At 66.3% G+C, this 56,945-nt stretch carries 47 protein-coding genes and 1 pseudogene (1 of these 48 running past the window's edge); 26 read left to right on the plus strand and 22 right to left on the minus strand.

Features of this window, described 5'->3' with window-relative positions; all coding sequences use genetic code 11:
* Window positions 1–536: 536 nt before the first annotated feature.
* The 3 genes from EHV23_RS00005 (at window position 537) to EHV23_RS00015 (ending at window position 1,517) form a co-directional block, all read left to right on the plus strand.
* On the plus strand, window positions 537–830 hold the full coding sequence (locus EHV23_RS00005) for a type II toxin-antitoxin system RelE/ParE family toxin (RefSeq protein WP_238990207.1): 294 nt from the start codon (window positions 537–539) through the stop codon (window positions 828–830).
* A complete protein-coding gene (locus EHV23_RS00010) occupies window positions 815–1,207 on the plus strand; it encodes a helix-turn-helix domain-containing transcriptional regulator (RefSeq protein WP_238990208.1) in 393 nt (130 codons plus the stop codon). The genes EHV23_RS00005 and EHV23_RS00010 overlap by 16 nt, the downstream gene beginning before the upstream one ends.
* 97 nt (window positions 1,208–1,304) lie before the next feature.
* Complete coding sequence (locus tag EHV23_RS00015; RefSeq protein WP_125094134.1) at window positions 1,305–1,517, plus strand: hypothetical protein; 213 nt, start codon at window positions 1,305–1,307, stop codon at window positions 1,515–1,517.
* A gap of 374 nt (window positions 1,518–1,891) precedes the next feature.
* On the opposite strand, the gene EHV23_RS00020 is transcribed toward EHV23_RS00015, so the two are convergent.
* From EHV23_RS00020 to EHV23_RS00030, 3 genes are all read right to left on the minus strand, one after another.
* Entirely contained in the window at window positions 1,892–3,451 is a 1,560-nt protein-coding gene (locus tag EHV23_RS00020) for an MFS transporter (RefSeq protein ID WP_125094135.1), read from the minus strand.
* A gap of 298 nt (window positions 3,452–3,749) precedes the next feature.
* Entirely contained in the window at window positions 3,750–6,938 is a 3,189-nt protein-coding gene (locus tag EHV23_RS00025) for a M16 family metallopeptidase (protein ID WP_125094137.1), read from the minus strand.
* Between the two features lie 97 nt (window positions 6,939–7,035).
* A complete protein-coding gene (locus tag EHV23_RS00030) occupies window positions 7,036–7,611 on the minus strand; it encodes a pseudouridine synthase (RefSeq protein WP_125094138.1) in 576 nt (191 codons plus the stop codon).
* Between the two features lie 319 nt (window positions 7,612–7,930).
* Between EHV23_RS00030 and EHV23_RS00035 the strand changes: the two genes are divergently transcribed.
* Entirely contained in the window at window positions 7,931–10,192 is a 2,262-nt protein-coding gene (locus EHV23_RS00035; protein ID WP_125094140.1) for a nitric-oxide reductase large subunit, read from the plus strand.
* 276 nt (window positions 10,193–10,468) lie between these two features.
* Here the strand turns inward: EHV23_RS00035 and EHV23_RS00040 are convergent, their stop codons facing one another.
* Window positions 10,469–11,392, minus strand: coding sequence for a LysR substrate-binding domain-containing protein (locus EHV23_RS00040; RefSeq protein ID WP_125094141.1), 924 nt, complete (start codon window positions 11,390–11,392; stop codon window positions 10,469–10,471).
* 119 nt (window positions 11,393–11,511) lie between these two features.
* Between EHV23_RS00040 and EHV23_RS00045 the strand changes: the two genes are divergently transcribed.
* Window positions 11,512–12,072 carry a DMT family transporter gene (locus EHV23_RS00045; protein ID WP_125094143.1) on the plus strand — a complete coding sequence of 187 codons (561 nt, stop codon included), beginning with the start codon at window positions 11,512–11,514 and terminating at the stop codon, window positions 12,070–12,072.
* 145 nt (window positions 12,073–12,217) lie between these two features.
* Here the strand turns inward: EHV23_RS00045 and istB are convergent, their stop codons facing one another.
* Both istB and istA read right to left on the minus strand, forming a co-directional pair.
* Window positions 12,218–12,979 carry an IS21-like element helper ATPase IstB gene (gene istB, locus EHV23_RS00050; protein ID WP_125094144.1) on the minus strand — a complete coding sequence of 254 codons (762 nt, stop codon included), beginning with the start codon at window positions 12,977–12,979 and terminating at the stop codon, window positions 12,218–12,220.
* Between the two features lie 17 nt (window positions 12,980–12,996).
* The gene (istA, locus tag EHV23_RS00055) at window positions 12,997–14,526 is read right to left on the minus strand and encodes an IS21 family transposase (RefSeq protein ID WP_125094145.1); all 1,530 of its coding nucleotides are present in this window, start codon (window positions 14,524–14,526) and stop codon (window positions 12,997–12,999) included.
* 104 nt (window positions 14,527–14,630) lie between these two features.
* Between istA and EHV23_RS00060 the strand changes: the two genes are divergently transcribed.
* On the plus strand, window positions 14,631–15,071 hold the full coding sequence (locus EHV23_RS00060; RefSeq protein WP_125094146.1) for an EamA family transporter: 441 nt from the start codon (window positions 14,631–14,633) through the stop codon (window positions 15,069–15,071).
* A 265-nt stretch (window positions 15,072–15,336) separates the two neighbouring features.
* Complete coding sequence (locus EHV23_RS00065) at window positions 15,337–16,284, plus strand: MOSC domain-containing protein (protein ID WP_125094147.1); 948 nt, start codon at window positions 15,337–15,339, stop codon at window positions 16,282–16,284.
* 157 nt (window positions 16,285–16,441) lie between these two features.
* On the opposite strand, the gene EHV23_RS00070 is transcribed toward EHV23_RS00065, so the two are convergent.
* Window positions 16,442–17,482 (minus strand): hypothetical protein, encoded by a 1,041-nt coding sequence (locus EHV23_RS00070; protein ID WP_125094148.1) that lies wholly within the window; start codon window positions 17,480–17,482, stop codon window positions 16,442–16,444.
* Between the two features lie 38 nt (window positions 17,483–17,520).
* Window positions 17,521–18,819 (minus strand): OpgC family protein, encoded by a 1,299-nt coding sequence (locus EHV23_RS00075; RefSeq protein ID WP_125094149.1) that lies wholly within the window; start codon window positions 18,817–18,819, stop codon window positions 17,521–17,523.
* A 563-nt stretch (window positions 18,820–19,382) separates the two neighbouring features.
* On the opposite strand from EHV23_RS00075, the gene EHV23_RS00080 reads away from it, so the two are divergent.
* The 5 genes and pseudogenes from EHV23_RS00080 to EHV23_RS15700 all read left to right on the plus strand — a co-directional run bounded on the left by EHV23_RS00080 (window position 19,383) and on the right by EHV23_RS15700 (window position 23,628).
* Window positions 19,383–20,216 carry a Spy/CpxP family protein refolding chaperone gene (locus EHV23_RS00080; protein ID WP_125094151.1) on the plus strand — a complete coding sequence of 278 codons (834 nt, stop codon included), beginning with the start codon at window positions 19,383–19,385 and terminating at the stop codon, window positions 20,214–20,216.
* A 6-nt stretch (window positions 20,217–20,222) separates the two neighbouring features.
* Window positions 20,223–20,399 (plus strand): hypothetical protein, encoded by a 177-nt coding sequence (locus EHV23_RS15425; RefSeq protein WP_203228832.1) that lies wholly within the window; start codon window positions 20,223–20,225, stop codon window positions 20,397–20,399.
* A 211-nt stretch (window positions 20,400–20,610) separates the two neighbouring features.
* Window positions 20,611–20,982 (plus strand): annotated as a pseudogene (locus EHV23_RS00085) (response regulator transcription factor); the annotation flags it as partial.
* A 108-nt stretch (window positions 20,983–21,090) separates the two neighbouring features.
* Window positions 21,091–21,627, plus strand: coding sequence for a winged helix-turn-helix domain-containing protein (locus tag EHV23_RS16545; RefSeq protein ID WP_420813037.1), 537 nt, complete (start codon window positions 21,091–21,093; stop codon window positions 21,625–21,627).
* Between the two features lie 273 nt (window positions 21,628–21,900).
* Complete coding sequence (locus EHV23_RS15700; protein ID WP_125094152.1) at window positions 21,901–23,628, plus strand: sensor histidine kinase; 1,728 nt, start codon at window positions 21,901–21,903, stop codon at window positions 23,626–23,628.
* Between the two features lie 193 nt (window positions 23,629–23,821).
* Here EHV23_RS15700 and EHV23_RS00100 read toward each other — a convergent pair whose 3' ends face one another.
* Complete coding sequence (locus EHV23_RS00100) at window positions 23,822–24,331, minus strand: RNA pyrophosphohydrolase (RefSeq protein ID WP_125094154.1); 510 nt, start codon at window positions 24,329–24,331, stop codon at window positions 23,822–23,824.
* A gap of 74 nt (window positions 24,332–24,405) precedes the next feature.
* Here EHV23_RS00100 and EHV23_RS00105 point away from each other — a divergent pair, with 74 nt between their 5' ends.
* From EHV23_RS00105 to EHV23_RS00115, 3 genes are all read left to right on the plus strand, one after another.
* A complete protein-coding gene (locus tag EHV23_RS00105) occupies window positions 24,406–26,172 on the plus strand; it encodes a proline--tRNA ligase (RefSeq protein WP_125094156.1) in 1,767 nt (588 codons plus the stop codon).
* Between the two features lie 167 nt (window positions 26,173–26,339).
* The gene (locus tag EHV23_RS00110; RefSeq protein WP_420813019.1) at window positions 26,340–27,050 is read left to right on the plus strand and encodes a lytic transglycosylase domain-containing protein; all 711 of its coding nucleotides are present in this window, start codon (window positions 26,340–26,342) and stop codon (window positions 27,048–27,050) included.
* A gap of 342 nt (window positions 27,051–27,392) precedes the next feature.
* Window positions 27,393–30,590, plus strand: a complete 3,198-nt coding sequence (locus tag EHV23_RS00115) for an EAL domain-containing protein (RefSeq protein WP_158615754.1) — start codon at window positions 27,393–27,395, stop codon at window positions 30,588–30,590.
* 117 nt (window positions 30,591–30,707) lie between these two features.
* Here EHV23_RS00115 and EHV23_RS00120 read toward each other — a convergent pair whose 3' ends face one another.
* Entirely contained in the window at window positions 30,708–31,598 is an 891-nt protein-coding gene (locus EHV23_RS00120) for a pseudouridine synthase (protein WP_125094158.1), read from the minus strand.
* A gap of 62 nt (window positions 31,599–31,660) precedes the next feature.
* On the opposite strand from EHV23_RS00120, the gene EHV23_RS00125 reads away from it, so the two are divergent.
* Window positions 31,661–31,948, plus strand: coding sequence for a type II toxin-antitoxin system RelB/DinJ family antitoxin (locus EHV23_RS00125; RefSeq protein ID WP_125094160.1), 288 nt, complete (start codon window positions 31,661–31,663; stop codon window positions 31,946–31,948).
* Complete coding sequence (locus EHV23_RS00130) at window positions 31,935–32,216, plus strand: type II toxin-antitoxin system YafQ family toxin (RefSeq protein ID WP_125094161.1); 282 nt, start codon at window positions 31,935–31,937, stop codon at window positions 32,214–32,216. Before EHV23_RS00125 ends, EHV23_RS00130 begins: the two co-directional genes overlap by 14 nt.
* 125 nt (window positions 32,217–32,341) lie before the next feature.
* Here EHV23_RS00130 and EHV23_RS16305 read toward each other — a convergent pair whose 3' ends face one another.
* From EHV23_RS16305 to ffh, 4 genes are all read right to left on the minus strand, one after another.
* On the minus strand, window positions 32,342–32,755 hold the full coding sequence (locus EHV23_RS16305; RefSeq protein ID WP_148098586.1) for a ComEA family DNA-binding protein: 414 nt from the start codon (window positions 32,753–32,755) through the stop codon (window positions 32,342–32,344).
* Window positions 32,756–32,968: 213 nt separating this feature from the next.
* The gene (locus EHV23_RS00140; protein ID WP_125094163.1) at window positions 32,969–33,610 is read right to left on the minus strand and encodes an alpha-ketoglutarate-dependent dioxygenase AlkB family protein; all 642 of its coding nucleotides are present in this window, start codon (window positions 33,608–33,610) and stop codon (window positions 32,969–32,971) included.
* A gap of 723 nt (window positions 33,611–34,333) precedes the next feature.
* On the minus strand, window positions 34,334–35,179 hold the full coding sequence (locus tag EHV23_RS00145; RefSeq protein ID WP_125094164.1) for a beta-1,6-N-acetylglucosaminyltransferase: 846 nt from the start codon (window positions 35,177–35,179) through the stop codon (window positions 34,334–34,336).
* A gap of 371 nt (window positions 35,180–35,550) precedes the next feature.
* Window positions 35,551–36,933 (minus strand): signal recognition particle protein, encoded by a 1,383-nt coding sequence (gene ffh, locus EHV23_RS00150; protein WP_125094165.1) that lies wholly within the window; start codon window positions 36,931–36,933, stop codon window positions 35,551–35,553.
* A gap of 500 nt (window positions 36,934–37,433) precedes the next feature.
* On the opposite strand from ffh, the gene EHV23_RS00155 reads away from it, so the two are divergent.
* The 7 genes from EHV23_RS00155 to EHV23_RS00185 all read left to right on the plus strand — a co-directional run bounded on the left by EHV23_RS00155 (window position 37,434) and on the right by EHV23_RS00185 (window position 45,808).
* Window positions 37,434–38,252: a cytochrome C assembly family protein gene (locus tag EHV23_RS00155; protein ID WP_125094167.1), complete on the plus strand. Its 819-nt coding sequence runs from the start codon at window positions 37,434–37,436 to the stop codon at window positions 38,250–38,252.
* Between the two features lie 213 nt (window positions 38,253–38,465).
* Complete coding sequence (locus EHV23_RS00160; protein ID WP_125094169.1) at window positions 38,466–38,798, plus strand: PP0621 family protein; 333 nt, start codon at window positions 38,466–38,468, stop codon at window positions 38,796–38,798.
* A gap of 219 nt (window positions 38,799–39,017) precedes the next feature.
* The gene (locus tag EHV23_RS00165) at window positions 39,018–40,814 is read left to right on the plus strand and encodes a sensor histidine kinase (protein ID WP_125094171.1); all 1,797 of its coding nucleotides are present in this window, start codon (window positions 39,018–39,020) and stop codon (window positions 40,812–40,814) included.
* A gap of 41 nt (window positions 40,815–40,855) precedes the next feature.
* Window positions 40,856–42,373, plus strand: coding sequence for a sigma-54-dependent transcriptional regulator (locus tag EHV23_RS00170; protein WP_125094172.1), 1,518 nt, complete (start codon window positions 40,856–40,858; stop codon window positions 42,371–42,373).
* 28 nt (window positions 42,374–42,401) lie between these two features.
* On the plus strand, window positions 42,402–43,013 hold the full coding sequence (ampD, locus tag EHV23_RS00175; RefSeq protein ID WP_125094173.1) for a 1,6-anhydro-N-acetylmuramyl-L-alanine amidase AmpD: 612 nt from the start codon (window positions 42,402–42,404) through the stop codon (window positions 43,011–43,013).
* 507 nt (window positions 43,014–43,520) lie between these two features.
* Complete coding sequence (locus tag EHV23_RS00180; RefSeq protein WP_125094174.1) at window positions 43,521–45,017, plus strand: hypothetical protein; 1,497 nt, start codon at window positions 43,521–43,523, stop codon at window positions 45,015–45,017.
* Between the two features lie 215 nt (window positions 45,018–45,232).
* Entirely contained in the window at window positions 45,233–45,808 is a 576-nt protein-coding gene (locus tag EHV23_RS00185) for a YggT family protein (RefSeq protein WP_158615755.1), read from the plus strand.
* A 55-nt stretch (window positions 45,809–45,863) separates the two neighbouring features.
* On the opposite strand, the gene EHV23_RS00190 is transcribed toward EHV23_RS00185, so the two are convergent.
* From EHV23_RS00190 to EHV23_RS00225, 8 genes are all read right to left on the minus strand, one after another.
* Entirely contained in the window at window positions 45,864–46,811 is a 948-nt protein-coding gene (locus EHV23_RS00190; protein ID WP_125094177.1) for a carbohydrate kinase family protein, read from the minus strand.
* 211 nt (window positions 46,812–47,022) lie between these two features.
* Window positions 47,023–49,152: a zinc-ribbon and DUF3426 domain-containing protein gene (locus EHV23_RS00195; RefSeq protein WP_125094179.1), complete on the minus strand. Its 2,130-nt coding sequence runs from the start codon at window positions 49,150–49,152 to the stop codon at window positions 47,023–47,025.
* 108 nt (window positions 49,153–49,260) lie between these two features.
* Window positions 49,261–50,301: a 50S ribosomal protein L11 methyltransferase gene (gene prmA / locus EHV23_RS00200; protein ID WP_125094181.1), complete on the minus strand. Its 1,041-nt coding sequence runs from the start codon at window positions 50,299–50,301 to the stop codon at window positions 49,261–49,263.
* A 161-nt stretch (window positions 50,302–50,462) separates the two neighbouring features.
* Window positions 50,463–51,818, minus strand: a complete 1,356-nt coding sequence (gene accC / locus EHV23_RS00205) for an acetyl-CoA carboxylase biotin carboxylase subunit (RefSeq protein WP_125094182.1) — start codon at window positions 51,816–51,818, stop codon at window positions 50,463–50,465.
* A 19-nt stretch (window positions 51,819–51,837) separates the two neighbouring features.
* Window positions 51,838–52,317: an acetyl-CoA carboxylase biotin carboxyl carrier protein gene (gene accB / locus EHV23_RS00210; RefSeq protein WP_125094183.1), complete on the minus strand. Its 480-nt coding sequence runs from the start codon at window positions 52,315–52,317 to the stop codon at window positions 51,838–51,840.
* Between the two features lie 71 nt (window positions 52,318–52,388).
* Window positions 52,389–52,871: a type II 3-dehydroquinate dehydratase gene (gene aroQ / locus EHV23_RS00215; protein WP_125094184.1), complete on the minus strand. Its 483-nt coding sequence runs from the start codon at window positions 52,869–52,871 to the stop codon at window positions 52,389–52,391.
* Window positions 52,872–52,883: 12 nt separating this feature from the next.
* Window positions 52,884–53,621, minus strand: coding sequence for a TlpA family protein disulfide reductase (locus tag EHV23_RS00220; RefSeq protein WP_125094185.1), 738 nt, complete (start codon window positions 53,619–53,621; stop codon window positions 52,884–52,886).
* Between the two features lie 150 nt (window positions 53,622–53,771).
* Window positions 53,772–54,488, minus strand: coding sequence for a UDP-N-acetylmuramate--alanine ligase (locus tag EHV23_RS00225; RefSeq protein WP_125094186.1), 717 nt, complete (start codon window positions 54,486–54,488; stop codon window positions 53,772–53,774).
* A gap of 517 nt (window positions 54,489–55,005) precedes the next feature.
* Here EHV23_RS00225 and mpl point away from each other — a divergent pair.
* Together mpl and EHV23_RS00240 are read left to right on the plus strand one after the other, a co-directional pair.
* Window positions 55,006–56,523 (plus strand): UDP-N-acetylmuramate:L-alanyl-gamma-D-glutamyl-meso-diaminopimelate ligase, encoded by a 1,518-nt coding sequence (mpl, locus tag EHV23_RS00230; protein WP_238990209.1) that lies wholly within the window; start codon window positions 55,006–55,008, stop codon window positions 56,521–56,523.
* Window positions 56,524–56,931: 408 nt separating this feature from the next.
* Window positions 56,932–56,945, plus strand: the start of a protein-coding gene (locus EHV23_RS00240) for a ribonuclease catalytic domain-containing protein (RefSeq protein ID WP_125094188.1). It continues 1,972 nt past the right edge of the window; only the first 14 of its 1,986 coding nucleotides appear in the window; the start codon lies at window positions 56,932–56,934; its stop codon lies off the right edge, out of view.

Below are 56,945 nucleotides of genomic sequence, written 5' to 3' on the forward strand. Positions count from 1 at the left end.
ACGGTGGTAGTACAGCGATGCCACGGACAGCCCCTCCCGTGCGGCGTAGTCCTTGATGCTGATGCCCTCGGTCTCGATGGCCTGCAGGTGCGCAGCCCAGTCCACCTTGTTTGTCATGAATGCCTCCATCCTGATCGGGTTGCAAAGGAGGCAACTATGACTGAACGCAAGTCAGATGAACAGAATGTTCATAATGGACCACTTACGATAAATGGGGTAATGTGTTCGTTATTACCCTGTTTGGAAGAGTCATTACCCCGTTTCTGTTGCCGAGGGGAAATGTGGTCATATTGGGGAGGGCAGGGCGTCGGCAGGTTGAACATCTGGTTGAAAGGTCTGTGTCATGCGGCGTTGCCGGACGGTCTTTTGGCGGGGTGTAAATACAACTGACAAGAAAGACAGTATATTTGATGGGTGCCGCGCCTGGGCGGTGCATGCGTGAGGAGTGCTGCATCCATGAGCGAATGTTCCTGTGCTGCCGGAGGGCAGCCGTCGGCTCCTGTCTGCCGGTCGGTGTGCCGTGCGGGGAGGTTGACGTGAATTCGTTTTTAGCGTGGCTTGACACCCTCCGCGACTATCGGGCGCTGATGGCCATCGATGCACGTCTCGAACGACTTTCCCGGGGGAACTTTGGCCATTGCCGTTCATTGAGCCCAGGACTGTGGGAGATGAAGGTGGATGTGGGGCCGGGGTATAGGCTGTACTTTTCCCGTGTAGGTCGAAGGATCATTCTGCTGCTGTGCGGCGGTGACAAGGGTGCACAGCGTCAGGACATCGAGCTGGCGCGCATCTATCTGAACGATTGGAGGCAACGATGCAAACTCCAGTAAATCCGGGTCGTCCTCATGAAGAAGCCGTGGTCGAGCGCTTTCGCAAGCGGCCTGACTATGCGCTGCATCTGCTCAATCACTGTCTGGAGGAGGGGGATCAAGCCTTTTTTCTGAGTACATTACGGCGGGTTGCCAGGGCGTTTGGTGGCATTCAGCAGGTTGCGCAGCAGGCAAACATCAACGAAACGGCCATTTACCGGATTCTGTCGGCAGAGGGTAATCCACAGCTGGGTAATGTCATCGCTATTTTGGGTGCGTTGGGGCTCAGGCTGGCGGTGACGCCCGCTGCTGAAGGGGTATTTGGGGCGTCGCTTGCTGGGGATGGTGGTGCCGAAGAGAAGGAAGTGCCGGCGGAGGCAGAGGTTGCGTCTGTCTGACGCGGTCAGGCCGGCGCTGTCTGTGTGCGGACCTCGATGCTGGGCGTTTGCCTGATGGCAGTAAGATGCCGTTTTGTGGAAAACTTAGGAATTGCCCATGGCCAATCACAACGACAACTGCACGACCCTGCTTGCCTTCTCGCTGGGCAAGCTTGACTCTGGGCAGGTTTTCAAAAGATTGGGCATTGATTCTGATGAAGATCTCTTTCTGCTGATGGCTCATGCCCGGCTGCCCATGCCCCGCCTGCCCGAGGCAGAAACGGAACGCATGGTCGATCAGCTGATGCAGTTGGACATGGACCAGTCATGAGGTCAGGCCGGCGCTGTCTGCGTGCGGATCTCGATCCTGTCGTGGCTCATGATCAAGCTACAAAAAAAGAAACCCCCGCATTTGGGCATCACTCCGTGTTTCCACGAAGGCTAAGCCTCGGGGGTGTTATTGGGGGCATTATGCAGGAGCCCTCGCGCCTTTGCAAGCGGCGCCTGGGTCTACCCCATGAACGGTAGCGTTTCTCTGTCCAGAGGTGGACAGTCTTTCTTGCGATAAAAAAAAGACCCCCACATTTGGGCATCACTTCTTTCGAAGGCTAGGCCAAGGGGGTGCTATCGATGGCTGTTTTGCAGGAAGAACGGCTTTTTGTCAAGTATCGGGCCAGCACAGGAGCGAACGAGCCCTTGCCACGCTCAATCCCGCGAATCGATCGTCCCGTTGGTGAGGTACCGCCGCAGGGTGTGGCGCAGCTCGGTGAGGCGGTTCCTGTGAGGCTGCACGTCGGGGGCCTCCTCTGCGGTGGCAGCTTCTGCGGTTGCTGTTTCCGCTGCTTCGGCTGCTTCAGCTGCCTCAGCCGCCTCAGCCGCTTCCGCTGCCTCCGCCGCTTCGCTGGCCACTGTTTGCGCGGCAGCCACGGCTTCGGCGGCGGCGGTGGCGGCTTCTTCAGGGGAGAGCGCGTTGGGGTCGGGGGTGCCGTCGGCGGCCGGAGCGTCGGTCAGGGGGGCGTCGGCGCGGGGGTCCATTTCCACGCCCACCAGGGAGACCTGATCGGAGGCGACGTGGAAGGGCAGGCGCTCTTCCATGGGGACCGGGTCGTCGGTGGTGATGCGCCGCCAGACGAAGAGCAGCAGCAGGAAAGTAGCCGCGGCCACGCTGTACGGAAAGCCTTCGGGGCCGAGGTACTGCATGGCAAGGCTGCTGGCGATGGGGCCGATGGCGGCGCCGGCGCCGTGCAGCAGCAGCAGTCCGCGGGTGGCTTCGAGGGCTTCGTGGGCGGGGAAGCGGTCGTGGGTCTGGGCGACGGCCATGCCGTAGATGGAGAAGATGAAGATGCCCAGCAGGAAGGCGACGGCGATGTAGTCGTTGGGTTCGGGGGCCTTGATGAGGATGTTGTCGAGCAGGCTGAGGGCGATGGCGGAGAAGGCGCTGCCGGCAGCGACGGCCATGAGCATTTCACGCCGGTCGCGGCAGTGGTCGGAGAGCCAGCCGATGGGCCACTGGGTGGCTGCGCCGCCGAAGATGGCGGCGGCGGTGAAGTTGGCGATGTCGATGTCGGAGAGGTTGAGGGCCTTGCCGTAGATGGGGGTGAGGGCCCAGAAGGCCCCCAGCACGATGCCCGAGCAGACGGCGCCGGCGACGGCGGAGGGGCTGCGGCGGGCCAGTGTGATGAGCGAGAGGCTGGGGGTGGCGATGGGCAGGGGCTGCGGGACGGGGGTGAGGGCGATGGGCAGCAGCCCCATGCAGAAGAGGATGGCGGCGATGATGAAGGATTCGAGGGCGTTGGCGCCGTAGAAGCTGACGAAGTACTGGCCGGCGGCGACGGCGCCGAGGTTGACGACCATGTAGACGGCAAAGATGCTGGCCTGGCTGCCGGGGGTGGACTGGCTGCGTTCGTTGAGCCAGCTTTCGATGACCATGTAGATGCCCATGAGGCCGAATCCGTTGAGGATGCGCAGGGCGAGCCACACCCAGGGGTCGACGACCATGCCGAAGGAGAGGGTGAGGGCGGCGGAGAGGGCGGCGAAGCTGGCGAAGCAGCGGACATGGCCGACGCGGCGGATTAGGCGGGGGCAGACCCAGCCGCCGGCGATGTAGCCGGCGTAGTAACCGGACATGATCAGGCCGATCATGAGGTTGCTGAAGCCTTCGTACACGCCGCGCAGGCCGATGAGCATGCCGAGCAGGCCCGAGCCTATCAGCAGGACACCCATGCCGATGAGCAGGGAGGAGATGGACCAGATGGAGCGGAGCATGGCCGGGCCTTGGGAGAATGCGGTGGGGCCGAAAGGGGCAGAGCCTGCGTGGGGCGCGATGAACCACGAGGCCAGCGTGGGATGGCAAAACGCCGCGTACAGGACGCGGCGTTCATGGCCCGTTTGCCGGAAGCAGCTATGTTACGGGAGTGGCCCCCCGTTGTGCGGGGTTCGACGGTTCCGGAGGCTGCTGCCCGGCTGATGATGGGTATGACGGTTGTTTATATGGGCCGCTGCTCATGTGATCCGTGGGCCTGCATGGATCACGGGCATTTCTCCATCATCGGTGGCGGGTGGATCATTTGCTGCTGCGCTCTGCCGCCTTTTTCGTGGCGCCTGCCTTGTCCCTGAAGCTCCCGGCGCTGATGGTGAGGGCCTTGTTGGGGTCGATCCACTTCCGGTAGGCGGCGTTGACCTGTTCGAGGGTGAGGGCCTGGAGTTGCTGGTCGCGCCTGGTCCAGCGGGTCATGTCGGTGTGCCAGAAGAGGTTGCTGGCCAGGAGGCTGGCAACGAAGCCTTCGCCGGAGAGGATCTGGCGGCGCTGGTCCATGAGGGCGCTGCGGGAGGCGTCCAGTTCCGCCTGGTCGAAGCCCTCCCTGTAGGCGCGGTCGACTTCTTCCTGCAGGGCTTTCTGCAGGCGCTCGAGGTTGGCCGGGGCCAGGATGGCCTGGATGTCGAGGGAGGCGCTGTCGACATCCCGGGCGGCGGAGAGGCTGGCGTAGGCGCCGTAGCTGATGCTTTCCTGTTCACGCAGGCGATGGAAGAGCCGGGCATCGGGGGTTCCGCCGAGCAGGCGCACGGCCATGAAGAGGGCCGGGTAGTCGGGGTGGTCTTCGGAGACGGGGATGGCACGGACCTGGTTGAGCACGGCGTTGGCCTTGTCGGGTACGTCGATCTGTACCTTGTCGCTGGGCAGGCCGTGGTATTCGGTCCTGATGTGGGCGTAGGCCTGTGGGCTTTTCCAGTCGCCCAGGCGTTTTTCCAGTTCGGCTTTCAGGGCGTCGGGCTGTACGTTGCCGACGACGGTGAACTGGCCGTTGGAGGCGCCGGCAAAGTCCTGCCAGAATTTTTCGATTCGCGCCGGGGTCTGGGCCTTGAGGTCGGCAATGACCTGGCGGGGGTTGCGGTAGTGGCGGGGGTCGCTGGCGGGGTACTGGTGGCTGCGCTCGGCCAGGGCTTCGGCGGCCAGGGCTTCGGGCTGCTGGCGGCGGGCTTCGATGGCGGTGAGGGCGCGCTCGCGTTTTTCGTTGAAGATATCCTGCGGGAAGACGGGGTTGCGCAGGGCGTCGACGGTGAGGGCCAGGGCTTCGGAGAGGTTTTTGGCCGGGACGTTCAGCGTGACCTTGACGCCGGTGTTGCCGGCGCTGGTGCCGAGCTGGGCGTCGAGGCCGCGCAGTTTGTCCTGGAGCTGCTGGCGGGTGAGGGTTTTGGTGCCGGAGAGCAGCATGGCGTCGAGCAGGTCGGCGTCACGCCAGCGGTCGGCGAGGTTCTGCAGGTTGCCCCACTGCAGGTTGAGGTTGAGGTTGACGCGGTCGCCCTTGACGCGGCGCGGCAGGATGGCGTATTCGATGCCACCGGCCAGTTTGCCGGTCTGGGTGCGTTCGGCGATGCTGGCGGGGGTGAGGGCGACGTCGGCCTTGAAGGCTTCGGTGGTTTTCCAGGTGTGGTTCTGCAGGGCGCCGGCAATGTCGGGGTGGGCCGGGGCGGGGGCGCGGACGGGTTTTTCGGTGGGGAGGTACCAGGCAAGCGTCCGGTTGTCGCGCACGAGCCAGCGGCGGCCGGCGGCGCGGATGTCGTCGAGCGTCATGCTGTCGGCCCAGTCGGCCTGGGCGAAGGGCAGGCGCCAGTCACCCTGGGCGATGGCTTCGGTGAGTTCCATGGCCAGGGCTTCGGGGTCATCGGCCAGGCGGGCGATGCCGTTGCGGATGTCCTGTTTGGTGCGGTCGAGCGCTTCCTGGGTGAGGGGCTGCTCGCCTTCGACTACCTTGCGGACGGTGTCCCAGACCTTCTGCTGGCGCTGGGCCAGGGTGAGGCGGGCGGCGGGGGCTGCGCTGGTGGCATTGCCTGCGCCTGAAGGCTGTGCCGATGCACCGTTGCTGCTGGTGCCGTTTGTGGCTGCGGTGCTGGTGTCGTTTGCCGCTCCGGTGTTGCCGGCGGGCTGTTTGCCGTTTGCGGGCTGTTCTTCGTCACCGGCCAGGGTGGCGCTGAAGACCAGCATGCCGGGGTCGTAGACGTTGGTGGCGTAGGAGCCGATGCTGACGGCGTAGCCAGGTTTGACCAGCTGCTGGTAGAGGGGGCCGTCGGGCTCGCGGGTGAGCATTTCGGCCAGGATGGACAGGGCAACGGTGTCGCGGTCGGCGCTGGCCGGGGTGTGGTAGCCGGCCATCATGAGCGGTACGCCCCCGGTGCGACGGATGACGATTTCACGTTCGCCCTGCTGGGCGGGGTCGAGGGTCCAGGGCTGGGGGATGGGGGTGGCGGGGCGCGCGATGGGGCCGAAATCCTTCTGGATGGCGGCCAGGGTGCTGTTCACGTCGAACTGGCCGGTGATGATCAGGACGGCGTTGTCGGGCCGGTAGTAGCGCTGGTAGAAGGTCTGCAGGTTGTCGGGGTGGACGGCATCCACGTCGGACAGGGCGCCGATGACGGAGCGGGCGTAGGGGTGGAAGCCGTAGGCGGTGGCCATCAGCTGCTGGTAGAGGACGGAGGCGGGGCGGTTCTCGCCGGCTTCCATTTCGTTGATGACGACGGGGCGCTCGCTCTTGAGCTTGCCGGCGTCGATCTGGATGTTGTGCATGGTGTCGGCCAGCCAGCCGAGCATCCAGTCACGGGTTTTGTCGCTGGCGTTGAACTGGCCGAAGTAGTTGGTGCGGTCGTACCAGGTGGTGCCGTTCCATTCGATGCCGAGGCGGGTGAGTTCCTTTTTGGGGTTGGGAATGGCTTTGGTGCCCTTGAACAGCATGTGTTCGAGCAGGTGGGCCATGCCGGCCTCTCCGGGGCCTTCGTGGCGGGAACCCACCTTGTAGACCAGGTTGACGGTCATGGTGGGTTTGGATTCGTCCGGCCCCAGCAGGACGGTGAGGCCGTTGGCGAGCTGGTACTGGCTGATGCCGTTGATGGACTGGCCGACCTGGACGATGCCGGGGATGGCGGTGGGTTTGGTGGCTTCCCGGGTACCGGTGGCGGCGCTGGGGGCGGCTGTTTGGGACTGTGCGGCCGTGGCGCTGGTGTCAGCGGTCTGGGCGCTGTTCGTGGCCCTGATGCTTTGGGTGCTGTCTGCGGCTTTGGTGCTGTCTGCAGCGGGTGTGGCGCTGTCGGTTGCGGCGCCGTTGGTTGCGGCGTTTTCACGGGCGTCGGCCCAGGGTGTGGCAAGGATCACGCCGGCGCCCAGGGCCAGGGTGAAGAGTGCCAGACGTACGTCGCGCAGCAGGTGACGCTGCCGGGCGCAGGCTATACGGGCGGGGGACTGGGATGGGCGCAGGCGCATGCGGGAGGCTCCAGGTGATGAGGGGATGACAGTGTCAGGGGAGTTTACAGGGGTTGCCGTCGGGAAGCGGGCAGGGGTTGTCCCCGAGCCAACGCAATTACAGAAGGTTGGGCGGAATGAATCGCCACTGGCCGGGGGCGAGATCCAGCGTATGAAGGTCGAGGCGGCCGATGGCAGTGCGGATCAGACGCAGGCAGGGGTAGCCGGCTCTGGCGGTCATGCGGCGGACCTGGCGGTTTTTGCCTTCGTGGATGCGCAGTTCCAGCCAGAAGTCGGGGACGCTTTTGCGTACGCGGATGGGTGGGGTGCGGGGCCAGAGTGAGGCTGTTTCTTCCGGGGCCAGCAGCCGGACCTGTGCCGGCCGGGTGATGAAGTCGCCCAGGTCCATGGGCTGGCGCAGCAGGGCGAGCCTGTCGTCGCTGGGGCTGCCTTCGACCTGTGCCCAGTAGGTCTTCTGCTTGCCGTGACGGGGTTCGGCGATGCGTGCCTGCAGGCGGCCGTCGCTGGTGAGCAGCAGCAGGCCCTCGCTGTCGGTGTCGAGCCGGCCGGCGGGGTAGTAGCCGGGGGCGTCGATGTAGTCCTTCAGGCTGGTGTGGGTTTCGTGCGGGCTGAACTGGCTGATGACGCCGCAGGGCTTGTTGAAGGCGATGAGGGCAGTAGGGGTATCCGGCATGAAGGGGTGTGGTTTTTCTGCGTCGTTTGCTTGACGCGGACTGGGGGCTGCGTTGCTTCCGGAAGGGATGTCTGTCCTGCAGTATGGCGCAGGCGCTGGCCGAAAGGGTGAATTCCAGATAAATCCCTGCGAACCGTTTTTATTCAATGCGTGTTTGAACGGGTAAGTCTGCGGTGCCAATAAAAAGAATAATTCCCATATGCATCAATGACTTCTGTCACTTGCAAGCGCTTGATTTTGGTCAAGCCTGCTGTCTTGCCCCCCTGCAACAATTCGGACAGACAGCGCAGGGCTGCCTACCGTTAAGGACATTTTTTTTATGAAACAGTACAAACGACTCTGGGTGATCCTGGCGATCATCATGATCGGTTCGTTTACGCTGCTCGGGTATTTCGGGAAGGAGGTTTACAACGAACGTCCGCCCATCCCGACCGCGTTCGTGGACCAGCATGGCAAGGTCATCTATTCCGAGGCCGATATCTATGCCGGCCAGTCTGCCTGGCAGGGCATCGGCGGCATGTCGGTGGGTTCTGTCTGGGGCCACGGTGCGTATCAGGCGCCGGACTGGACGGCCGACTGGATCCACCGCGAGGTGCTGGGCTGGCTGGACCAGCAGGCACAGCGTCAGTTCGGCAAGCCCTATGCCGAGCTGGCCGAGCGTGACAAGGCTACGCTGAACTACGACTCGAAGGTCGCGTTCCGCACCAATACCTACAACCCGGAAAACGGCCAGGTCACGCTGTCGGACGACCGCATCCGTTCCATCCAGGCCGTGGCCGCGTACTACGACAAGCTGTTCGGCGACGATCCGTCGATGCACACGCTGCGCGAGAAGTACGCCATGAAGGAAAACACGCTGGCCGACCCGGAAGCGCGTCGCCAGATGAACGCCTTCTACTTCTGGTCCGCCTGGGCTGCCAGCACCAACCGTCCTGGCACGGATGTCACCTACACCAACAACTGGCCGCACGAGCCGCTGATCGGCAACGAACCGACGCCTGAAAACGTCATCTGGTCGATTGCCTCGGTGGTGATGCTGATCTTCGGCGTGGGCTTCATCATCTGGGTGTGGGCGTTCTTCACCCACCAGCAGCACATCGAGGTGGAGGCGCCTGCCGCCGACCCGCTGTCGCTGGTCAAGCTGACGCCGTCGCAGAAGTCGCTGGGCAAGTACCTGCTGGTGGTGGCTGCGCTCTTCCTGGTGCAGGCCCTGCTGGGCGGCGCCACGGCGCACTACACGGTGGAGGGCCAGGAGTTCTATGGCATTCCGCTGGCTGACTGGCTGCCGTACAGCCTCACCCGTACCTGGCACATCCAGGCTTCCATCTTCTGGATTGCCACGGGCTTCCTGGCTGCTGGCCTCTTCCTGGTACCGATCATCAACGGTGGGAAGGATCCGAAGTTCCAGAAGCTGGGCGTGGACGTGCTGTTCTGGGCACTGATTGCCGTGGTGGTCTGCTCGTTTGCCGGCCAGTTCATTGCGGTGAAGGGCTGGATGGCGCCGAGCCTGAACTGGTGGTTCGGTCACCAGGGCTACGAGTTCGTGGAAATCGGCCGTGTCTGGCAGATCGCGCTGTTCATCGGCCTGGTGCTGTGGCTCTACCTGATGCTGCGCGGCATCTGGGCTGCCCTGCGTGCCCCCGGTGACAAGAGCCTGCTGATCCTGTTCACGATGGGCGCGGCTGCCATCGGCATCTTCTATGCCCCGGCGCTGGTCTACGGTGAGCACACGCACATCTCCATCATGGAATACTGGCGCTGGTGGGTGGTGCACCTGTGGGTGGAAGGCTTCTTCGAAGTGTTTGCCACCTGCTCGGTCGGCTTCATCTTCTACAACCTGGGCGTGGTCAGCAAGCACACCGCCACGACGGCCTCGCTGCTCGCCGCCATGATGTTCATGATCGGCGGTATTCCGGGTACGTTCCACCACCTGTACTTCTCGGGTACCACCACCCCGATCACGGCCATCGGCGCGATGTTCTCCGCCCTGGAAGTGGTGCCGCTGGTGCTGCTGGGCTATGACGCCTTCGAGAACTGGACGGTGCAGCACAAGGCCATCTGGATGAAACCGATGCGCTGGCCGCTGATGTTCTTCATCGCCGTGTCGTTCTGGAACATGCTGGGTGCTGGTGTGTTCGGCTTCCTGATCAATCCGCCGATCTCGCTGTACTACCTGCAGGGCCTGAACACCACGCCGAACCATGGTCACGCTGCGCTGTTCGGTGTGTATGGCTTCCTGGCGCTGGGCTTCTCGCTGATGGTGCTGCGCTACATCCGTCCGACGCTGAAGCTGAACGAGCGTCTGATGGGCATCGCCTTCGTGTGCCTGAACTTGGGCCTGCTGCTGATGCTGACCACCAGCCTGCTGCCTGTCGGCATCATCCAGGCCAACGCCTCGATCGGTGTGGGTCTGTGGTGGGCACGCAGTGTGGAGTTCCTGGAGCAGACCCCGATCATCCACACGCTGCGCTGGGTGCGTACCATCGGTGACTTCATCTTCATCGGCGGTGCCGCGGCCTACCTGCTGCAGATGGCTGTCGGCCTGATGCACAAGGAGCCGAAGGCTGTGGAAAAAGCCTGATCATCCACGTGATCGACCTGGCCGGATGCTCTGATCCGGCCAGCCGGGCCGGGGCGCTGTTGCGGTGATCCCGGTTCTTCCCAAACGGGCCCTTCGGGGCCCGTTTGCATTGGTGGGTTGCCAGGAGATAGGGGCCTGCACCAATGACCGGTGGTGCGGGCGAGGGGCTGCTTTAGGGGATGGGTGATGCAGTCTGGGGGATGTAGCCGGCGTGATGCTCGGGACGCTGGTTTTCGGCCGGTATTGTGGCGGGGGCCGTGGCCGGGGAGATGAGCACTACTCAGCAGAGCGTTCTGCAGGGACCACAAGGTGAGCCAGGCACCAGTTCCAGACGGCCTGGGCTGCGGGGCTGGGGGTTGAACGGGGACGGACCAGGAAGTACCCGGCCGGCAGGCGGAGCGTGATGGTGGAGACCTGCACGAGGCGGCCGGCGGCCAGATCGTTCGCCACGAAGGCCCGGCAGGCGATGGCGACGCCCTGGGCGGCGAGTGCGGCGTCGAGGGCCAGGGAGGTCTGGTTGAAGGTGGGGCCGGGCAGGAGGGTACTGGCGGCGGGCGTGTCCTGGCAGGGGGTCAGTGCCTGCAGGAAGGCAGGCCAGTGGTTGTGTGCGTCGTGCAACAGGGGCAGGGTCTGAAGTTCGTCGGGGGGCAGGGGGCAGGTGAGGTGCCGGAGCAGGTGCGGGCTGGCCACGGCGATCAGTTCCTGCGGGAACAGAGGCGCTGTTTCGAGCTGGGGCGGGAACGGGGGCCGGGTGAGGCGGACGGCCATGTCGACCTGATCGTGTTCGAAATCCGACAGGGCCTCGGTGGCCAGGGTGCGCAGTTCCAGGCCGGGCAGTGCCGCCTGCAGATCGGCCAGGCGGTGCATCAGCAGGCGGGTGGCTACGGTGGGGGTGACGCTGATGGTGACGGTGTTCGGCCGGGCCTGCAGTTTTGCTGTTGCGCTGGCCAGTATGCCAAAGGCACGCGAGACATCGTTCAGGTAGGCGGCGCCGGCCGGGGTGAGGGCCAGTCCACGTGGCAGGCGCCGAAAGAGGGCAATGCCCAGCCGTTCCTCCAGCCCCCGTACCTGCTGGGCCACGGCGCCCTGGGTGATGTGCAGTTCGTCGGCGGCTGCGCGGAAGGGCCCTTTGCGGCCGGCCATTTCGAAGGCGCGCAGGGCGTTGAGGGGTGGCAGGCGGTGGAGCGGGGGGCGTGTCATGGACAGGGCTGTGAGGCAGTAGTTTTTCTGCAGTCTACACGCCGAAGATCTCGCGCGACGGCAGGGGCGCCTGCTGACACAATGAGCGCGTCTGTCATTGCCCGGTCCGGTTTCCTGTCATGCCTCTTCTGCCTGCCTATGCTGCCCTGCTTGCCCTGGGGGTGATCTGGGGTTCGAATTTCATTTTCATGAAGTGGGCCACGGCCCTGGTCTCTCCGGCGCAGACCGAGTTTCTGCGGGTGCTGTTCGGCTTTCTGCCGCTGGCCTTCATGGCCTGGCGGGCGGGGGTGATCCACCGTGCGCAGCTTCGTCATCTGCCGCATTTTGCGGTGATGTCGGTGCTGGCCACGTCGTTTTACTACTATGGGTTCGTGGCAGGGACGGCATTGCTGCCCACCAGTGTGGCGGGGTTGCTGAGCGGGTCCATTCCCATTTTCACGTTTCTGTGTGCCTTTCTGTTCCTGCGCGATGAACGCCCGACGGGGCGGATGGTGATGGGGGTGACGCTGGGGTTTGTGGGGATTGCGCTGAGTGCACGCCCGTGGGAGGGGGCGGGTCATGTGCCGCTGGCCGGTGTATTCTGGATGCTGGCGGGAACCTTCAGTCTGGGCAGTTCGTTTGTGTATGCGCGGCGTTTTCTGTCGCCGCTGGGATTGTCCCCGCTGTGCGTATTCCGATGATCGTGACCGACGATTCCGGCATCGTGACCGCGCAGTCCGGTCATCGTGACCGATGTCGAGTGGTCAGAGACATTGCCTGCCAGGCAAATTGTACGATTGCCTGATCCGGGGGGCCTTCCAGCCCCCCATTACCTCCGGGAGAGCGTCAGCTCTGGTTGGCGGATGAAGGCGTTTTCTTCGTTCGTGCAGCGCGCAGTGACTCCCCCTTGAGCACGATCCGCTGCGCCTGTGGCAGCAGACGATCCAGCATCGCGTCGGCCACCGCCGGCTCATCGATCCAGGCATGCCAGTGATCGACGGGCAACTGGCTGGTGATCAGCGTGGCCCTGTTGCCGGCCCGGTCATCGATGATCTCCATCAGCGCTTCCCGGCAGGGGGCGTCCAGCGCCACCAGTCCCCAATCGTCCAGTATCAGGACCTGCGTCTTTGCCAGCTTGCCAAGCCACCTGGTGTAGGTGCCTGTGGCCCGTACAAGGCCCAGCTCCTCGCCCAGCCTGGGCAGACGCAGATACCGCGTACTGTGTCCCTGGCGGCAGGCATACTGTCCGAGAGCGCAGGCAAGCCATGTTTTGCCGCACCCCGTGGCCCCGCTCAGGATGATGGTGGCGCCGGACGTTGCCCAGTCACTCAGGGCAAGTGCCATCCAGCGGGCACGTTCCAGCCCCCGGCTGGCTCGTGCGTCGAAGTCTTCGATGTGGGCCTGGGCATACTTCAGGCTGGCCTGCTTCAACAGGCGGGCGCTGCGCCGGTCGTGGCGGCTGTCGATCTCGTGCTGAACCAGCAGGGCCAGACGCTGCTCGAACCCCAACTCTGTGCTTGCGGGCTGTTCGAGCTGTCGCTGCAGCGCCTGTGCCATGCCCTGAAGTCGGAGTTCCTGCAGCTGGGCAATGGTTTGATTGTGGGTCATGATTCACCTCCCTGGCGTCAGTGATAGGCCCGTGCACCGCGCAGGTGCTCATGGTCCGGGCTTTGCCATGTCCTGCCCGGTTGGGCCGGCAATGCTTTTTCCTTGCCGTTGAGCAGGATGTCGCGTACCGCGCGATAGGTGTGGATCTGCAGCGACAGGGCGCGCTCGCAGGCCGCTTCCAGACGGGCATGGCCGTGGCGTCTGGCCAGCGACAGCAGACCCAGCGCACTGCGGTAGCCATGCTCGGGGTGCCTGTATCGGGCCAGCATGCGCTCGATCAGCAGCGCCGTGCTTTCGCCGACACCACGACCCCACGCGACCAGACGTTCCGGTGTCCATTGCCGATGTGCACGGTGGCTGGCCGGCATGTGCTCCTCGATGGTGCTAAAGCCGCCTGCCTGATGACTTCTCAGGTGTGCGGCCACCCGTTTGCCCTCGTGCAGCAGCTCGATGCCATGCTGGGTGATGCGGGCATCGAGCCGCTGTCCAACCAGCACATGGGGCACGCTGTAGCGGTGCCGGTCGATCTCGACGTGGTAGTCCACGTGTACCCGCACGGTCTTGTAGCGAGCGTATTCGTAGCGAACCGATGGCAAAGGGCGCAAGGCCGGTGCATCGAGGCTGGCAAAGACACTGGCCCGGCTGCCCGGCAGTTTCTGGAAGGGGCGGTGGTTGAGCTGTTCCAGCAGCGGTTCGATGGCCCGGTTGGCGCTGCCCAGATCATTGGGCAGTACGTGGCGCAGCCTGGCCAGAATCCAGCGCTCAACCACCTGAACGGCCGACTCCACCACGGCCTTGTCCTGCGGACTGTGAGGCCGGGCCGGCAAGACGGCACAATCGTAGTGGCGGGCAAAGTCCTGAATGCTGTCGGTTGCCCTGGGTTCGTAGCGATCGGCACGGGCAATGACCGCCCGGGGATTGTCGGGCACGATCAGGGCGGGGACACCACCCATGTAGTGCAGTGCTCCCACCATGCCATTGATCCAGTCAGCAGTCTTCTGGCCGGGCGTGGCCTGTGCGTAGGTGTAATGGGAGGCGCCCAGCGCCGCGACGAACAGGTGTGCCCTGCTGCCGTCACGCAGCGCCAGCGTCGGTCCGGCAAAGTCCACGAACAGCTTCTCGCCGGCGACATGGATCTGGCGCATCGAGCGCTTGAGCGTCCTGACGTATTGCCGGTAGCGTTCGCAGAACTGACTGTACTGCAGCGTACGCTGGCCCACGTATTCGGCCTGGTACTCCTGCCACAGCAGCATCAGGGTCATGCCCTTGCGGCTGAGTTCCCGGTGCATCAGGGCAAAGTCCGGCAGCACGCAGGGGCAGCGTTCGTCCTGTCCGGCAAGCAGGCGGGAATGCAGCTCTGCGTCGCTCATCGAATCGATGAGCGACCAGTCCTCCAGTCCCTGCGCACGGGCCAGGGTCACGTACTTGGATACGACGCCCTTGGAAACGCCAAGGGCCTGGGCACAACGCGCCAGCGATTCACCTCTGACGAGGCGGTGTTCGAGAATGGCTTTGATCATCTGTGTGTCGAGTGATGGCGCTGGCATTGGCGGCTTCCAAAGCCGCCAACGGTAGCGCAGGTTGAGAACAGCAGGGCTGTCTCGACACACTCGAACACCATCGGTCACGATCACCGGAATCGGCGGTCACGATGCCGGAATCGCTGGTCACGATACCGGAATCATCAAATCCACGGCCCCGGAACCGCCCGGTCACGATCGCCGGAATCAGCGGTCACGATCATCGGAATACCCACCCGCTGGCATTGGCCACGTGGCAGACGGGGCTTGCGGTGCTGACGCTGGCGGTGCTCACGCCCTTTGACGGGATGGGGGCGATTCTGACCGATACGCGGGCGCTGCTGGGGGCCTCCGTGGGGCTGGGCGTGCTGGGCACGGGCGGAGCCTTTCTGGCGTATTACTTCATCATCGAGAAGCTGGGGCCGCTGCAGGCTTCGGGGGCTACCTATATTGCGCCCGTGGTGGCGGTGCTGATCGGCGTAGCGGCGGGAGAGCAGGTGACGGCACTGGAATGGGGGGCGCTGGGGCTGATTCTGGGCGGGGTGGTGCTGATCCAGACGCGGCGGCGGTGAGGGGGAGACGCCGCGGGCGGCTTTGGAAGCCTCCTGCCGAATGCCATAATGGGACCGCGTGTCCGACAGGGATCCGCGGGCAGGTCGAGGGGATCTGGTCTGCTGTATCAGGGCCGGGGGCAGTGGCAGCCGCGCGCCCGGGTGCCTGGTTTCGGGGCATGACCGGCCGTCCGCGCAGGTGGTGCGGTCGCGCAGGTTCAGTCGCACAGGTTCAGTTGCACAGGTTCAGTTGCACAGGACATACATAGAGGAGGCAGGGCCACCCATGGGCATCGTCGTCAGGGACATCATCATCTATCCCGTCAAGTCCTGCCGGGGCATCCGTGTGCCGGCGGCTGCACTGCAGGAAACAGGGCTGGCGCACGACCGGCAGTGGATGCTGGTGGACGAAGGGGGCAGGTTCGTGACGCAGCGCAGTCATCCGGCCATGGCACATATCGCGCCCCGGCTGGAGGATGGCCAGCTGTATCTGCAGGCGCCGGGCATGCGTGAGGGCATCGGCCTGCCGGTGGACGGCTTCGATGTGGAAGCTGCCCCCCGGTTGGCGTCGCAGGTGTTCGACAGGCCCGTGCAGACGCGCGTGGAGAGCCGGCGGGTGAACCAGTGGCTGTCGGACTATCTGAAGCAGCCGGTGCGACTGGTGCGCTTCGATGCAGGTTTGCGACGGGGGGACTGGCCGGTGGATGGGAAGCCGCTGGCGGGGGATTCGGTGCAGGGCGGCTCCCGGGAGGGGCGGCTGGCTGGTGGTGGCGGCGCGGCAACGCGTGGTCCGGCAGACGGTAGCCTGGCGGCGCGTGGCACGGCGGGGGGCACCCGGCTGGCAGATGCACATCCGCTGCTGATCGCGTCGATGGCCTCACTGCGGGAGCTGAATCGCCGGCTGGCTGCACGCGGGGCAGAACCGGTGGAGATGCTGCGTTTTCGGCCCAATATCGTGGTGGATGGTGACGACATGGCGCCGCATGCCGAAGACAGCCTGAACGCACTGGTGCACGCCGGTTATGCGCTGCAGATGATGGCGCCCTGCGCCCGCTGTGCCACACCGAACCTGAATCCTGCCACCGGCCAGTTCGGGGCGGAACCGACGCGCACGCTGCGAGAGTACCGGCTCGATCCGGTGAGTGACAGTGTGCTGTTTGGGGTGCATGCGCGCATTGCCCTGGGGGCGGGCAATGCGACGATCCGCGTGGGGGATGTGTTGCTGCCCAGCTGAGAGGGTGCTCCCTTCGACTGGCTTTTGCTTCCTTTGCAAGCCCGTCGTTACTTTTGGGAAGAGGGAGGCAGGAGGCGGAAGGCAGAAGGCGAGAGGCGGGAAGCGCCTGGTCGGCCTCGCATTGCCCCACTTCTGCCTGCTTTTCCGGCGCCCTCGCTCACTTGTGCGACAGCGCCCGGTCGATCAGGGTGGAGAGCTGGTAGGCGATGCAGGTCTCGGTGAAGGTCAGGGCGGCTTCCTGTCGGTCGGGCTCGGGGGAATCGAGGTCGATGCGGCCGGTGGAGGCCCAGTAGTCGATCATGTCGTAGCGGTGCAGCCAGGGCTGGTCGTGCAGGTTCATGGTCCAGCGCACGTACTGGCGGTAGTCGTCGGTGCGGAAGAACGCTTCGAACTGCGGGTGGTAGGGCGGGTCCATCACGATGGTGTCGATGTGCTGGCGGCGCAGCTGTTCCAGCCCCTTGTCCAGCGCGCGGGCCATGCTGGCGGGCGGCATGCCGCGGCGGGCGTCGGCCCGGCCCAGGTTCCAGATGACCAGGGCGGGTTTGCGGGGCAGAACCTTCTTGCTGATGAGGGTGGCCTGTTCGGCGGCGGTGCTGTTGCGCCGGCCGATGGATTCGACGTGGATGCTGCGGCCGGGCAGGGGGGCGAGGTCGAGGGTGAGCCGCGCCTGCAGGCGGGCGGCCAGGGGAATCTGTTCGGGCTCGTGCGGCCGGCCGCTGCGGGCCTTCAGGGGATTGCTGCCGGGCGCGGCGTCGGGGTTGCTGCGCGGGCTGGTGCTTTCGGAGCCGAGCATGATGACCAGCAGGTCGCCCTTGCCGCGGATCAGGGCGGCCGACAGGCCGGGCAGTTTGCCGGGTTCGGAGCGCAGGTCTTCGGGCACATAGCAGCTGCGTGCCTGGCGCTGGGCGTCACCCGTGTCCGGCGCGGCCGGCAGGCGGTTGGCGGGTTTGGCCGGCTGCTCGGGGGCGGTGTTGGGGGCCGGGCTGGGTTGTGTGTCGGATGCCGTGTTCTGGGCAGACGGAGCAGTTTCGCTCGCGCCGTCCACTGTCTGTGCAGTTGCCGTGCCGGGGGCGGCGCCGTCCGCTGTCTGTGCGGTTGCCGTGACCAGCAGCAGTGTGCTGGACAGTGCCAGCGCAGCGGGCAGGGCGCGGTGCAGGGGAAGGGGCCGATCCTGGGGGAATCTGGGGTGAAGTTTCATGAGGTGCAAGCGGAATTCGTGACCTGGCGAGACGGTGGTCAGTGTTGTGTCGTGGTGGCGGTTTTTGTGGCAGGCGGTTTGGCGCCGCTGCCGGTGCGCGTCTTGTACCAGTGCAGCAGGTAGGCCAGTCCGCTCATGGCGGCCACGCCGCCCAGGATGACCAGCCACTGGATGACCGGGCTGCGGCCGAATTCCATCAGCAGGAAGTGGGCGACGAAGGAGAGCGCAATGCCCAGGCAGAAGATGTGCAGCGAGTGCTGGCCGCAGCGGATGATGGGCTGGATGAGCGGCCAGCGCAGGAAGGCGGCATCCACCCGGGTGTAATGAGCCACCAGATAGGCCACGGCCAGGAAGTGCAGCACGCGGGCCGGGCCGAGGTTGTTCTTGTCGATGGGGTAGAGCCAGTCGCCGACCAGGGGTTTGGTGACTTCGTCGATGGCCGGTACACGCCAGCCGATGGCGATGATGGCGGCGAGGACGAGGTAGATCACGCAGATCCAGGCCAGCCACGGGCGCCACTGCAGCCAGCGCGAAGTCTGGTTGCGCACCGAGCAGCACAGGATGCCGATGACGAACATCAGCTGCCAGCCCATGGGGTTGAAGAACCAGACATCGCCACTTTCGTACACGGGCCAGGCCCAGTGATAATGCTGCACGCCCCACCAGATGAACAGCGACACTGCCAGCAGCAGGGGGCGCGACATCCGCGCGATGACGAGCATCAGCGGCAGGGCAAAGAGCAGCGCCATGTACATGGGCAGCACGTCGAGGTTGACGGGCCGGTAGCGCAGGATGAGGGCGTCCAGCACGGATTCGAGTGGCGAATCCATGAAGGCCTGCACGTTCAGCTCTTCGAGGAAGGAGGCGTTGCCGTAGCGGACGGCCACCCACGATATTTCGGCGATGAAGAAGATGAACAGCAGGATGTGTGCGGCATAGAGCTGCCAGCAGCGCTTGAGCACCTGCATTTCCATGAAGAGGAAGCCGCGCTTCTGCAGGGAGCTGCCGTAGACCAGTGCGGCGGTGTAGCCGGAAATGAAGACGAAGATTTCGGTGGCGTCGCTGAAGCCGAAATTGCGGAAGGTGAGCTGGGCGATGCTGCTGGAGGGGATGTGATCGATGAAGATGAACCACAGGGCCAGCCCGCGGAAGAAGTCCAGCCGCAGGTCGCGCGGTGGTTTGGCCGGCGGCGTGGCGGTTGCCACGGGGCTGGCCGGCGTGGCGGCAGGGGATGCAGCCGGTTGTGCGGCCGCGGAGGCCGTGTCGGGTGTGCCCTGGGGGGCGTGACCGGAGGCGGTGGCCGGTATTCCGGCACCAGCGGTGGAAGCGAGAGCCATGCAGGTTTCAGCAGGTGGGAGGCGCCGCAGCTGCCCGGTGCCTCCGGGGTTGTGATGGGCACATTCTAGGCTTGTCGCGGCTTTGGCGCGGGAAGTGCCGCGTCCGGGCACGGACATCTGTGGCCGGGAGGGGGCAGATGTGGCAATGGTATCCAGCGGGCCGCGTGCTCGGCGTGGCCGTGGCCGCGGTACGGCCGTGGTCCCCGCGCACATCCGTGGCCCTGGCATGTCCGTCGCCCCAGCGTCCGTGGTTCCGGCATGGCAGTGGTTGCGGCGTGACAGTGGTTGCGCGGGCTGGTCCCGGGCAGCTTTACTTCAACTTTACATGGGCTTCAATCGGGCTTGACCGGGCATGCCCACAATCCATCCCATCGAATCACGGATCGCCGTACGGCGGTCCGGTCCTCAGAGCGCGGGGATGAATGAGTCCATAACACGCTCTCAACCCGCCCCGTCGACGGGGCTGCCGGAAGGGATGGTATGGGGCTGTGCCGCAGCGGTACAGCAGCCAGCCGGCCCGGAAGGCAAGGAACGGGATGCATGCCATCCCCAAGGAGTGAAGCATGAAAGTTCGCAAACTCGCTGTTTCCCTGACGCTTGCCCTGGCGGGCGCAGGTGTTCTGGCCACGTCGCTGCCGATGGGGGCCGTGGCCGCGCAGTCGCCGGCGGCGTCGGCCGATGCCGACGGCATGGTGAAGAAGGCCGATGCGCAGGGGCGTCAGCCGGGTGAACGTGGCCCACAGGGTGAGCGTGGTCCGCGGGGTGAGCACGGTCATCCGGGGTATCCCGGCGGTGCCTGCGGCCCTGACGGTGAGCATGGTCCGCGTGGTGCAGGCCCGATGGATGGGCCGGGGGCCGGGGGGGCGATGGGTGGGCCTGGTGCCCGCGGTCCGATGGGGCACCCCGGTGGTTCGGGCATGATGGGGCCGATGGGCGGTGCGATGGGCCTGTTCGGTTTCAGTCCGTTCGGCATGCAGCCCTTCGTCGGGGCACCGCCGAAACCGGCCGATCTGGTGGCCCAGGGCAAGATGTCCGCCGAGAAGGCCGCGAAGATCGAGAAGGAGATGCAGGCCCGGGCCGAGAAGCGCGCCAGATGGATGGAGCACCGGATGGAGAAGCGCATCGATGATGTGATCGAGTCCATCGACGGTACGCCGGATCAGGCCAAACGGATCGGTACGATTGCGAAGGCAGCCATGGCCGACATGAAACCGCTGGCCGAGCAGCTGCGTTCGCTGGATGAGCGCGGTGCGGCGCTGGTGAAGGCCGATACGCTGGACCGCAATGCCTTCGAGTCCCTGCGTCAGGAGCGCCTGAAGCTGATGGACCAGATGTCGCAGCGTTCGACGGCGGCCTGGCTGGACATGGCGTCGGTGCTCAAACCCGAGCAGCGCTAGAAGCTGATGGAGCAGGGGGCACGTCCGCCGCGCTTCGGGGGCTTCTTCGGTGGCCATGGTCCGAAAGGATTCGGTGGTCCCGGCCACGACATGAAGCGTCCGAATCCGCAGCCGCCGGGTGAGGCTTCGGAAAACCTGCCGCCCCCGGCCGATGACATGCCGCCGCCTCCGCCGGCCGAATAAGGTCTGGTCCCTGACAGCAGCCAGCGCCCACCCCCGATATCATCGGGTGGTGGGCGCTCCTGTCCTATTGTGGCTGCAGCGCTTGTGGATGCGTTGTGGACGGCCGTCTTGTGTGCGTCCGTGATGCGCTGTGCATCTCCTGCGCCGTGCATGTCCGCTCCGTTTGCCTTGCGTTCGTTCGCGTCCGTTCCTTTCCCTGGGAGAAAACACCATGCAGTCTGCCGGCATCCTGCTGATCGATGATGACCGCCGTCTGGCGGAGATGGTGGGGCGCTATCTGGGGCAGGCGGGATTTTCGGTGCAGGTGCAGGGCACGGCACGGGCCGGGCTGGAGGCGCTGGCCGAACGTACGCCGGACCTGATTCTGCTGGACCTGATGCTGCCGGACGGAGACGGGCTGGATGTCTGCCGCCAGATCCGCCAGCGCGGTGGGCTGGCGGCACGGGTGCCGATTCTGATGCTGACCGCCCGCGGCGAGACCACCGACCGGGTGGTGGGGCTGGAGGTGGGGGCCGACGATTATCTGCCCAAGCCCTTCGAGCCCCGTGAATTGCTGGCCCGGGTGCGGGCGCTGCTGCGCCGGGCGGCGCCAGTGGATGTGTCGTCGGGGGGGCTGCCGGTACCGGGGGGTGGATCAGCAGGGCCGGGTTACATGGTGGCGTCAGGCGGTGGATCGGCAGGTCCGGGCCACATGGCCGGTGCTGCCGGTTCAGCGGGCACCGGCAGGCCGGACGGGGCAGCAGTTGCAGGCAGCCTGGCTGCCGGGACTGCGGGTCAAACCGGCGCTGCTGGTGGTGCCGGTGTTGCCGGCGGTATTGGTGGCGCTGGTAGCGTCGGTGGCGGTATTGGTGGCAGTGGTTCTGGTGGCGCCCAGGCTGGTGGGCCTGCAGGAAACACGCTGGCTGCCGGTGGCCATGAGGTTCTGACCATCGACGATCTGGAAATTGACGAGGCAGCCCGCGAGGTGCGGGTGGCCGGTGAGCGGCGGACGCTGACGGGCTACCAGTTCGACCTGCTGCGGGTGCTGGCCCGCCATGCGGGACGCGTGATGTCGCGCGAGCAGCTGATGGACCAGGCCAAGGGGCAGGCGCTGGAGGCTTTCGACCGGTCTATCGATGTGCACGTGGGCAAGATCCGTCAGGCCATCGAGACCGATCCGCGCCAGCCGGTGCGGCTGCTGACGGTGCGGGGTGTGGGCTATGTGCTGGCCCGGGCACGCAAGGGGTGAGTTTGCAAGGTCTGGGTGCGCGGGGTCTGAGTGTGCAAGACCTAAGCGTACAAGGTCCGGGTGTGCAAGGTCCGGGTGTGCAAGGTCCGGGTGTGCAGGGTCCGGGTGTGCAGGGTCCGGGTGTGCAAGGTCCGGGCGTGCTGGGTCTGGGTGCGTCGGGTCTGGGTGCGTAGGGTCTGAGTGTGCAAGGTCTGGGTGCAGGCTGCTGGTGAGGCACCTGTCCGGCGGCCTGATCGGGTTTTTCTGTCTGGGGGATGCATGCGCCGGCTTTCGGTGACCATTTTTCTGTCGTTGCTGGCCAGCCTGTTGCTGGTGGGCGCAGCGGTGGCGTTTTTCTGGCAGTGGCGGCTCGACAGCCGCACGGAGGCCCAGGAGAGCCGCTTCACGGAGCTGCTGGCCGCCGAGGTGGTGCCGGCCGCGACCGAGGGGGTGGGACGACTGCAGGAGACGCTGTCACGCTGGCATCGCCGGCTGCGTGTCGATCTGCAGGTGGTGGATGCCCGGGGCCGTGTGCTGGCCGCGGCCGGGCGGCCGTTCCGTGCGGATGGTTCGTCGGCGCCGGGAGAGAGAGCGGGAGACGGGATGCCACCGCCTCCGCCACCGGAGGCGCTGCCGATGGAACCGGGGCCTGGGCACAACGGAGACTTCCCGCGTCGGGGTGGCCGCGGCATGACTGGTGTGGTGCACCGGGTGGCATTGCCGGATGACCGGACGCTGCTGATTCGCACCTGGCGGCCCATGCCGCCCCTGCCGTGGATGGGGGGGCCAGTGGCCCTGCCGATGCTGTTTCTGGCGGTGGCGCTGGCGGCGTGGCCGGTGTCGCGCCGGATCACGCGGCGGCTGGAGACGCTGCAGCACTCGGTGGACGCGCAGGCGGCGGGCAATCTGCAGGCACGGGTCGAGGTGCAGGGGCGGGACGAGGTGGCCCAGCTTGCGCGCAGTTTCAACCGTGCGGCCGAGCGGATCGAGACCCTGGTGACGCGGCAGGAGGCGCTGCTGCAGGCGCAGCGGCGGCTGCTGGCCAATGCGTCGCACGAGCTGCGCTCACCGCTGGCACGCATCCGGATGGCGGTGGAGCTGATGCTGGAAAGCCCGGGTGACCTGCCGCTGCACGCGGGCGAGGTGCGTCTCAACATCCATGAGCTGGATGCACTGGTGGAAGAAATCCTGCTGGCCAGCCGGCTGGATGCCGGCAGTACGGCCGACCTGAAGTGCGAGCCGGTGGACATGCAGGCGCTGGTGGCGGAAGAGGCCGAACGCACCGGGGCGGTGTGGGTGGCGGAAGAGGCCGGGCGTACTGGTGCGATGGGGCGGGTGGAAAATCCGGCCGGGGGTGGTGAGGCAGGAGGGGCAGGTCATGCCGCGATCACGATCGATGGTGGTGGCGTGATGGGGGGCATGGCAGATCATGATCGGGTGACGGGCGGTGCATCACCCTGGATCGTACAGGGCGATGTGCGCCTGCTGCGCCGGTTGCTGCGCAATCTGCTGGAAAACGCCCGCCGCTACCAGCCGGCCGGTGGCGAGCCGGTGCTGGTGCGGCTGTCACGACAGGATACCTCACAGGAGGAGGCTGGCCATGCAGTGGCGCAGGAGACGTGGCTGAATGCGTCCGCTTCTTCGGGGGCATCTGTCTCTCCAGATGCAACTGTCTCCCCGAATGCAACTGTCTCTGCGGTTGCACCTGCGGGCCGCCAGCCGGCTGTCTGGCTGTGCATTGCAGTGATGGACCGTGGCCCCGGCGTGCCGGAGGTGGCACGGGAGCGGATTTTCGAGGCGTTCTACCGCGTCGATGGCCATTCCGAGCAGTCGGGCAACGTGGGCCTGGGGCTGTCGCTGGTGCGGCAGATCGCCCGGCGGCACGGGGGTGATGCGCATCACGAGCCGCGTGAAGGCGGCGGCAGTGTGTTTGTGGTGCGGTTGCCTGCAGGGCGTGCTGGCCCGGCTGTGGAAGACACTGGTTTGCCGGGAAGCGGTGATCAGCCTGCAGAACACGTGTAACGGCATACGCTGCAGAGCTGGGGGCAGACGGGAAAGGCGTGGCCGGGCCGTTGCTCGATCTGCCTCATGGTTTTCCCGGCGTGGTCATGGTTTTCCCCGGTGGGGACAGGGCTTTCCCCGGCGCGTGTCATGGACGCTTTCGTCTCTGCGCTGACAGGGCGTCATGCAGGCAAGGCTGGCCGCCCTGGGTAGCTCAGGCCGGGGGACTGTCCGGTGCAGGTTCGTCGTCCGGCCGCGACAGGCGCTCGGCCAGTTCGTGCAGGGCGCGGTCGTATACCTTGCGCTTGAATTCGATGACCTCGTCGAGCGGTGCCCAGTAGTCGATCCAGCGCCAGGCGTCGAATTCGGGGTGGCCCTGGCCATCGAGGGAGATGGCGCTGTCGTCGGACAGCAGGCGCAGCAGGAACCAGATCTGCTTCTGGCCGCGGTAGTGGCCCCGCCACTCGCGCCGGACCCAGCGCACGGGCACGTCGTAATGCAGCCAGTTCTGGGTGCGGCCCAGCACGTGCACGTCGGACGGGCGCAGGCCGATTTCTTCCTGCAGCTCGCGGAACATGGCCTGTTCGGGTGTTTCGGCCGCCTTGATGCCGCCCTGCGGGAACTGCCAGGACTGCTCGCGAAGGCGCTTGCCCCAGAAGACCTGATTGTCCTGGTTCAGCAAGATGATGCCGACATTGGGGCGATATCCGTGTTTGTCCAGCATGGGGCGGTGGCGGGTGGGCGGTGCGTACAGCCGCGTTCTTCTCTAGAATTGTGCCCATTATATAGAGCGAACCCATGAAAGCCACCGCACTGCACCTGCCCACCTTCAAGGAAGCCCCCGCCGATGCCGAGGTGATCAGCCACAAGCTGATGACGCGCGCCGGCATGATCCGCAAACTGGCCGGCGGCATCTACACGTACATGCCGCTGGGGCTGCGCGTCATTCGCCGCATCGAGGCCATCATCCGCGAGGAGATGGACGCTGCCGGTGCCATCGAGCTGCTGATGCCGGTGGTCCAGCCGGCCGAGCTGTGGATGGAATCCGGCCGCTGGGAAGAGTACGGCCCCGAGCTGATGCGGGTGAAGGACCGGCACGAGCGCGAGTTCGTCATCCAGCCCACGTCGGAAGAGGTGATCACCGATCTGGCGCGGCAGGATCTGCGCAGCTACCGCCAGCTGCCGAAGAACTTCTACCACATCCAGACCAAGTTCCGGGACGAGCGTCGGCCGCGCTTCGGCATCATGCGCGGCCGCGAGTTCACCATGAAGGACGCCTATTCCTTCGACCGCAATCCCGAGGCGGCACTGGCCAGTTACCAGAAGATGTTCGACACCTATATTCGTATCTTCGACCGGCTGGGGCTGGACTATCGGGCCGTGGCGGCCGATACGGGCTCGATTGGCGGCTCGGCCAGCCACGAGTTCCAGGTGATTGCCGACACCGGTGAGGATGCGCTGATTTACAGCACCGGTTCCGACTATGCGGCCAACATCGAGCTGGCCGAGGCGGTGCCGCTGCTGGCCACCCGCATGGCGCCCACCCAGCCGCTCACGAAAACCGCTACCCCCGGCCAGGCACGCTGCGAGGACGTGGCGGCCTACCTGAAGCTGCCGCTGGACCGGACGCTGAAATCCATCGTGCTCAGTACGGAAAAACCGGGTGCCGACGGCCAGACCGAGGTGACGGTGTGGCTGCTGCTGCTGCGCGGCGACCACGAGATGAACGAGGTGAAGGTGGGCAAGGTGCCGGGGCTGAAGGGCTTTCGCTTTGCGACCGAGGCCGAGATTCTGGAACATTTCGGTTCGAAGCCCGGCTATCTGGGGCCGGTGGGCATGAAAAAGCCGGTGCGCATCGTGGCCGACCGCACGGTGGCCAACATGAGCGACTTCGTCTGCGGCGCCAATGAGGCCGACTATCACTATACCGGCGTGAACTGGGGGCGCGACCTGCCCGAGCCGGCGGCCGAGGGCGAGATCGCCGATGTGATGGTGGCCGATATCCGCAACGTGCAGGCCGGTGATCCGTCGCCGGACGGCAAGGGTACGCTGGCCATCCAGCGCGGCATCGAGGTGGGGCACGTGTTCTTCCTCGGCACCAAGTATTCCGAGGCGATGAATGCCACCTTCGTCGACGAGGATGGCCAGTCGAAGCCGCTGCAGATGGGCTGCTACGGCATTGGCGTGACCCGTCTGCTGGGCGCGGCCATCGAGCAGAACCACGACGAGAAGGGCATCATCTGGCCGGCGGCCATTGCGCCGTTCGAGGTGGTGGTGTGCCCGATGGGGCTGGAGCGCTCCGAAAGCGTGCGCGAGGCGGTGGACAGCCTGGCCGCGCAGCTGGAGGCGGCCGGCATCCGCCATGTGGTGGATGATCGCAACGAGCGCCCGGGCGTGATGTTTGCCGACTGGGAACTGATCGGCGTGCCACTGCGCATCACCGTGGGCGACCGGGGCCTGAAGGAAGGGCTGCTGGAACTCACCGTGCGTCGCGGGCTGGAAACCCGCAAGCTGCCCCCGGCCGAAGTGCTGGCCGAGGTGCAGAAACTGCTGCCGACGCTTTGAACAGGTATCGTTCGCCGGCGCACGGGCCGGGGCGGGATATGCCGGGTACGGACGTGCAGGGCGGAGATGGACACGGCCAGGCTGTTCAGCCGCCTTTTGCTGCCGATGGCCCTGAAGGCCGCACGGATCCCGTCGTTGCAGCAGCCCGCCGCTGGCTGCTGGCCGTCATGCTCCGACTGCGGGGCGCCATGCCGAAGCGGGGGGCTGCCACACCGAAATGGAGAGCTGCCACACCGGCCGGCCCTGCGCTGCTGCGCGCCGGCGGCATAGCCGTGGTCATGCTCGCCCTGTATGGGGCACCCGTCCGTTCCGCCCACGCCGGTGCCCAGCAGTACGAGGTGCTGGCCGATGGCGTGCGTCTGGCGCTGTCGCGCGCCATCGGTGCGCCTCTGGATACCGAACCGCTGTGGGACTCCCCCCTGCAGAAAATCGAATGGCTCACCCAGATGTCCGACCGGCTGCCGCGTCGTGCGATGCCGGATTTCGAGACGCGCCAGAACTTCCTGCGCACCGTGCGCTACGAGGCGCAGCGCGCGGGACTGGAACCCGAGCTGGTGCTGGGGTTGATCCAGGTGGAGAGTGGTTTTCGGCAATATGCCATTTCGAAGGTGGGCGCGCGTGGCTTCATGCAGGTGATGCCGTTCTGGACGCGTGTGCTGGGTAACGGCGATGCCGATACGCTGTTTCAGCCCCATGTCAATATCCGCTATGGCTGCAGCATCCTGCGCCACTATCTGGACATGGAAAACGGCAACCTGTTCATGGCACTGGGCCGCTACAACGGCAGCCGCGGCCAGTCGGCCTATCCCGACGCCGTGTTTGCCGCCTGGAAGCGCTGGCGCTTCCAGCCCGGGGCATTGCCGGCTGGCGGCAAATAGCACTTTTCCTGCGGCCTGCCGCTCATCTGCCGGTGCCGGGTGGTCGGTGTCGGGTGGTCGGTGGCTCCCCTCCCTGCACGCGTCCCATCTTTATGGATGTATCTCCATGTGCTTTTAATATTTAATAATGTAACGAAAAACGTGCGTTTTCGTGAAACAGCTTTACAGGTGTTGTGACCACCCATCGTGTCGTATTTGCGACACAACCGACCGTTCGTCGGCCGCCAGACCCCGCAGATGACCGCTCGTCGGCCGGCTGGACGGCAGGCGGGGGCCGTTCGTCGGTGGCGACTATCCTTTCAGCTGACGAAGTGCCCTCCTGTGCACTTCCGGAGAGGGAACGTGACACAACAACCCGTCAACAAGCAGCGCTTCGGGGCCCGCCAGCTGGCAGGCTGGGTGCTGCTGTTGATTGCGTTTTCGTACATGGTCTGGATGTTTGCCTACCCCATGGCATATTCCCGGCCCGAGCAGGTTCTCTCCTACAAGATTCTCGCCTCGTCGAAGAACTTCAACGAACTCTCCAGCGTACTGGGCTCGCTGCGCGAGCAGTCGCCGGGCATCAGTCTGGGCAGCAGCAATTCTTCCCGCCTCAAGACGCTGTGGGTGCTGGCGCGCATTCCGGCCGATACGGTCGAGCGCACCCGCGTGCTGCATCTGGCCAACCGCTCGATCCTCAAGGGGGATGCGGTCATTCTGGACGAGTTCGGCCAGACGCTGCTGTACTCGCATTTCAACAACGAGCAGGAGCCGGTGGCCGCCAGTCGTGCGCTGCCCGGCTACGCCATCACGCTGCCCGAGCTGCCCCTGCCGCTGCCGGCCGGGCACCGCCGTTTTTCCGGGGAGCATGACCTGACGCTGGTGCTGCGGCTGGAGCTGTCCAGCGCCGCGCCCACGCTGGCGCTGAATCTGTGGGATGGCGAGCGCTTCGTGGAAGCGCAGCGCCAGATCGAGGCGCAGGGCACCATGCTGGGCAGCATTCTGGTGCTGCTGGGGCTGACGGCCTTCGTGGCCGGCCAGCTGATGCACATCCGGGTGGTACGGCTGCTGGCCTACTGGCTGGGGGGGCGGGCGCTCTATCTGCTGTCGGCCGGGGGCTATCTGCAGTACTGGCTGGGCCCGTCGGCCTCCAGCATGCTGGGCACGGGGCTGGAGCAGATGGCGCAGATGTCCTTCCCCTGCGCCTGCGCGGCCCTGATGTGGGGGCTGATGGAGTCGCGGCTGGCGGGGCACCGTTTCGGGACCTGGCTGCATGCCATGTCGGTTCTGACGGTGTTTGCGCTGATCGTCTCGGGCCTGCTGCCGCCGGAAATCTTCCAGACCCTACTGTATGTGGTGGGGGCGGCCATCATCGCCACCGTGACCGGGCTGACCGTGGTCAACCTGGGGCACCGGGTGTCGCTGATGTCCATCTGGTATCTGTGCACCCCGATTCTGGACGGTCTGGCGGCGCTCAACACGCTGCTGTATCTGCTGGGCTTCCTGAAGGCGCCGCTGCCCTGGCTGGACCTGCAGTCCACCACGCTGCTGGCGGTGATGAACGCCTCCACCGCCGTGATCGGCTATCTGGCGGCCGAGCGTTCGCGCCAGCTGCGCACGCAGGCGGCCACCATGGATGCGCTGGGACGCTATCAGGCCACCTACCAGACCATTCCCATCGGGTTGCTGTCGTTCGACCGGTCCAGCAACATCGAACGCTACAACGAGGTGGCGGTACGGCTGTTCAACGTGCCGGCCGGTGGCATCGAGCGCCGGGTCAGCACGGCTTCCGGCGCCCAGGTAGGGCACGATACCGCCGCGCTGGACCGCGTGCACGTCGATACCCTGACTGCGCTCAACGCAACCTTCCCGGCCGAACTTGCCGACCGCATCCGGCAGGAACTGGACAACTTCGAGGAAGCCGACTTCGTCTGGCGCCTGGAACAGCCCACCGGTCACAGCTGGCTGCGCGTGCAGGCCCAGAAGACCGGCAGCGGCCACGATGTGAGCCTGACCGACATCACGGCGCTGAAACAGGCCGAGCATGATCTGGTGCACGAATCCCAGCACGACAAGCTCACGGGCGCCCTGAACCGGCACGGTCTGGAGATGCGTCTGGAGACGCTGCTGCAGAACCCTGCGCAGCTGGCGCAGGTGGCGCTCTGCTATGTGGATCTGGACCGCTTCAAGGTGCTCAACGACGTGTTCGGCCACCAGGCGGGCGATGCCGTGCTGATCGACGTGGTGCGCCGCCTGCGCAGCCGGCTGGGCAGCCATGTGGAAATCGCCCGGATGGGGGGGGACGAGTTTGCGCTGCTCTTCAACAGCAACGATCCCCCGCACCGCTATCAGGCCGAGCGGGCGCTGGACGCCATTGCCGGCCGTCCGTTCTCGATCCCGCCCAAGCGCTTCGCCGTTACCGCCAGTGTGGGGGTCAGCCCCGCCGTGCCCGGCCAGCGCGCCCACCAGCTGATCGACAGTGCCGACAACGCCTGCCGCGAGGCCAAGCGCAAGGGCCGCAACCAGGTGGTGCTGTTCGAGGAAGGTGACTTCAACAGCGACACCGAGCGTCATCAGGTGGAGCTGGACGTACTGGACCGCCTGCGCAAGACCAAGGAATTCCGCGACTTCGAGCTGGCCATCCAGCCCGTGGTGGGCCTGGGCGACGGCAACCGGCTGGGCGGCGAGATCCTGCTGCGCCACCGCACCCCCGATGGCAGCCTGCGCTCGCCGGCCGGCCTGATCGAGGCCGCCATCTACCGGGGCGAAATGGCCACCATCGACCGCTGGGTGCTGGTCGAGACGCTGCGCTGGCTCAGCCAGAACGAGCGGGCCTTCCGGGCGCTGGACTTCATCTCGCTGAACCTGTCGGCCGAGGCGCTCAGCGACGAGGCCTTCAAGACGCACCTGGTGGGCCAGGTGCGGCGCTTCCAGCACGTGGCACCCAAGCTGGTCATCGAGATCAACGAAGCCGTGGCCATGCAGGACGGCTACATGATGAAGCGCCTGATCGGCACGCTGCGCCAGCTGGGCGTGCGGGCCGCGCTGGACAATGTGGGGGCGGGCTTTCTGAACCTGTCGGCCATCAGTGAAATGGGCGTGTCCTACCTGAAGGTCGATGGTGCCTTCACCGAATCGCTGACCCGGCAGGGCAGTGGCCAGGCCGTCCTGCGCACGCTGACCGTGCTGGCCCATGAGCTGGGGATTGCCAGCGTGGCCAAGTCGGTGCAGAGCGAGCTGGTGCTGCCGGCCCTGGAGGGCATGGGCGTGGACTATGGACAGGGGCAGGCCCTGGGCAGCCCGATGCCGCTGGCCGAGTTCGAGAAAATGGCGGGCATCGGGGCCGGCATCGAGCCGCCCGTGCGTGCCGATGCCGCAAGCGCCTCACGCGCCGATGCCGAAACGGCGCTGCGTACCGGTGCCCTGGTGCCGCCGCTGGCGGTCGATCATGCCACGGCGGTCCAGAGCGTCCAGGGGGCCATGGCAGCGCAGACCGCTCAGACCGTGCGTCCGTCGCGGATGCCGGGGGATGTTCCGGCGGTACGCCCTTCGCTGGGGTGAGGTGCGGCGCAGGGCCTGTTCCGCCTTCATCGTGTTGTGGTGTGGCTATCGTGTGAGGCGTGGCTATCCTGGGGCTTTCAGCAGCCGAATGCAGGGACGGCCTGACCTGCCGGGCGCTCAGAAATCTTCGTCGGCCCGCAGATAGCGCCACTGCCCCGGTGGCAGCTGTCCCAGCGTCACCCGGCCCATGCGGATGCGCTTGAGCCCCGTGACCGTCAGCCCCACCAGCTCGCACATCCGGCGGATCTGCCGGTGCCTGCCCTCCTGCAGCACGAAACGCAGCTGCTCCGGGTTCTGCCAGCTCACCTGGGCCGGCTTCAGGGCCTTGCCGTCCAGCGAGAGCCCGTGCCGCAGCAGCTGCAGCCTTTCGCGCGGGAAGGCCGCTTCCACCTCGCGCTCGATGCGCCCGTAACGCACCCGTACCAGATATTCCTTGGTGGCTTCGGCATCTTCACCGATCAGCTGGCGGGCCACTCGCCCGTCCTGCGTGAGTACCAGCAGCCCCACCGAATCGATGTCCAGCCGGCCCGCGGCGGCCAGTCCGCGCAGGTGGGCGCGGTCGAAACGCCGGCCGCTGGTATCGCCCTGCCACTGGTTTTCCGGGCGGATCAGCGTCACCGCAGGCCGGTAGCCATCCTCGGCCTGGCCACTCACATAGCCCACCGGCTTGTGGAGCAGGATGGTCACCCGCCCGGCCTGCTGCTGCGTGGCGGCGCGCTTCACTTCCACCCGGTCGCCCGGCAGCACCTTCTGGCCCATCACCACCGGTTTGCCGTTGATGTGCACCCAGCCGCGACTGATCCAGTCATCGGCCTCGCGTCGCGAACACACGCCCGTGCGGGCCAGGTATTTGTTGAGCCGCTCGCCTTCGGGCGGGATGGGGGTATTGCCGGTGGCCGGGTGGGAGGGCTGCGTCTGCTGGCCATGCCGGCTAGGGGCACGGGATGTCCGTTCGATGCGCGAATCAGGGGAACGCCGTTGGGCGGGTGTGGGTTTCAGGGGAGGCATGGGTATGCTGGTGGATTCACTTGTAGTACACTGTACGCCATATTCTTGAATGGGAGATTGTCATGGCAAAAATCCAGGCCCGGATTCCCGATGATGTTCAGAATGTAGCATCCGCGGTGATCGAAGCCACCGGATTGACGGTATCGGACGCCGTGCGCATGTTCATGACCAGGATCGCCATGGACCGCGCGCTGCCGCTGGATCTGTTTCAGCCCAGTCCTGAAACCGTCCAGGCGATCCAGGATGCCAGGGCGGGGAGAATGACCCGGACCTCACTGGAAGGTATTCGTGCCCTGCTCAGGGAGGATGAGGACGAGACCGTTTCCCGGCTGGAAGATGCGGGAAATTGAATACTCTGGCCAGTTCCGGCGTGATCTCAAGCGGGAGCGCAAAGGCGCCCATGGCAGCACGCTGGAAGCCGATCTCATGCCTGCGCTGGAGGCATTGGCCAATGATGAAAAGCTGCCTTTCCGGATGAGGGATCATGCGCTGACAGGCAACTGGCGCGGCTGTCGTGACTGTCACATACGGCCTGATCTGGTGCTGATCTATCAGAAACCGGATTCAGAGCGTCTGTTGCTGCTGCGGATTGGTTCCCATGCCGAATTGCGGCTCTGAGAGTGCGTCATGGGTTCGATTTTCACCGTGCAGGCCCAGCCATGTGCTGACAAGGTGCCATGTGCAGGCAAGGCTGTCAGCTCATCATGATCCGGAGCCTGCCCGGAGGCCTCTTTGACCGCCGCTCAGCGCTGATGCGCGATCACGCGATCCTTGATCTTGTCGTACACGCTGGCCGGGATGATCTTTTTCGTTTTCAGGTCATCCTTGCCCGTGTAGGGGCGGCCCTTGACGATGGCCTTCGCACGCGCCTCGCCGATGCCGGGCAGCTGTGCCAGTTCGGATTCGGAAGCACTGTTCAGGTCCAGCTTGCCGGTGATGCCTGCCTTGCTAGCGTCCGTGGTGGACTGGGTCTTGCCGGAAACGGCGCTGGCCTTGCCGGAGACCTTGTCCTTCATTTTTTCGCCGGCGTGCTTCATCGAATCCTTCGCGCCCGAGAGCAGCTCACCCTTGTCGGCGGCCTGGGCCGGGGCGGTGAAGGCCAGTGTCAGCGCGGCCAGCACGCCCAGTGCGGCCAGCGAGGATTTTGGATGTTTCATGGTGTCTTCCCTGGGAAGCGTAGAACGGAAGCAAAGGTTACCAAATTGTTGCAATGTTCTGCGGCAATGCCACCATCATTCACAATGCGTGAAGCCGGTGCCTGTCATGGCAACCAGCCTTGCGGGGCCGGGGCCGGGTCGGGGCTGGGTCGGGGCTGGGTCGGGGCCGTGGTCGTGGTCTGAGCGGGGGACCTGAGCGGGGGGCGGGCGGGCTCATCCGTTGCGGATCAGCCGGAACGTCAGGTTCACCCGGGGGGCGGTGACGCGGGCGCTCTTCATCAGGGCATGCTGCCAGTGGGTCTGGGTTTCTCCGCGCATGACGATCAGCTGCCCATGGCCCAGCCACATCTCGACCTTCTCCCGCGTACGCCGGTGCCGGAAGACGAACTTGCGGGTGGCGCCGAAGCTTACCGAGGCAATGGTGTTGCCCGGTCCCAGCTCGCGTTCGTCATCACTGTGCCAGGCCATGCCCTGCGTGCCGTCTTCATAGCGGTTGAGCAGGCAGGCGTTGAAGGGGACGCCCAGCCGCTGCACCACGCGGTCGCGCAGCGCCCGCAGGGGATCGGCCCACGCCTGCGCCCGGTGGTCCACGCCCGAATAGCGGTAGTTGAAGGCCTCGTCGCCGTACCAGGCTATCTGCCGCGCGGTGACGATGGTTTTGCCGTACAGGCGGATCTGGTCATGCTGCCAGGGCACATGGTCCAGCAGCCAGGCCAGCAGGGCGTCGGCTTCGGCAGCAAACACCGCACCATGATCATTGACGATGCCATCGTACGGCAGCAGGTTGCGTGCCGGATCGGTCGTGGTGGTGTCGGCGGCGCTGTTGCCGAAGAGGGGGAGGGTGGCAGGCGTCATGACAGGCAGCGGGTATGGGGTGCGCACAGTACACGGGCCAGTGTACGGGATTGCGTACGGGGTGCTGTGCACGGGGTGGTGTACTGGGTGCTGTGTACGGGGCTGCCGCGGCACGGGCATGTGCCGGACCGGTGGCACAGCGGACATGACATGACCTGCGTCAAGGGTATTAGGGTTGCCCCCAATGGCGAGGGCGTCCATAAAGGATAAGAATATGTTTCATGCGGTTTTGCCACGGGGGAGCTGGAGACACCCCCGGTGGCAGTGTGAGGAGACCCGGCTGCCCCCTAACGCACCAAACCGGCCGGACACAGATAACGTACCGCAGAATGAAAAAAGCCCGCACGGATAAGCGTGCGGGCTAATCCACCAAAGGAGGAGGTGGAGGAGACAGTTTCATTATAGGTATCAGCCGGTAGCATTGCAAGCCCTCAGAGGGCTTTTTTGTTCAAATATAGTTGCGCAACGCCAATTTTTGATACATGACAGATACAAAAGGCCCGGACCACGCCTTGTGACCCGGGCCTTTTGCCCGTATGCGGGGCTTTTGTTCGTGTTTGCCTGGCGGGGTACCCGCTCCCGGGTGTACCGCAGCCGGATGAATGAATCATGCGCCCGGCAGGGGCGCGGTACCGGGTGGCACTGCCCGGGATGGTCCGGCGTGGTGCCCCTGCCCGGGCACCCTGACCAGGCAGCAGGCTCCATGACCAGGCAGCAGGCACCCTACCCGAGCACCCGGTCCTGCAGCAGGTTCAGCACACGGTCGTCGACGCGGTTGTCGAACTTGCGGGCAAACAGGTGTTCGGACTTCAGCAGCCGGGCCTGGTCGGCCATGGTGAGCACGCGCGGGTGCGATCCGCCTCCACTCCAGTCCTCGTCGTGCATCATGTGGTTGTGCATCGAGTCGGCGAAGGGCGAATTGCTGATGAAGCTGTGTACCAGCACTTCTTCCGGCCGGTAGCCGTGCCGCAGTGTCTTGACCCACAGCGGCAGCTGGGGCGATTCGATCAGGTGCTGGCAGAAGGCCCGGCTCAGGGCCATGTAGGGGCGGCCGCCCACGTAGCGGCTGTGGCCCAGATGGGTTTTCCAGCGGTTCCACCGCACGCGGGGCAGGGTGACGCCGCGTTTCATGAAGGGGGGTTCGACGCGCACGCGCTGCACGCGGGCATAGGGGTCGTCCCAGGTGGCGACCGGGTCCACCACGTTCATGATGTTGCGGTCACGGTGGGCCGTCATCCAGGCGCGGATTTCCTTCTGCGACTTCAGCGGGAAGTCCTGTCCGCTGAGGGTGACCAGCATCTCCCACGGTTCGGGGCGGGCCAGCAGCATGCGGATGCCGTCCAGCCGGGCCTGCATCAGGCTCCACGACGCCCAGCGCAGATCCCGCGGTGGCGCGATGATCACGTTGGCGTGGCGGCGGGTGACGGCCTGCAGGGCGGGCTCGTTGCCGCTCAGCCCCTTGCTGTCGGGGATGACCAGATAGAGATTGTCGGGATGCTGGATGCAGTAGAGCATCTGGGCCAGTTGCTCTGGCAGTTGATGCGCAATGATCAGGTAGGCAAGACGCATGGCACGGATTCCGGGGAGGAGGGCGCTCGCCGGCCCGAAGGCTGGCTTGGTGGAGGCCTGTACGCCGCGGTGAGGGCGGCTTGTTTTAGGGTGGAACGGAGGTTCCCGTGCAGTACGGGAACCCCCAGCGCCGGCCTCTCTATGATGCGGCCAGTCATGGGGGCACCACGGCTGCAGGGGGATTAGACCGCAATTATGTGTCTTTGCTACGACAATTTGTAACTTCTAGGGCGCAACGGTTGCCCGGAACCGTGGTGTGGCTGGTACGGATGTATTTTTCCAGCCCATGAAAAAAGGGGATGCAGGCATCCCCCATTGATCGTTGCGTCGTTATGGTGTAACGGCAGCCTGTTTTTGCGCCAGGCTGTGCTTCAGCCCCCCATGCCCGGCATGCCGCCGCCGCCCATCAGGCCCTTCATGCCCTTCATGGCGCGCATCATTTTGGCCAGGCCGCCCTTCTGCATCTTCTTCATGACCGACTGCATCTGCGAGAACTGGTTGAGCAGCCGGTTGACCTCGTGCACGGCCACGCCGGCGCCGGTGGCGATGCGGCGCTTGCGGGCGGCCTTGATCAGCTCGGGCTTGTGACGCTCGGCCGGCGTCATGGCGTGGATGATGCCCTGCATGCGGCGCATGTCGCGCTCGGCCTTGTCCATGTCCTGCGCGGTGGCCTTGCCCTGGATTTCGGCGGGCATCTTCTCCATCAGCGAGCTGAGGCCGCCCAGCTTCTTCATCTGGCTGATCTGCGCCAGGAAGTCGTTCAGATCGAAGCCGGCACCACTCTTGAACTTGCTGGCCAGTTCGGCGGCGGCCTCGTGGTCCACATTGGCCTGTGCCTGCTCGACCAGGGCGACGATGTCGCCCATGCCGAGGATGCGGTTGGCCATGCGGTCCGGGTGGAACACATCCAGCCCGGTGAGCTTCTCGCCCACGCCTACGAACTTGATCGGCTTGCCGGTGATGGCCTTGACCGACAGCGCGGCACCGCCACGGGAGTCACCGTCGAGCTTGGTGAGCACCACGCCGGTCAGCGGCAGCGTTTCGCTGAACGCCTTCGCGGTGTTGACGGCATCCTGACCCTGCATGGCATCGACGACGAACAGCGTCTCGACTGGATTCAGGGTGTCGTGCAGCAGGCGGATCTCGTCCATCATGGCCTGGTCGATGCCCAGCCGGCCGGCCGTGTCGACGATCAGCACGTCGTGGTAGTGGTTCTTCGCCCATTCCACCGCCGCGCGGGCGATGTCGGTGGGCTTCTGGTCGGGCTGCGACGGGAAGAAGTCCACGCCGGCCTGACCGGCCACGGTGCGCAGCTGCTCGATGGCGGCCGGGCGGTACACGTCGCACGACACCACCAGCACCTTCTTCCTGCGGTTTTCGGTGAGCCATTTGCCGATCTTGCCCACCGTGGTGGTCTTGCCGGCGCCCTGCAGGCCGGCCATCAGGATGATGGCGGGCGGCTTGCTGGCCAGATCCAGTTCGGCCGTCTCGCCGCCGATCAGGTCGATCAGCGCGTTGTGCACGATGCCCACCAGCGCCTGTCCGGGGCTGAGCGACTGCAGCACTTCCTGGCCCAGCGCCTTTTCCTTGACCTGGGCGATGAAATCGCGCACCACCGGCAGGGCCACATCGGCCTCCAGCAGAGCGATGCGGATTTCGCGCAGCATTTCCTGCGTGTTGGTTTCGGTGAGGCGGGCCTCGCCGCGCATGGTCTTGACGATGCGCGCCAGGCGCTGGGACAGACTGTCGAACATGGGCTATGCGGCCGGGGGCCGTTCAGAGGGACGTGGCAAAGGGAAAGGTGCAGAAATGGCTGCCGTGCCGCGGTGCGCCGCCCGTGTGCGGGGCGCTGCGCTGCCCGTACATGCCGGGAGCAACCTCGACATGCGGCCCAGCCCCGACAGCCGGGAGCCGTACCGGAAAGACCATGTCGCTGGCGGCTCCGACGATGCAGTGCCCGCCCCCGATACGCGGGAGCCGCACCGGACAGGCCGGCGCCGGGTACGCGGCGGAATCCGTGTGGCAGGAAACACAATAGCGGAACCGCCCGGCGCCCCGCAAGGGCTGCCTGCGCGGCCATTCCCCGGATGCTTTCCTTGTGCCGGGCTTTCCAAGGTAAACTGCGGCAGTGGGCATTGTACTGATTCTCCTCTTCGTGGCGGTTGGGCTTTACGCACTGGTCTTCTGGCGCGCTCTGATACATGACGCGCAGAACAGGGCGCGCAGCGCCCATGCCGCGCGGTCTGCGCATGCCATGCCGTCCGCATCGCCTGCCCCATCTGCTTCGCCTGCACCGGCCCCCGCGCGATCCCCGGCTGCATCGCCCGGGGGCGGACGCCGCCGCGATCCACTGCTGGGGGCTGCCCTGCTGGCACACATGGCGGTGCTGCTCTGGCCCTGGCACGAAGATGTCTTCCATTTCGGCTTTGCCTACCTGCTGTCGGCCACCGTCTGGATTGCGCTGGTGCTCATCTGGCTCGAAAGCCGGCACATGGTCATCGGCCGCCTGCCCGTGCTGCTGGCGCCGCTGGCCATGGTCGTGGTGGTGCTGCCGCAGTTCTTTCCCGGGGCCGGTTTTCCGCTGCACCAGCAGGCGCCGTTCTTCGTGCCGCATCTGGTCATCGGTACGCTCGCCTATGGCGTGGTGTTTCTGGCCGCACTGCAGGCCCTGCTGATGGCGGCGGCCGAACACCGGCTGCATCCGCGCCGGCAGGAGCGCCCCGGTCCGCTCACCGCACTGCTCGCGCGTGGCCATCAGGCGCTGCCGCCCCTCATGGTGCTCGAGCGCATGCTCTTCAGGGTGATCAGCGTGGCCTTCGTGCTGCTGCTGCTCACCACGGTCAGCGGCAACGTGTTCAGCGAGGAAATCTTCGGCCGCCCGCTCACCTTCAATCACAAGACGGTGTTTTCGCTGGTGGCCACCGTGTTCTTCGGGCTGCTGCTGCTGGGGCGGCGCCTGTGGGGCTGGCGGGGCCGGCTGGCCATCCGGCTCACGCTGGGGGGCTTCATCCTGCTGCTGCTGTCCTACGTGGGCAGCCGCTTCGTGCTGGAAGTGATCCTCAACCGGATCTAGCGCGTGTCATGGATGCATTCATGATGCCTCGTGGCACAGGGAAACCCTGCAAAAGTCTGCGAGCGTTTTTGACCCAGGATCGCCCGGTCATGGAGGCCAGCGTGTCGCAGGACTTTTGCAGAGGCTTCCGGGGCCGGGGCCAGCACAGGGACGAAGGGTCCATGACACGGCCATCGGCCATGACGCTCATCATTTCGACGGTTTGCCATCATCGTGGGTAAATTCTTTTTCTGGACGCTGGTCGTCTGCCTCATCGTCATGTTTCTGCGCCGCCAGGGGGCGCTGGCCCGCGCACGTCGCGAGATGCAGCAGCGGCCTGCCGGTACGGCCGGGCCTGGCGGTTTTGCCGGCAGGGCAGGTTCCGCCCGTGGCAACAGTGCGGATGATCTGGCCACCTCGCAGAACCCCGACGTGATGATGTCGTGCGCGGTCTGCGGCGTGCACCTGCCGGCCTCCGAAGCCATCTTCGCGCACGGACACGTGTTCTGCTGCGAGGAACACCTGGCGCAGGGGCGCAACCTGCGCGCCGGCCAGCGTCTCGAATGACGTGGCATCCCCCCGGTCTGGTGACTGCATGACACATCTGCGGCATGCTGCGCGGAATTGGCCATGGCCGGCCCATTCGCGGTCTGGTGACTGCATGTCATATCCGTGGCATGGCACCCGCCCGGCACAGGTTATCCGCCCCACACGGGTTATATACCCTGCATCGCCGGCGAGGGACATGCAGGCGACCGGCTCAATGTCTTTTCGTGCAGGACTGACGTGGCACTGACTCCCCAGGACCTGCCGCTGCAGCAGGCCAGCACCTTCTGGACTTCGCTCCGCTATCTGGCCGACGGGCGTTTCATCATCGCCCTGCTGCTGCTCATCTACATTCCCGTGCTGGGGCCCGACACCACGTCCGCGCAGCCCTTCCAGCGCAGCCTCTTCATCAGCCTCACCGCGTTCTACATGGGCTTTGCGGTGCTGTGCTCCGTGGCCGTGCGCCGGGTGCGGCGCGGATTTTCCTTCCAGCTGTTCACGCAGGTCACGATCGATGTGCTGGTGCTGGGACTGATCGTCTATGCCAGCAACGGCCGCAGTGGTCTGGGAGCGCTGCTGATCACGCCGGTGGCGGGGGTGGCCATCCTGTCGCACACCATGCCGGCACTGGGCGTGGCGGCGGCCGCATCGATGATCCTGCTGGGCGAGACCACGCTGCGCATCCTGCAGCGCCACGAAATGGGGGCCGCGTCCATCGGCAACGAACTGATGGTGGCGGCTTTCATCAGTGCCACGCTGTTCTTCACGGCGCTGGTGATCAGCCGGCTCGCCCGGCGCCTGGCCATGCAGGAGCGGCTGGCCATCCGTCGCGGTGAAGACCTGCGCAACCAGCGGGCCATTCATGCGCTGGTGGTGGCCGAGCTGGACCAGGGCGTGATCGTGTTCGACCCGCGCGGGGTGCCGCGCGACATGAATCCGCGCGCGCGCCGCATGCTCAACCTGCCTTCGGGCACGCCGGTGTCGCAGGCCGATCCGCAGACCCTCGATGCCCTGCGCCAGCTGCTGGCCTCGCCGGCCAATGTGGCCGACCTGCAGATCCGCCGCCGGGGGGAGAGCACCCGGCTGCGTGCCCGCGTGCTGACGGGGGGGAACATCCCCATCGACGAGCTTGGTGAGACGCCATACTATACGGATGCCGATAACGGCCAGGGCGGCCGACCCCTGCTGGACCGCGTGGTGCTGCTCGAAGACCTCAAGCGCATCGAGGACCAGGCCCAGCAGCTCAAGCTGGCGTCGATGGGGCGGCTGTCGGCGTCCATCGCCCACGAAATCCGCAACCCGCTGGCCGCCATCCGCCATGCCGGGGCGCTGCTGGGTGAACAGGCCGACCTGCACGGCAGCTCCGCCCAGAAGCGCCTGACCGACATCATCGAAAAAAGCACGCTGCGCATCGACCGCATCGTCGAGGATGTCCTGTCCATGGCCCGCCGGGGGGCGATGCGCGAGGCGCTGGACCTGCCCGACTTCATGGCGCAGTTCATGCCGGAATTTCTGGCCAATGCTCAGGCCTCCGGCGCACAGACGGTGGCGCCGGAGGGCGAATCGCGCATCAGCCTGCGTTTCGACAGCACGGCGGCCTGTGCATTCGACCCGAACCACCTGCGTCAGGTGCTGGTGAACCTGCTGTCCAACGGGCTGCGCTATGCCTCGAACGCGCCGGGCGCCGTGCTGCTGCTCTGGACGCAGACGGCCGCCGGGGTGTCGCAGCTGTGGGTGCTCGACGACGGGCCGGGCATTGCCCCGGAGCGCCGCGTGCATCTGTTCGAACCTTTCTTCACCACCGAATCCCGTGGCACCGGCCTGGGCCTGCACCTGACGCAGGAACTGTGCACCGCCAACGGGGCTTCCATCCGCTACGAGGCGCCGCTGATGCTGCCGGCCGACATCCAGAGCCGTTACGGCGCAGGTTTTCTGATCACGCCTGCCCAGGGGGCCCTGACGGTGCAGACCCAGCGCGAGGACGAATGCGTCCATGACACGCGCCATGCATCCGGACAACCCGCCGGGGCCGCCTGAAGACCATCCGGTACCTGCCGATTTTTGGGAGAATGACAGCCATGAATACCGCTCCGGGAAATGCACGCCACCCGTCCGCCCGCCCGGCACGCGTGCTGGTGGTCGATGACGAGGAAAGCCTGCGCGAACTGCTGGAACTGACCCTGCAGGGCATGGGGCTGGATGTGGACGTGGCCGCGGATCTGGCCCAGGCCCGGGCACTGCTCGGGAACCATCGCTATTCGCTGTGCCTGACCGACATGCGTCTGCCCGACGGCAATGGACTGGATCTGGTGCGGCTGATCAATACCCAGTGGCGCGACACACCGGTGGCGGTGATCACTGCCTATGCCAGCGCCGAAAATGCGGTGGCCGCCCTGAAGGCCGGTGCCTTCGATTATCTGAACAAACCGGTGGGACTGGATGCGCTGCGCACGCTGGTGCGCTCGGCCCTCAAATCCCTCGATGCACCGGCCGGTCGCCAGAGTGCCACCCCGGCCGCCGCACCGGTGTCCAGCGCCCGCACGCAGCTGCTGGGCACGTCGCCGGCCATCGATGCGGTGCGCGTGTCCATTGCCCACATGGCACGCAGCATGGCACCGGTGCATGTGACGGGCGAATCCGGTTCCGGCAAGGAGCTGGCGGCGCGCCTCATTCACCAGCTCAGCGGCCGGGCCGAAGGGCCGTTCATTGCGGTCAACTGTGGTGCCATTCCCGAAAACCTGATGGAGTCGGAATTCTTCGGTTACCGCAAGGGTGCATTCACCGGGGCCGATGCCGACCGGATCGGTTTCTTCATGGCGGCCAACGGGGGCACGCTGTTTCTCGATGAGGTGGCCGACCTGCCGCTGGCCATGCAGGTCAAGCTGCTGCGGGCCATTCAGGAAAAACGCATCCGCAAGGTGGGGGCCGTGGCCGAAGAGGCGGTGGATGTGCGCATCGTCAGCGCCACCCACCAGAATCTGGCACAGTGCGTGACGCAGGGCCGTTTCCGGCAGGACCTTTTCTATCGTCTGAACGTGATCGAGCTGCGCATGCCCGCGCTGCGCGAGCGGCAGGAGGACGTGGGCATTCTGTCGGATGCCATTCTGCAGCGTCTGGCAGCGCGTGCCGGCCTGCAGGCGGTGCCGCAGCTTTCCAGCATGGCGCTGCGCTACCTGCAGGGCTATCCGTTTCCCGGCAACGTGCGTGAGCTGGAAAACATTCTGGAGCGCGCCCTGGCGTTTTCCGATGGCCGCGTGATCAACGTCGAGGATCTGGGCCTGCGTCCGGCCGTGTCGGCGGAAGAAGAACGCGAACCTGCACTGCCCGACGAAACCGCTGGCCGTCCGGTCATGGACGGGGTGCACGGCACGGGAATGCCCGGGCGGGGCGCAGAGGATGCGTCCGGTGTGGCGGGACAGGGCTGGCGCATGGTCGATGGCATCCCCAGCTCGCTGCCCGATTATCTCGACCAGATGGAACGCGATGCCATCATGGCGGCACTGGAACGCACGGGGCACAATCGCACGGCCGCCGCGCGGCTGCTGGGCATCACGTTCCGCGCATTGCGCTACCGGCTGCAGCGGCTGGGCATGTGAACAATGGGCGGATGGGAGGTGGCACACCATGAATGATCAGGACCATATCCAGTATCGGGATGGTGTCCCACCGCACTGCCCGGCGCCCTGGCTGCCCGGCATGCGCATCATCGACAGTCCCAATTTCGATGAACGTCCGCCCGGCACGGTCATCGATACGGTGATCCTGCACTACATCAGCCTGCCGCCCGAACATTTCTCGGGGGATGCCGTTGCCCGCCTCTTTACCAACAGCCTGGATGCATCGGCCCATCCCGGTTTTGCGGGGCTGGAAGGCTTGAGGGTGTCGTCGCACTTTTTCCTGCGCCGCCATGGCGGACTGGTGCAGTTCGTTCCCCCCGAAAAACGGGCGTGGCATGCAGGTGTATCCCGCCTGCTGGATCGTGAGCGCTGCAACGACTTCTCCATCGGTATCGAACTGGAGGGCAGCAGCCACCGCCCGTTCACCGACACACAATACCGCCGCCTGCAGCAGCTGCTGGCGCGGCTGTTTGCTGCCTGGCCCATCCGGTACATTGCCGGGCACAGCGACGTGGCACCCGGCCGCAAGGAAGATCCCGGGCCTTATTTTGAATGGCCGCGCCTGCAATCCGTGCTGGACGCGCACGGGGTGGTGCGCCCATTTGGGGATGCCCCCTGACGTTTCCGGTCATGTACTGCCGGGGGTGTGCAGGCGGGACGGGCGACATCAGGTGGTGTGAAACCTGGGGGTAATTGAGGATATTCGGGGGATTTTTTGGGGTTCGGGCTGCAAAATGCCCCGGAAGTGCCCCCGAAGTTCGTGGATAACATTGCAATATACATATTGCTCACGTTATGATCGGGCCATTCTGCTTTCCCGGACGGCTCTGCCTGACGTGGACAATCTCCCGGCAGGACTTTTCCGGCCAGGAAAGCGTGACCACTTCGGGGGCGGTCGTCGCCCCCTTCACGCTAGGGACCCTCTGCAAAAGTCTGCGAGCACTTTGAGCCCAGGATCGGGATGAGCCAGAAGGCGCCATTTGTCGGCAATAGCAGGGCTATTGGCGACAAATGGCAACGCACTGGATCGCCCGAGCATGGGAATCAAAGTGCCGCAGGACTTTTGCAGAGGGTCCCTGGATCGGCCAATTGGCATGACCTGTCATTCCTGTTCGAGGAGCTTCTGATGGCAACAACCACCCGCAAGACGGCGGTGGCGAAAAAAACCGTCGGCCGCAAGCCGGCAACCCGAGGCAGCAAGGCTGCAGCAGATTCTGTCACCCGTCGTGCCACCACGGCCCGCGCTGCTGCAACCACCAGCCGCGCTGCAGCCGCCCCTGCCGCTTCGACCACACGGGGGCGCCGCAAGGCCGCAGAAGCCGTTGCCGAACCGGTGCGCCGCACCCGCAAGACAGCCGCCGAACCCGAGGTAGCCGCTGCACCCAAACGCCGTGGCCGTCCGCCGAAGGCCGAGACACTGGCAGCCCGTGCTGCTGCCGCCACTGCGGCCACGCCGGCCCGTCGTGGTCGCAAACCCAAGGCCGAGGTAGAAGCTGCAGCCGCTGCCCCGGCACGCCGCGGTCGCAAGCCGAAGGTGGAAGTGGAAGCCGTGGCCGAGGCGCCCAAACGCCGTGGCCGTCCGCCCAAGGCCGAGACACTGGCCGCCCGTGCTGCCGCCGCTGCTGCGGCCACGCCGGCCCGTCGTGGTCGCAAACCGAAGGCCGAGGTGGAAGCAGCAGCCGCTGCCCCGGCACGCCGCGGCCGCAAACCGAAGGTGGAAGTGGAAGCCGTGGTCGAGACGCCCAAACGCCGTGGCCGTCCGCCCAAGGCCGAGACGCTGGCAGCCCGTGCAGCCGCCGCCGCAGCGGCCACGCCGGCCCGTCGTGGTCGCAAACCGAAGGCCGAGGTGGAAGCAGCAGCCGCCACGGTGGCACGCCGCGGTCGCAAGCCGAAGGCCGAAGTGGAAGCCGTGGTCGAGGCGCCCAAACGCCGTGGCCGTCCGCCGAAGGCAGAGACACTGGCAGCCCGTGCAGCCGCTGCCGCTACGCCGGCCCGTCGTGGCCGCAAACCGAAGGCCGAGGTGGAAGCAGCAGCCACTGCACCGGCCCGTCGCGGTCGCAAGCCGAAGGTGGATGTGGAAGCCGTGGCCGAAGCGCCCAAACGCCGTGGCCGTCCGCCGAAGGCCGAGACACTGGCAGCCCGCGCTGCCGCCGCTGCGGCCACGCCAGCCCGTCGTGGTCGCAAACCGAAGGCCGAAGTGGAAGCCGTGGCCGCAGCGCCCAAACGCCGTGGCCGTCCGCCCAAGGCCGAGGCGCCTGCCGTGCTCACCACCACGCCTGCGCGTCGTGGTCGCAAGGCGGCTGGTGCCGCGCCCGTGCTGACCACGTCGGCCACGCCCGCGCGCCGTGGCCGCAAGGCTGCTGCCGACGTGGAGGTGGCCGCGGCACCGAAGCGTCGCGGTCGCCCGCCCAAGGCGGAAACGCTGGCTGCCCAGGTCGCGGCCACGCCGGCACGTCGTGGCCGCAAGCCGAAGGCCGAGGTGGAAGCCGCGGCCGCCGCACCGAAGCGTCGTGGCCGTCCGCCCAAGGCCGAAACACAGGCAGCCGCCGCACCGGCACGCCGTGGCCGCGCCGCGGGCAGCGCCCAGGCCGCCTGGCCGTTTCCGACAGGGCGTCGTCCCTGATCTCCCTGCCGGTTGCACATCGTGGCACCGGCCCCCCCCCTGCAGCCGCCCGGGCGCTCGCGCGTTCTGGCGGCTGCAGGCATTTTGGGGCGTGATGCGGGGCCCGGATGGGCGAATGCGCCCATGCCACTCGTCAGGGGCACAGGGTGACGGGCGGCGCAGTGGTATGCTGCGGCCTGTCGTTTTCAACTGTCGATGTTTTTCGGGGGATCAAGATGCAGCCCATTCTCTGGATGCTGATTCAGACCGTCGCGTCGCTGGTGGCCAGTGTCTGCCTGCTGCGCGCCTATGCCAGATATCACGGCATGCATCCGCACGGCAATCCGCTGGTGGGGTTTGCCCATGCACTGAGCCAGTGGCTGGTTCTGCCACTGTCGCGGGTCGTCCGGCCATCGGGTCGCATCGACTGGCCCAGCCTGGCAGGGGCCGTGCTGATCGGGCTGGCCACGGCGCTGATGTTCTCTGCCCTCTGGGGGCTGGCGCTCAACCCGCTCTACATCCTGCTGGTGGGCGTGCTGTGGGTGGTACGCTGGGGGCTGTATCTGGCCATGATGCTGATCATCGCCTCGGCCGTGCTGTCGCTCATCAATCCGCAGGCGCCGCTGGCCTGGCCGCTGGCTGCGCTGACCTCGCCGCTGCTGCGTCCGTTTCGCCGTGTGGTGCCGCTGATGGGGCAGTTCGACCTGTCGCCGCTGGTGGCCCTGCTGGTCATTCAGGTGCTGCTGGTGCTGCTCGATCCCACGCTGGTGCTGAGCACGATGGGCGGGCTGGCACGCTATTCGGCCGGGTGAACCCGTGACCTGAACGTCACGGGTTCAGGTCAGTTTTGCAGGCGCGCGTGCTGCCTCACCACGGCTGTGCGCCGTAGGCGGCGGCGTAGCGGGCAGCGATGTCGCTGCGCGAGGGGCTGTGGTTCTGCGGCCCCGGCGATTCGATCTTGATGGCGCCCATCACGCTGCCCAGCTGGGCGGATTTTTTCCAGTCCCAGCCGCTGGACAGGCCATACAGCAGGCCGGCGCGGTAGGCGTCACCGCAACCGGTGGGATCGACCGTGGCGTTGATGGCCACCGGGGCGATTTGTTCGACCTTGCCATCGTGGTGCAGGCGCGAGCCGTCACCGCCCAGGGTGACGATCATCGTGCCGGCGGCTTCCAGCACCTCGGCCTCGGTCCAGCCGGTCTTGTTGCAGACCATGCCGAACTCGTAGTCGTTGACGGTGAGGGCGGTGGCCTGGCGGATCATCTTCTTCAGCTCGTCGCCGCCAAGGATGGGCAGCGACTGGCCCGGGTCGCAGATGAACGGGATGCCGGCCTTTTCGAACTGGTCGCAATGCTGCACGAAGGCATCATGGCCGTTGGGCGAGGCAATGCCCCACGACACCTCCTGGCGCGGGAAGGCGTCCACCCGGGCACGGTGCGCCTCGTTCATGGCGCCGGGGTGGAAGGCGGCGATCTGGTTGGCGGCCTTGTCGGTGGTCACGAAGGCCTGCGGCGTGAAGAATTCGGGCAGCACCAGCAGCTGACGGGTGTCGATGCCCATGGCCCCGAGCTGTTCGGCGTATTCGGCGCCGTCCTTGCCGACGGTGGCCAGGATGGCCGGCGTGCCGCCCAGCAGGCGCAGGTTGTAGGCGATGTTGGCCGCGCAGCCGCCGGATTCACGTTTCAGCTCGGGCGTCAGCATCGAGATGTTGATCTGGTGAACCCGCTCGGGCAGGATGTGATCCTTGAAATAGCCGTCGAACACCATGATGGTGTCGAAGGCGACGGAACCGCTGATCAGGACGTGCTGGGTCATGTGGGTACCTGCAGGGAAGGGCTGCGCACCGCAGCCGGTTGGAGAGGGAAAGACGAACGGGCCGGTTCATGAAGACCGGTCTGGCCACAGGCGCGCGTCCGGCCATGGCATACGGGCCAGGAGGGCGGCTGGATCATGAAGGTGTGCGCTTCCATGGTGGCATGGTCGGCTGTGCTGGCGGGCTGCCGGCACGCATTACCCGCCATGGGGGTCATGGATAGAACAGCGACACGGAGTAGCCCGCCAGGTTCAGGTCGCTGGTGTCGAGCATCAGGTCCAGGGGCTGTTCGCTGTTGGGGGCCATGCCCGCTGCCTGGTCGTGCCCGGCGGGCAGGTACTGGGCCGGCAGCAGCACCTTGCGCACCAGAATGGCGTTGGACGGGCCAGTGAGCGTCAGCTCCATGGCGGGCCAGCGCGTGGCGGTGCCACTGCGATTGCGCAGGATGGCCGTCATGCGGGTCTGACCGGTTTTCTGGGTATTGCGCAGCTCGAACGATTCGATCGACAGGGCCGAGAGGTTCATCGGCGGCTGGATGGTCTGGCCGGTGAGCAGGCTGATGGCCTGGACCACCGGACGCAGGAAGGGCACGGTGTAGCTGATTTCGGTGCGATACACCGCCACCAGCTGCACGGCGGCCAGCACGCCCAGCACGGCCATCACGATGCGGCGGCGCTTCGGGGTGAACCAGCCGGCCGATTCGGCCGATTCGTGCGTGTAACCGTCGTGCAGGCTGCCCAGGCTTTCGCGGGCGTGACTGCTGCTCCGGCGGCGACTGCGCCGGCTGCTGCCGTCCCTGCCACGCCGGCTGCGCGATGATTCCCGGCTGCTACTGCTGCTGCTGCTGCCGCCACCACGGGAGGTGTCGCCCTCCGGTGTGCCGTGGGCGGTACGCGCGGCGTGGTCGTGTGCCTGATCGTCGTCGGCGTTTTCGGCGTGACGCGGCTTGTGCTGGCGCCAGATGCGGTTGGCCTCGTCGACCAGCGCGCTGGTGGCCTGGGTGTCGGGATCCAGGTCGCTGTCTGCGGGCGGCTGGCTGTGGCCGCTGCGGTCGCTGCGCAGCGAGGCCGGCAGCTGGACGTTCCTGTCGTGCTCGTGACCGGGCAAGGGGGCCTCGTTGTCCGCCATGAAGAAGACGGTGTTCAGGCTGGTGTCGTCTTCCTGGGCATCGGGGCGGGTGGCGACGGCAGGGGCAGCCTCCGGGGCAGGCCCGGAGGCAGGCTCAGGTGCTGGCCCAGATGCTGGTTCAGGTGCCGGGCTGCGGCCCTTCATGAACCTGCTCCAGCGGCTCTGGCCGCGCGCGGACCTGTCCTTGTCCTTCCTGCTCCGGTTTCTGCCCTTGCTGCTGCCGGACGTGCCGCTGCCGGAGGGCGTCGTACCTTCGGTGGCCGCGGTGTCTTCGGTGTCTTCGGAGTCCGGGGTATCGCCGGAGCCTGCGGCGTCTTCGGAGCCCTCGGTGTCGCCGGCGTCCGGGGTGTGGCTGGAATCTGCGGTGTCTGCGGAATCTGTGCTGCTGCCGTCAGCAGCGGTTGCGGCTTCAGGTGCGTCGCCGGCGCCGGTTGCGTGGGGGGCCGGCGCGCTGGCAGGGGAGGCTGTGCCGTCGTCAACGGTGTCTTCAGCCTGGCTGGTGCCAGTGTCGGTGCCGCGGGTATCCTCCGTGCCGGTGCCGGTGCCGGTGCCGGTGGACGTGTGCGTACCGGTCGTCGTGCCGGTGGTTTCGCTGCTGCTGGCTGGAGCGCCATGAGGGGCCGGCGTGGGCTGTGCCGCGGCGGCCCTGTCTGTCTTGCCTTCCTTGCCGGTTGCGCGGGCGGCAGTGCCCTTGGTACCGGTGCTCCGGGAAGTGCCGGGGGCTTCCTCCGTGCCGGTGTCCGTGCCGGTGTCCGTGCCGGTGGAGGGCATGGTGAGGGATGGCCAGGGCTGCGCGACGGCACCGTCTTCGTCCACCTGGGCGGACGGCGTGGCGGCCGTTTCGGTGTTCCCCTGCTCGGAGGCGGCGATGAGCGTCTGCGTGACCGGGTCGGTGGTGTCGGAATCGAGCGGACCCGAACCGGGATGGGTGTCGGAGAAGGTCAGGCCGGCCGCCACGTCGTTGTAGCGGCTCTCGGGGGTACGGGGCTCCTCGGGCGCACCGGGTGCGGTGGACGGGCCGGTGGTGGTGTCCGGTGCGTGCTGGATCGTCGTCGGGTCGGAGTCATCGTCCTTGTCGACGTAGCGCAGGTGCTCGACGCCCGAGAACACGAACTGGCAGACGCCACAACGCACGAGGCCCCGGCGCAGCTTGAGCTGGTCGGGCACGACCTTGAAACTGGTCTTGCATTGCGGGCAGGTGGTTGCGAGCGCCATGACGCGATCTTGCCGTGGTGAGATATCGGGAAAAAACGACTATGTTAACGCCCGCGGACAGCTTTGGCTGTGACTGGTGTAACGGTGTGCCAGTCAACGTCACCGCCTTCAGACAGGCCGGCTGCCGGTCAGGCAGGCCCAGCCGTCACGGGTGCGCCAGGCGTGTACCTGCAGAACCGGGTCGTAATGCCGGGCCACTTCGTCGATCTGCCGCTCCAGTACACCCGAGAGTACCAGCCGTCCGCCCGGCGCCACCAGCGACGACAGGATGGGAGCCAGCAGCTTCAGCGGGGTGGACAGGATGTTGGCCACGACGAGCTGGGCCGGCGCCGGCAGGGCAGCGTTGCCGTCGAGCGCCGTGACCTGCACGCGGTTGATGCGGGCGTTTTCGGTGGTGCTGAGTACGGCCTGCGGGTCGATGTCGATGCCGATGACCTCGGCGGCGCCCAGCCGGGCAGCGGCAATGGCCAGAATGCCCGATCCGCAGCCGTAGTCGATCACGCGCAGGCCGGCCACGTCGTGCTCGTCCAGCCACTCCAGGCACATGCGGGTGGTGGGATGGCTGCCCGTGCCGAAGGCCAGGCCCGGGTCGATGATCAGCGCCTCGCGATGGCCGGGCTGTGCTTCGGCGGCGTGCCAGCTAGGCAGGATGAGCAGCCGCTGGCCGACAGGAATGGGGTCGAACTGCGCCTGGGTGATGCGCACCCAGTCCTGGTCGTCCACCCGCCGGGTGGCCAGCACGGCAGGCAGGGGCTTCTGCAGCGCTGTGGCGGCCTCGTCCAGTACCGCCTGGATGTGATCCGGGAGGACCGCGACGCTGGCGGGGGCTGCTGCTGCCGTGGACGCTGTTTCCGGGGTGCCCGTCGCTGCCGGCGGGTTGGGGGCGCCGGCCGACTGCGCCTCGCTGCCGTCGAACAGCACGGCCAGCCGGGTGCGCTTCCAGCCGAAGGTCTGGGGCAGGTAGCCGTCTCCGGTGCCGGGCAGGCCGGCAGGGACCGGTTCGCCAAAGAGCGGCTGCTCGTCGGGCGAGTCGGCATCGGCGTCTTCGGCCTGCACCGACAGGGCGCCGGCCTCCAGCAGGGCATCGGCCCAGGCTTCGGCCTCGTCCTTGTCGACTTCGAGGGTGATTTCGGTCCAGGTCTGGGTCATGGGATATGTTTGGGATCCCTGCACCGGGACGGTCATGTGCCGGTGCAGGGAGTTCCGGCAGGGCTGCCGGTGTCAGGAGGCCGCCTTGCGCCCGGCCAGCATCCTTTACTGGCGACATCGGGCGTCTGCCTTGCGCCCGGGCGGCGTTTTTTGCAGGCGATTCAGGCGTTTGCCTTGCGTTCAGCCAGCATTTTCTCCAGATAGTGGATGGATGTGCCGCCTTCGTTGAAGCGCCTGTCTTCCATCAGGTCGCGGTGCAGGGCGATGTTGGTGCTGATGCCCTCGACCACCATTTCCGACAGGGCGATGTTCATGCGCTGGATGGCCTGGTGGCGGGTTTCGCCATAGCAGATCACCTTGCCGATCATGGAGTCGTAGAACGGTGGCACGAAGTAATTGTTGAAGACATGCGAATCCACCCGCACGCCCGGACCGCCCGGCGGATGCCAGTTGGAGATGCGGCCGGCCGAGGGGATGAACTTGTACGGGTCTTCGGCGTTGATCCGGCACTCGATGGCGTGGCCCTTGATCTTCACGTCGTCCTGCGTGAGGCGCAGTTTTTCGCCAGCGGCGATGCGGATCTGCTCCTGGACCAGGTCGATGCCGGTGATCAGCTCGGTGACCGGATGTTCGACCTGCAGGCGGGTGTTCATCTCGATGAAGAAGAACTCGCCGTTTTCGTAGAGGAACTCGAAGGTGCCGGCGCCGCGGTAGCCGATGGCCTTGCAGGCTTCCACGCAGCGCATGCCGATCTTGTGAATGAGGTCGCGGGCGATGCCGGGGGCCGGGGCCTCCTCGATGATCTTCTGGTGGCGGCGCTGCATCGAGCAGTCGCGCTCACCCAGATAGATGGCGTTGCCGTGCTCGTCGGCCAGCACCTGGATCTCGATGTGGCGCGGGTTTTCCAGATACCGCTCCATGTAGACCGCGCCGTTGTTGAATGCGGCCTGTGCTTCGCTGCGGGTGGTGGCCACCGAGCCCAGCAGTGAGGCTTCTTCGCGCACCACGCGCATGCCGCGGCCGCCGCCACCGCCGGCCGCCTTGATGATGACCGGATAGCCCACCTTGCGGGCGGTTTCGAGAATTTCCTTCGGGTCGTTGGGCAGGGCGCCGTCGGAACCGGGCACCACCGGCACGCCGGCCTGCTTCATGGCGTCCTTGGCCGAGACCTTGTCGCCCATCAGGCGGATGGACTCGGGGCGCGGGCCGATGAAGACGAAGCCGCTGCGTTCGACCTGCTCGGCGAAGTCGGCGTTTTCGGACAGGAAGCCGTAACCGGGGTGGATGGCACCGGCGTCGGTGACTTCGGCGGCGCTGATGATGGCCGGAATGTTCAGGTAGCTGTTGCGCGAGGCGGGCGGCCCGATGCAGACCGACTCATCGGCCAGTCGCACGTACTTGGCCTCGGTATCGGCCTCGGAATGGACCACCACCGTGCGGATGCCCATTTCGCGGCAGGCACGCTGGATGCGCAGGGCGATTTCGCCCCGGTTGGCGATGAGGATCTTCTCGAACATGCTGGTTGCCCGCCGTGGATTATTCGATGATGAACAGCGGCTGACCGTATTCGATGGGCTGGCCGTTTTCCACCAGAATCTCGACCACCGTGCCGGCAAATTCCGACTCGATCTCGTTCATCAGCTTCATGGCTTCGATGATGCACAGCGTGTCACCCACCTTGACGGTGGTGCCCACCTGTACGAACGGGTCGGCTTCGGGGTTGGGGGCACGGTACAGCGTGCCGACCATGGGGGACTTGACCGTCTTGCCACGCGGGGCTGCCGGTGCAGCCGCCGCCTGAGCAGGGGCCGCCGCGGCGCCGGGCTGCGCAGCCGGGGCGGCCACGGCGGCCTGGCTGGCCGGAATCTGCACGACCTGGGCGACGGGGGCCTGGGCGGCCGACGGCGGCGGCGCCTTGACGATGCGCACCCGGCCTTCGGCCTCGGTGATTTCGAGTTCCGAAATGCTGGACTCGGCAACGAGATCGATCAGGGTTTTCAGTTTGCGCAAATCCATGCTGGGGATTCCTGATGAGTAGAGTAGGGCCGTCTGGCCTGGTTGTGTCTGAGGGGTGCCGGTGGACGGGGTCAGTGGCTGGCCGATGCCGGCGGTGCAACACCAAGTTCGCGCAGCGCGTATCGTAGCGCGGCTTCATAGCCGAACGCGCCCATGCCCACGACGGTAGCCTCGGCGAGATCGGAGAAATACGAGTGGTGGCGGAAGGGCTCGCGCCGGTGCACGTTGGACAGGTGCACTTCCACGAAGGGGATGGCCACGGCGGCCAGTGCATCGCGCAGGGCCACGCTGGTGTGTGTATAGGCGGCCGGGTTGATGATGATGAACGCGGTGCCGTCGGTGCGGGCGGCCTGGATGCGGTCGACCAGGGCGCCCTCGTGGTTGCTCTGGAAATGCGCCAGCGGCACGTCATGCTGACGCGCGATGGCGGCCAGGTGCGCGTTGATGTCGGCCAGCGTGGTGCGGCCGTAGACCTCGGGCTCCCGGGTGCCGAGCAGGTTCAGGTTGGGGCCATGGATGATGAGCAGCCCCTTTTTCTGGCCAGATGCGTTCAAGATCGTGCGCGCTCAATGCAGATCGCCGGATTTTAGCATTGAACGGAGCGCTTCGATATCCAGTGCACCGCTGTGGCGCCAGTGAATCTGGCCCTGTGCATCCAGCACCACGGTAAAGGGCAGGCCGCCCTTCTCGTTGCCCCACTGTTTTGACAGGTTCAGGGCCTTGTAACCGGCCATCAGCAGGGGGAAATCGATGCCGGGCGTCTTTTCGGTGAACTTCTGCACGTGGGGCCCGGAGTCGGCGGCAATGCCGATGATGGTGGCATCGTCACCCAGCTCGCGGGCCAGGTTGGCCAGGTCCGGCATCTCGCGGATGCACGGCGGGCACCAGGTGGCCCAGAAGTTGATCACTACCGGCTTGCCCTTCAGGGCCTTGATGTCCAGTGTCTTGCCGCCGAAGACGGGCAGGTTCAGGCCGGCCAGCGTGTCGAGCGGGGTCTGGTCGGTGGCGGCGGCCTGAGTGGCGGGTTTCTGTGCCGTGGCCGGTGTGGTGGTGGCCTGGGCGAGCTGCACGGGGGCGCTCGGGGCAGTGCCCTGCGTAGTGGCTGGTGCTGATACGCCCGGCTGGGCTGCCTGGGCCGAGAGGGGCAGCAGGGCGGCCAGCATCAGCGTCGGCAGGAGGCGGCGGGCCTGCATGGGGCGGGCGGCAGGTTCGACGCGGTGGGCGTGGCCAGTATGGGGCTGGCCGCTGGTGGCATGTTCCGTGGCGAAAAATCGGGCGGAAACGGAAAGCAGGGAATGGTTCATCGGACAGTCTCGTTTCAGGGGTGAGGCAGGCCGGCGTCAGGGAAAACGTGGCTGCGCCGGCCCGGTCGTTCTTCCGGAAGGGTGAAAGGCCGGGATGCGGAGCAGTGCCCGCCATGGTCTTTCGTCAGCGGATTCGTCTGGCTCAGGGGGTCACCTGAAGATGTTTGCCGCCAGTCCCGACATCTCGTCCAGCTCGTCGGCACGGCGGCGGGCGGCATCGCCGGCGGGGTCTGCCTCCGTGAGGGGAACCGGGGGAGGGGCGGACAGCAGCCGTCGCAATCCCGCCAGGTCGCCGCGCTCGCTGCCCTGGGTGCCCCGCAGCGCGCCGCGCAGGTCGTCGTGGCCGTACAGCGAGATCATCACCGGCAGGCCGTCGCGGTCGTGAAAGACCAGGGCGGGCACGTCGCTGCCCCGGCCGGAGAAGTGGGAGACCTCGACCACGTCGTAGTCGATGCCGGCATCCAGCAGCTGGATTTCCAGCTCCTTGGCCTCGTCGGTGAAGCACTGGATGTGCAGCACGGCGTGTTCGGCCACCACCCCCTTCCAGGCGGCTCCGGCCAGATAGGGGTGATGGTCGGCCAGCCGTTCCAGCCAGACCAGCCCCGCCTCGCGGTACTGCTGCACCCGTGCGGCGTGTCCCGGGTCGAACAGGTCCAGATGCTCGCGCAGCGCCCGGTCGATTTCTTCGTTGGTGGGCACCAGCCCCGACGGGGGCGTGGTGTTGCCAAAGGCCCGGCGCAGCGCCTTCTGTTTGGCGCTCTGGTAATCCAGCGCGCTGTCGGCAATCAGCCGGGCGGCCTGGTCGGCCACCTCGGCGCGCAGATCGTCGTGGGCATCCCCGGGCAGGGGGGCGAGGGGGGCAGTCATTGCTGAACAGGACAGGCCTGCTGAAACAGGGTCGTGAAAGGCCGGGCTGGCGGACGGGGCGGGAACGGCAGACAGGACCGGATTGTGGGCGATGTACACCCAGTCCCGTGTGCCGGCAGCTCCTTCAACGTGCACATCCCGCAACAAGTTTACCGGGGATTTCGGGCGTGTGGTCTACCTGGCCGGCGGTACTTCTGTTCACTGGGGTGCAGCTTTGTTTTTTGCAGCGGGTGGCCTGTCTGGAGCGGATCGCTGTCGTGCGCCGCACAACCCGCCTGCCGCCCGGCGGCCCGCAACGGCGGCCGGGCGGCACAACCTGCGCAGGGGCGAACAGGCTCATGACACGCTCTAGAATGGCTGCATGCACCCGTGCGTGTCATGGGCCGGTCCATCCCCGCGAATAACGCCTCCGGGTGCGCCCGTATGGGGCATGAACGGCCTGGTCGGCCCCATGGCCCGGTTCGCTCACACTACCTGTGGCGATGACCCGCCGCACACCAACACAGCAGGGCAGTACATGCACATCCATATTCTCGGAATCTGCGGCACCTTCATGGGGGGCGTGGCCGCCATCGCCCGCGAGGCCGGTTTTCGCGTCACCGGCTGCGATGCCAACGTCTACCCCCCCATGAGCGACCAGCTGCGCGCGCTGGGCATCGATCTCATCGAGGGCTGGGATCCGGAGCAGCTGTCGCTCAGGCCCGATGTCTTCGTCATCGGCAACGTGGTCCGGCGCGGCAATCCGCTGATGGAGGCCATTCTCAACCAGGGGCTGCCCTATGTGTCGGGGCCGCAGTGGCTGGCCGAGCAGGTGCTGGCCGGGCGCTGGGTGCTGGGCGTGGCCGGCACGCACGGCAAGACCACCACGGCCTCACTGCTGGCATGGATTCTGGAAGCGGCCGGGCGAGAGCCGGGCTTTCTGATCGGCGGGGTGCCGGGCAACTTTCCGGTATCGGCGCGGCTGGGGCGCAAGCCGTACTTCGTCATCGAGGCCGACGAGTACGACACCGCCTTCTTCGACAAGCGCTCCAAGTTCGTGCACTACCGCCCGCGCACGGCCATCCTGAACAACCTCGAATACGATCACGCAGACATCTTCCCCGATCTGGCGGCCATCGAGACCCAGTTCCACCATCTGGTGCGTACCGTGCCCGGCGAGGGGCGCATCATCTGGCCGGACGATTCGGATGCCCTGCAGCGCGTCATCGACCGCGGCTGCTGGAGCGGGCAGGAAACGCTGGGCGTCCGCGGCTGGCATGCGGCGGATGTGCGGGAAGAGGCCGATGCCACCGTTTTCACGCTGATGCGCGGCGATGAAAATCTTGGCCCGGTGCGCCTGCCGCTGGCCGGTGCCCACAACCGGGCCAATGCGCTTGCGGCCATTGCGGCGGCCGACCACATCGGCATCACGCCGGCCGAATCCATCGCGGCGCTGGCCCGCTTTCAGGGCGTGCGCCGCCGGCTGGAGGTGCGTGGCACGGTCAACGGCGTGACCGTCATCGACGATTTTGCCCACCATCCCACCGCCATCGCCACCACCATCGCCGGGTTGCGGGCACGCATGCAGGCGTCGGCATCCGCTGCGGGCCAGCACGGCCCGGTGGGCGCGGCCGGTACCGTGGTGGGGGCAGGCGGTACGGGTGCCATGGCGGGTGTCGGCGGTACGGGCGCCGCAGCGGGGGCTCATGCCGGGCGTACGCTGCCGGTGACCAACCAGAAGGACGCCCCGGCCGGCCGCCTGCTGGCCGTGCTGGAGCCCCGCTCCAACACCATGCGTACCGGCACCATGAAGGACCTGCTGCCCGGCAGCCTGCAGGATGCCGATCGGGTCTTCTGTTACGCCGGCGGCGTGGACTGGGATGCCGAATCGGTGCTGGCGCCCCTGGGTGACCGGGCAAGGGTGTTCCGGACCATGCCCGAACTGGAAGCGGCCATTCTGGCGGCAGCCCGCCCGGGTGACCAGATTCTGGTGATGAGCAACGGCGGCTTCGGCGGCATCCACAGTCGGCTGCTGGCGGGGTTGCAGGGGCGATGATGCTGGATACACGCTGATTCGTCCTCTGTGGCTTCCTGTCTGCCCCGCCAGACAGCCCCGTAACCCATCCGCAGTGCGGCGCCGTTCGTCGGCGTTGCGACCACGGGACGCACGGGCACGGCGATCATCACTTTCCGGCCCTCACCGGGAAAGGGAGAGCCGCCTGCCGTTGCCTGCCAGACCCGTGGGGTCGGGCGCCGCTCCGGCCCTGCAGAAAGCGCCCGAAAGGGGGGCTGCAGGCCGTTCGGTTCCCGCTTGGGGCGGCCCGTATAATGGTTCGTCTGTCCGGAGCGCAGGGACGAACGAGTCCGTCACGCGCTCTGCCATGCAACGGCGCAGCAGCACCCCGCGCCCGTCGCAGATTCCTCTGCGGCGGCCAGGCGCGGACCGCCCCCAACATTCCCGTCAATGAGTCAACACCA

The sequence above is a fragment of the Lautropia dentalis genome (assembly GCF_003892345.1).
GTDB lineage: Bacteria > Pseudomonadota > Gammaproteobacteria > Burkholderiales > Burkholderiaceae_E > Lautropia > Lautropia dentalis.

What these genes read in the sequence shown, in the direction of transcription:
- EHV23_RS00060 (WP_125094146.1), top strand. Translation starts at nt 14,631, where the DNA reads ATGCCGGAATCGCTGGTCACGATACCGGAATCATCAAATCCACGGCCC.
- EHV23_RS00040 (WP_125094141.1), bottom strand. Translation starts at nt 11,392, where the DNA reads ATGACACGCCCCCCGCTCCACCGCCTGCCACCCCTCAACGCCCTGCGC.
- EHV23_RS00220 (WP_125094185.1), bottom strand. Translation starts at nt 53,621, where the DNA reads ATGAACCATTCCCTGCTTTCCGTTTCCGCCCGATTTTTCGCCACGGAA.
- EHV23_RS00110 (WP_420813019.1), top strand. Translation starts at nt 26,340, where the DNA reads ATGCTCCGACTGCGGGGCGCCATGCCGAAGCGGGGGGCTGCCACACCG.
- EHV23_RS00225 (WP_125094186.1), bottom strand. Translation starts at nt 54,488, where the DNA reads ATGACTGCCCCCCTCGCCCCCCTGCCCGGGGATGCCCACGACGATCTG.
- istB (WP_125094144.1), bottom strand. Translation starts at nt 12,979, where the DNA reads ATGACCCACAATCAAACCATTGCCCAGCTGCAGGAACTCCGACTTCAG.
- EHV23_RS00015 (WP_125094134.1), top strand. Translation starts at nt 1,305, where the DNA reads ATGGCCAATCACAACGACAACTGCACGACCCTGCTTGCCTTCTCGCTG.
- EHV23_RS00170 (WP_125094172.1), top strand. Translation starts at nt 40,856, where the DNA reads ATGAATACCGCTCCGGGAAATGCACGCCACCCGTCCGCCCGCCCGGCA.
- EHV23_RS00180 (WP_125094174.1), top strand. Translation starts at nt 43,521, where the DNA reads ATGGCAACAACCACCCGCAAGACGGCGGTGGCGAAAAAAACCGTCGGC.
- EHV23_RS15425 (WP_203228832.1), top strand. Translation starts at nt 20,223, where the DNA reads ATGGAGCAGGGGGCACGTCCGCCGCGCTTCGGGGGCTTCTTCGGTGGC.
- EHV23_RS00190 (WP_125094177.1), bottom strand. Translation starts at nt 46,811, where the DNA reads ATGACCCAGCACGTCCTGATCAGCGGTTCCGTCGCCTTCGACACCATC.
- EHV23_RS00035 (WP_125094140.1), top strand. Translation starts at nt 7,931, where the DNA reads ATGAAACAGTACAAACGACTCTGGGTGATCCTGGCGATCATCATGATC.
- EHV23_RS00075 (WP_125094149.1), bottom strand. Translation starts at nt 18,819, where the DNA reads ATGGCTCTCGCTTCCACCGCTGGTGCCGGAATACCGGCCACCGCCTCC.
- ffh (WP_125094165.1), bottom strand. Translation starts at nt 36,933, where the DNA reads ATGTTCGACAGTCTGTCCCAGCGCCTGGCGCGCATCGTCAAGACCATG.
- EHV23_RS00030 (WP_125094138.1), bottom strand. Translation starts at nt 7,611, where the DNA reads ATGCCGGATACCCCTACTGCCCTCATCGCCTTCAACAAGCCCTGCGGC.
- ampD (WP_125094173.1), top strand. Translation starts at nt 42,402, where the DNA reads ATGAATGATCAGGACCATATCCAGTATCGGGATGGTGTCCCACCGCAC.
- EHV23_RS16305 (WP_148098586.1), bottom strand. Translation starts at nt 32,755, where the DNA reads ATGAAACATCCAAAATCCTCGCTGGCCGCACTGGGCGTGCTGGCCGCG.
- EHV23_RS00080 (WP_125094151.1), top strand. Translation starts at nt 19,383, where the DNA reads ATGAAAGTTCGCAAACTCGCTGTTTCCCTGACGCTTGCCCTGGCGGGC.
- EHV23_RS00130 (WP_125094161.1), top strand. Translation starts at nt 31,935, where the DNA reads ATGCGGGAAATTGAATACTCTGGCCAGTTCCGGCGTGATCTCAAGCGG.
- EHV23_RS00045 (WP_125094143.1), top strand. Translation starts at nt 11,512, where the DNA reads ATGCCTCTTCTGCCTGCCTATGCTGCCCTGCTTGCCCTGGGGGTGATC.
- prmA (WP_125094181.1), bottom strand. Translation starts at nt 50,301, where the DNA reads ATGACCCAGACCTGGACCGAAATCACCCTCGAAGTCGACAAGGACGAG.
- EHV23_RS16545 (WP_420813037.1), top strand. Translation starts at nt 21,091, where the DNA reads ATGGCCGGTGCTGCCGGTTCAGCGGGCACCGGCAGGCCGGACGGGGCA.
- EHV23_RS00140 (WP_125094163.1), bottom strand. Translation starts at nt 33,610, where the DNA reads ATGACGCCTGCCACCCTCCCCCTCTTCGGCAACAGCGCCGCCGACACC.
- EHV23_RS00145 (WP_125094164.1), bottom strand. Translation starts at nt 35,179, where the DNA reads ATGCGTCTTGCCTACCTGATCATTGCGCATCAACTGCCAGAGCAACTG.
- EHV23_RS00105 (WP_125094156.1), top strand. Translation starts at nt 24,406, where the DNA reads ATGAAAGCCACCGCACTGCACCTGCCCACCTTCAAGGAAGCCCCCGCC.
- EHV23_RS00185 (WP_158615755.1), top strand. Translation starts at nt 45,233, where the DNA reads ATGCAGCCCATTCTCTGGATGCTGATTCAGACCGTCGCGTCGCTGGTG.
- EHV23_RS00065 (WP_125094147.1), top strand. Translation starts at nt 15,337, where the DNA reads ATGGGCATCGTCGTCAGGGACATCATCATCTATCCCGTCAAGTCCTGC.
- istA (WP_125094145.1), bottom strand. Translation starts at nt 14,526, where the DNA reads ATGCCAGCGCCATCACTCGACACACAGATGATCAAAGCCATTCTCGAA.
- EHV23_RS00155 (WP_125094167.1), top strand. Translation starts at nt 37,434, where the DNA reads ATGCCGTCCGCATCGCCTGCCCCATCTGCTTCGCCTGCACCGGCCCCC.
- EHV23_RS00120 (WP_125094158.1), bottom strand. Translation starts at nt 31,598, where the DNA reads ATGCCTCCCCTGAAACCCACACCCGCCCAACGGCGTTCCCCTGATTCG.
- EHV23_RS00100 (WP_125094154.1), bottom strand. Translation starts at nt 24,331, where the DNA reads ATGCTGGACAAACACGGATATCGCCCCAATGTCGGCATCATCTTGCTG.
- EHV23_RS00010 (WP_238990208.1), top strand. Translation starts at nt 815, where the DNA reads ATGCAAACTCCAGTAAATCCGGGTCGTCCTCATGAAGAAGCCGTGGTC.
- EHV23_RS00070 (WP_125094148.1), bottom strand. Translation starts at nt 17,482, where the DNA reads ATGAAACTTCACCCCAGATTCCCCCAGGATCGGCCCCTTCCCCTGCAC.
- mpl (WP_238990209.1), top strand. Translation starts at nt 55,006, where the DNA reads ATGCACATCCATATTCTCGGAATCTGCGGCACCTTCATGGGGGGCGTG.
- EHV23_RS00195 (WP_125094179.1), bottom strand. Translation starts at nt 49,152, where the DNA reads ATGGCGCTCGCAACCACCTGCCCGCAATGCAAGACCAGTTTCAAGGTC.
- EHV23_RS00125 (WP_125094160.1), top strand. Translation starts at nt 31,661, where the DNA reads ATGGCAAAAATCCAGGCCCGGATTCCCGATGATGTTCAGAATGTAGCA.
- EHV23_RS00025 (WP_125094137.1), bottom strand. Translation starts at nt 6,938, where the DNA reads ATGCGCCTGCGCCCATCCCAGTCCCCCGCCCGTATAGCCTGCGCCCGG.
- EHV23_RS00020 (WP_125094135.1), bottom strand. Translation starts at nt 3,451, where the DNA reads ATGCTCCGCTCCATCTGGTCCATCTCCTCCCTGCTCATCGGCATGGGT.
- accB (WP_125094183.1), bottom strand. Translation starts at nt 52,317, where the DNA reads ATGGATTTGCGCAAACTGAAAACCCTGATCGATCTCGTTGCCGAGTCC.
- accC (WP_125094182.1), bottom strand. Translation starts at nt 51,818, where the DNA reads ATGTTCGAGAAGATCCTCATCGCCAACCGGGGCGAAATCGCCCTGCGC.